This is a genomic window from Jannaschia donghaensis, assembly GCF_001403795.1.
Lineage (GTDB): Bacteria > Pseudomonadota > Alphaproteobacteria > Rhodobacterales > Rhodobacteraceae > Jannaschia > Jannaschia donghaensis.
Map to the genome: position 1 here is coordinate 601,656 of NZ_CXSU01000012.1, position 56,873 is coordinate 658,528.

At 64.5% G+C, this 56,873-nt stretch carries 51 protein-coding genes (2 of these 51 cut by a window edge); 28 read left to right on the forward strand and 23 right to left on the reverse strand.

The features are described from left to right. Positions 1-792, reverse strand: the 5' end (the start) of a protein-coding gene (thrS, locus tag JDO7802_RS12235; RefSeq protein WP_055085965.1) for a threonine--tRNA ligase. The gene continues 1,155 nt to the left of window position 1, outside the view; 792 of the gene's 1,947 nt are visible here — the first part of the coding sequence; it begins with the start codon at positions 790-792; the stop codon falls past the left edge of the window. Between the two features lie 172 nt (positions 793-964). On the opposite strand from thrS, the gene guaB reads away from it, so the two are divergent. From guaB to JDO7802_RS18530, 3 genes are all read left to right on the forward strand, one after another. Beyond that, positions 965-2,410: an IMP dehydrogenase gene (guaB, locus tag JDO7802_RS12240; RefSeq protein WP_055085967.1), complete on the forward strand. Its 1,446-nt coding sequence runs from the start codon at positions 965-967 to the stop codon at positions 2,408-2,410. Positions 2,411-2,425: 15 nt separating this feature from the next. After that, complete coding sequence (locus JDO7802_RS12245; protein WP_055085969.1) at positions 2,426-3,601, forward strand: RsmB/NOP family class I SAM-dependent RNA methyltransferase; 1,176 nt, start codon at positions 2,426-2,428, stop codon at positions 3,599-3,601. 810 nt (positions 3,602-4,411) lie between these two features. Then, positions 4,412-6,490 carry a two-component system sensor histidine kinase NtrB gene (locus tag JDO7802_RS18530; RefSeq protein ID WP_438501648.1) on the forward strand — a complete coding sequence of 693 codons (2,079 nt, stop codon included), beginning with the start codon at positions 4,412-4,414 and terminating at the stop codon, positions 6,488-6,490. 18 nt (positions 6,491-6,508) lie between these two features. Here the strand turns inward: JDO7802_RS18530 and JDO7802_RS12255 are convergent, their stop codons facing one another. Beyond that, positions 6,509-7,084 carry a hypothetical protein gene (locus tag JDO7802_RS12255; RefSeq protein ID WP_055085973.1) on the reverse strand — a complete coding sequence of 192 codons (576 nt, stop codon included), beginning with the start codon at positions 7,082-7,084 and terminating at the stop codon, positions 6,509-6,511. Positions 7,085-7,267: 183 nt separating this feature from the next. On the opposite strand from JDO7802_RS12255, the gene recA reads away from it, so the two are divergent. Together recA and alaS are read left to right on the forward strand one after the other, a co-directional pair. Further along, on the forward strand, positions 7,268-8,338 hold the full coding sequence (recA, locus tag JDO7802_RS12260; RefSeq protein ID WP_055085975.1) for a recombinase RecA: 1,071 nt from the start codon (positions 7,268-7,270) through the stop codon (positions 8,336-8,338). 136 nt (positions 8,339-8,474) lie between these two features. Then, on the forward strand, positions 8,475-11,123 hold the full coding sequence (gene alaS, locus JDO7802_RS12265; RefSeq protein WP_055085977.1) for an alanine--tRNA ligase: 2,649 nt from the start codon (positions 8,475-8,477) through the stop codon (positions 11,121-11,123). Positions 11,124-11,148: 25 nt separating this feature from the next. Here alaS and JDO7802_RS12270 read toward each other — a convergent pair whose 3' ends face one another. The 7 genes from JDO7802_RS12270 to JDO7802_RS12300 all read right to left on the reverse strand — a co-directional run bounded on the left by JDO7802_RS12270 (position 11,149) and on the right by JDO7802_RS12300 (position 16,364). After that, positions 11,149-11,481: a DMT family transporter gene (locus JDO7802_RS12270; RefSeq protein WP_187298180.1), complete on the reverse strand. Its 333-nt coding sequence runs from the start codon at positions 11,479-11,481 to the stop codon at positions 11,149-11,151. Further along, positions 11,478-12,107 (reverse strand): YitT family protein, encoded by a 630-nt coding sequence (locus JDO7802_RS12275; RefSeq protein WP_055085981.1) that lies wholly within the window; start codon positions 12,105-12,107, stop codon positions 11,478-11,480. Before JDO7802_RS12275 ends, JDO7802_RS12270 begins: the two co-directional genes overlap by 4 nt. Positions 12,108-12,116: 9 nt before the next feature. Next, on the reverse strand, positions 12,117-13,373 hold the full coding sequence (locus JDO7802_RS12280) for an acyltransferase family protein (RefSeq protein ID WP_368730343.1): 1,257 nt from the start codon (positions 13,371-13,373) through the stop codon (positions 12,117-12,119). A gap of 198 nt (positions 13,374-13,571) precedes the next feature. Next, positions 13,572-14,780: an NADP-dependent isocitrate dehydrogenase gene (locus JDO7802_RS12285; protein WP_055085985.1), complete on the reverse strand. Its 1,209-nt coding sequence runs from the start codon at positions 14,778-14,780 to the stop codon at positions 13,572-13,574. Positions 14,781-14,880: 100 nt separating this feature from the next. Beyond that, positions 14,881-15,477 (reverse strand): HD domain-containing protein, encoded by a 597-nt coding sequence (locus tag JDO7802_RS12290; protein WP_055085987.1) that lies wholly within the window; start codon positions 15,475-15,477, stop codon positions 14,881-14,883. Continuing rightward, positions 15,464-15,709 carry a hypothetical protein gene (locus tag JDO7802_RS12295; RefSeq protein WP_055085989.1) on the reverse strand — a complete coding sequence of 82 codons (246 nt, stop codon included), beginning with the start codon at positions 15,707-15,709 and terminating at the stop codon, positions 15,464-15,466. The genes JDO7802_RS12290 and JDO7802_RS12295 overlap by 14 nt, the downstream gene beginning before the upstream one ends. A gap of 1 nt (position 15,710) precedes the next feature. Continuing rightward, positions 15,711-16,364 (reverse strand): alpha/beta hydrolase, encoded by a 654-nt coding sequence (locus JDO7802_RS12300; protein ID WP_055085991.1) that lies wholly within the window; start codon positions 16,362-16,364, stop codon positions 15,711-15,713. A 148-nt stretch (positions 16,365-16,512) separates the two neighbouring features. Between JDO7802_RS12300 and iscR the strand changes: the two genes are divergently transcribed. The 7 genes from iscR to JDO7802_RS12340 all read left to right on the forward strand — a co-directional run bounded on the left by iscR (position 16,513) and on the right by JDO7802_RS12340 (position 23,898). Further along, positions 16,513-16,971: a Fe-S cluster assembly transcriptional regulator IscR gene (iscR, locus tag JDO7802_RS12305; protein WP_055085993.1), complete on the forward strand. Its 459-nt coding sequence runs from the start codon at positions 16,513-16,515 to the stop codon at positions 16,969-16,971. Positions 16,972-17,027: 56 nt separating this feature from the next. Next, entirely contained in the window at positions 17,028-18,065 is a 1,038-nt protein-coding gene (locus JDO7802_RS12310; protein WP_055085995.1) for a cysteine desulfurase family protein, read from the forward strand. Continuing rightward, positions 18,062-19,573 (forward strand): Fe-S cluster assembly protein SufB, encoded by a 1,512-nt coding sequence (gene sufB / locus JDO7802_RS12315; protein ID WP_055085997.1) that lies wholly within the window; start codon positions 18,062-18,064, stop codon positions 19,571-19,573. The genes JDO7802_RS12310 and sufB overlap by 4 nt, the downstream gene beginning before the upstream one ends. Positions 19,574-19,931: 358 nt before the next feature. Beyond that, positions 19,932-20,687, forward strand: coding sequence for a Fe-S cluster assembly ATPase SufC (sufC, locus tag JDO7802_RS12325; RefSeq protein ID WP_055086001.1), 756 nt, complete (start codon positions 19,932-19,934; stop codon positions 20,685-20,687). After that, a complete protein-coding gene (sufD, locus tag JDO7802_RS12330) occupies positions 20,687-21,937 on the forward strand; it encodes a Fe-S cluster assembly protein SufD (protein WP_055086003.1) in 1,251 nt (416 codons plus the stop codon). Before sufC ends, sufD begins: the two co-directional genes overlap by 1 nt. Before the next feature lies 1 nt (position 21,938). Then, positions 21,939-22,493, forward strand: a complete 555-nt coding sequence (locus tag JDO7802_RS12335) for a YIP1 family protein (protein WP_055086005.1) — start codon at positions 21,939-21,941, stop codon at positions 22,491-22,493. A 184-nt stretch (positions 22,494-22,677) separates the two neighbouring features. Further along, on the forward strand, positions 22,678-23,898 hold the full coding sequence (locus JDO7802_RS12340; protein ID WP_055086007.1) for a cysteine desulfurase: 1,221 nt from the start codon (positions 22,678-22,680) through the stop codon (positions 23,896-23,898). Between the two features lie 3 nt (positions 23,899-23,901). Here JDO7802_RS12340 and JDO7802_RS12345 read toward each other — a convergent pair whose 3' ends face one another. After that, entirely contained in the window at positions 23,902-24,360 is a 459-nt protein-coding gene (locus JDO7802_RS12345) for a YbaK/EbsC family protein (protein ID WP_055086009.1), read from the reverse strand. A gap of 52 nt (positions 24,361-24,412) precedes the next feature. Here JDO7802_RS12345 and JDO7802_RS12350 point away from each other — a divergent pair, with 52 nt between their 5' ends. Both JDO7802_RS12350 and JDO7802_RS12355 read left to right on the forward strand, forming a co-directional pair. Next, positions 24,413-27,142 (forward strand): [protein-PII] uridylyltransferase family protein, encoded by a 2,730-nt coding sequence (locus JDO7802_RS12350; protein ID WP_055086011.1) that lies wholly within the window; start codon positions 24,413-24,415, stop codon positions 27,140-27,142. 28 nt (positions 27,143-27,170) lie between these two features. Further along, positions 27,171-27,428, forward strand: coding sequence for a hypothetical protein (locus tag JDO7802_RS12355; RefSeq protein WP_055086013.1), 258 nt, complete (start codon positions 27,171-27,173; stop codon positions 27,426-27,428). A 4-nt stretch (positions 27,429-27,432) separates the two neighbouring features. Here JDO7802_RS12355 and JDO7802_RS12360 read toward each other — a convergent pair whose 3' ends face one another. Next, positions 27,433-28,443, reverse strand: coding sequence for a GlxA family transcriptional regulator (locus JDO7802_RS12360; protein WP_055086015.1), 1,011 nt, complete (start codon positions 28,441-28,443; stop codon positions 27,433-27,435). A gap of 183 nt (positions 28,444-28,626) precedes the next feature. Between JDO7802_RS12360 and JDO7802_RS12365 the strand changes: the two genes are divergently transcribed. Further along, positions 28,627-29,997: a class II 3-deoxy-7-phosphoheptulonate synthase gene (locus JDO7802_RS12365; protein ID WP_055087233.1), complete on the forward strand. Its 1,371-nt coding sequence runs from the start codon at positions 28,627-28,629 to the stop codon at positions 29,995-29,997. Positions 29,998-30,074: 77 nt separating this feature from the next. Here JDO7802_RS12365 and JDO7802_RS12370 read toward each other — a convergent pair whose 3' ends face one another. Then, the gene (locus JDO7802_RS12370; RefSeq protein WP_055086017.1) at positions 30,075-30,698 is read right to left on the reverse strand and encodes a PAS domain-containing protein; all 624 of its coding nucleotides are present in this window, start codon (positions 30,696-30,698) and stop codon (positions 30,075-30,077) included. Between the two features lie 280 nt (positions 30,699-30,978). On the opposite strand from JDO7802_RS12370, the gene gmk reads away from it, so the two are divergent. Continuing rightward, positions 30,979-31,647, forward strand: coding sequence for a guanylate kinase (gene gmk, locus JDO7802_RS12375; RefSeq protein WP_055086019.1), 669 nt, complete (start codon positions 30,979-30,981; stop codon positions 31,645-31,647). Next, the gene (locus tag JDO7802_RS12380; protein ID WP_055086021.1) at positions 31,644-32,162 is read left to right on the forward strand and encodes a gamma carbonic anhydrase family protein; all 519 of its coding nucleotides are present in this window, start codon (positions 31,644-31,646) and stop codon (positions 32,160-32,162) included. The genes gmk and JDO7802_RS12380 overlap by 4 nt, the downstream gene beginning before the upstream one ends. Positions 32,163-32,164: 2 nt before the next feature. On the opposite strand, the gene JDO7802_RS12385 is transcribed toward JDO7802_RS12380, so the two are convergent. Continuing rightward, positions 32,165-32,794, reverse strand: a complete 630-nt coding sequence (locus JDO7802_RS12385; protein ID WP_055086023.1) for a histidine phosphotransferase family protein — start codon at positions 32,792-32,794, stop codon at positions 32,165-32,167. 15 nt (positions 32,795-32,809) lie between these two features. On the opposite strand from JDO7802_RS12385, the gene JDO7802_RS12390 reads away from it, so the two are divergent. The 3 genes from JDO7802_RS12390 to olsA all read left to right on the forward strand — a co-directional run bounded on the left by JDO7802_RS12390 (position 32,810) and on the right by olsA (position 34,642). Beyond that, on the forward strand, positions 32,810-32,989 hold the full coding sequence (locus tag JDO7802_RS12390; RefSeq protein ID WP_055086025.1) for a DUF3553 domain-containing protein: 180 nt from the start codon (positions 32,810-32,812) through the stop codon (positions 32,987-32,989). Between the two features lie 127 nt (positions 32,990-33,116). Continuing rightward, entirely contained in the window at positions 33,117-33,812 is a 696-nt protein-coding gene (locus tag JDO7802_RS12395; RefSeq protein WP_055086027.1) for a GNAT family N-acetyltransferase, read from the forward strand. Further along, entirely contained in the window at positions 33,809-34,642 is an 834-nt protein-coding gene (olsA, locus tag JDO7802_RS12400) for a lyso-ornithine lipid O-acyltransferase (RefSeq protein WP_055086029.1), read from the forward strand. Before JDO7802_RS12395 ends, olsA begins: the two co-directional genes overlap by 4 nt. Positions 34,643-34,678: 36 nt before the next feature. Here the strand turns inward: olsA and JDO7802_RS12405 are convergent, their stop codons facing one another. Next, positions 34,679-35,281, reverse strand: a complete 603-nt coding sequence (locus tag JDO7802_RS12405; RefSeq protein ID WP_055086031.1) for a thiamine phosphate synthase — start codon at positions 35,279-35,281, stop codon at positions 34,679-34,681. 75 nt (positions 35,282-35,356) lie between these two features. Between JDO7802_RS12405 and JDO7802_RS12410 the strand changes: the two genes are divergently transcribed. The 3 genes from JDO7802_RS12410 to JDO7802_RS12420 are packed head-to-tail and all read left to right on the forward strand — an operon-like array spanning position 35,357 to position 38,766. Continuing rightward, a complete protein-coding gene (locus JDO7802_RS12410; protein ID WP_055086033.1) occupies positions 35,357-36,127 on the forward strand; it encodes an RNA methyltransferase in 771 nt (256 codons plus the stop codon). 34 nt (positions 36,128-36,161) lie between these two features. After that, positions 36,162-37,292 carry a heme A synthase gene (gene ctaA, locus JDO7802_RS12415; protein WP_055087234.1) on the forward strand — a complete coding sequence of 377 codons (1,131 nt, stop codon included), beginning with the start codon at positions 36,162-36,164 and terminating at the stop codon, positions 37,290-37,292. 1 nt (position 37,293) lies between these two features. After that, positions 37,294-38,766, forward strand: coding sequence for a carboxypeptidase M32 (locus JDO7802_RS12420; RefSeq protein WP_055086035.1), 1,473 nt, complete (start codon positions 37,294-37,296; stop codon positions 38,764-38,766). 4 nt (positions 38,767-38,770) lie between these two features. On the opposite strand, the gene JDO7802_RS12425 is transcribed toward JDO7802_RS12420, so the two are convergent. The 6 genes from JDO7802_RS12425 to pdxR all read right to left on the reverse strand — a co-directional run bounded on the left by JDO7802_RS12425 (position 38,771) and on the right by pdxR (position 47,796). After that, positions 38,771-39,658, reverse strand: a complete 888-nt coding sequence (locus tag JDO7802_RS12425) for a dimethyl sulfoxide reductase anchor subunit family protein (RefSeq protein WP_055086037.1) — start codon at positions 39,656-39,658, stop codon at positions 38,771-38,773. Further along, the gene (locus tag JDO7802_RS12430) at positions 39,658-40,431 is read right to left on the reverse strand and encodes a 4Fe-4S dicluster domain-containing protein (RefSeq protein WP_055086039.1); all 774 of its coding nucleotides are present in this window, start codon (positions 40,429-40,431) and stop codon (positions 39,658-39,660) included. Before JDO7802_RS12430 ends, JDO7802_RS12425 begins: the two co-directional genes overlap by 1 nt. Before the next feature lie 127 nt (positions 40,432-40,558). Continuing rightward, positions 40,559-43,378: a molybdopterin oxidoreductase family protein gene (locus tag JDO7802_RS12435; RefSeq protein ID WP_055086041.1), complete on the reverse strand. Its 2,820-nt coding sequence runs from the start codon at positions 43,376-43,378 to the stop codon at positions 40,559-40,561. Beyond that, positions 43,375-44,361, reverse strand: a complete 987-nt coding sequence (locus JDO7802_RS12440; protein WP_055086043.1) for a phosphotransacetylase — start codon at positions 44,359-44,361, stop codon at positions 43,375-43,377. The genes JDO7802_RS12435 and JDO7802_RS12440 overlap by 4 nt, the downstream gene beginning before the upstream one ends. A gap of 31 nt (positions 44,362-44,392) precedes the next feature. Next, positions 44,393-46,171 carry a sulfoacetaldehyde acetyltransferase gene (gene xsc / locus JDO7802_RS12445; protein ID WP_055086045.1) on the reverse strand — a complete coding sequence of 593 codons (1,779 nt, stop codon included), beginning with the start codon at positions 46,169-46,171 and terminating at the stop codon, positions 44,393-44,395. 149 nt (positions 46,172-46,320) lie between these two features. After that, complete coding sequence (gene pdxR / locus JDO7802_RS12450; protein ID WP_055086047.1) at positions 46,321-47,796, reverse strand: MocR-like pyridoxine biosynthesis transcription factor PdxR; 1,476 nt, start codon at positions 47,794-47,796, stop codon at positions 46,321-46,323. A 122-nt stretch (positions 47,797-47,918) separates the two neighbouring features. On the opposite strand from pdxR, the gene curA reads away from it, so the two are divergent. From curA to JDO7802_RS12475, 5 genes are all read left to right on the forward strand, one after another. Next, positions 47,919-48,950 carry an NADPH-dependent curcumin/dihydrocurcumin reductase gene (curA, locus tag JDO7802_RS12455; RefSeq protein WP_055086049.1) on the forward strand — a complete coding sequence of 344 codons (1,032 nt, stop codon included), beginning with the start codon at positions 47,919-47,921 and terminating at the stop codon, positions 48,948-48,950. Positions 48,951-49,147: 197 nt separating this feature from the next. Next, the gene (locus tag JDO7802_RS12460) at positions 49,148-50,134 is read left to right on the forward strand and encodes a formylglycine-generating enzyme family protein (RefSeq protein WP_055086050.1); all 987 of its coding nucleotides are present in this window, start codon (positions 49,148-49,150) and stop codon (positions 50,132-50,134) included. Between the two features lie 456 nt (positions 50,135-50,590). Further along, positions 50,591-51,928, forward strand: a complete 1,338-nt coding sequence (locus JDO7802_RS12465) for an MmgE/PrpD family protein (protein ID WP_055086052.1) — start codon at positions 50,591-50,593, stop codon at positions 51,926-51,928. Positions 51,929-52,106: 178 nt separating this feature from the next. Then, a complete protein-coding gene (locus tag JDO7802_RS12470; RefSeq protein ID WP_083481243.1) occupies positions 52,107-52,991 on the forward strand; it encodes a glycine betaine ABC transporter substrate-binding protein in 885 nt (294 codons plus the stop codon). Between the two features lie 80 nt (positions 52,992-53,071). Further along, entirely contained in the window at positions 53,072-53,947 is an 876-nt protein-coding gene (locus tag JDO7802_RS12475) for a nitrilase-related carbon-nitrogen hydrolase (RefSeq protein ID WP_055086056.1), read from the forward strand. Positions 53,948-53,951: 4 nt separating this feature from the next. Here JDO7802_RS12475 and JDO7802_RS12480 read toward each other — a convergent pair whose 3' ends face one another. The 3 genes in view from JDO7802_RS12480 to JDO7802_RS12490 are tightly spaced (at most 41 nt apart) and all read right to left on the reverse strand, a layout consistent with a single transcriptional unit that may run on beyond the window. Continuing rightward, entirely contained in the window at positions 53,952-54,911 is a 960-nt protein-coding gene (locus tag JDO7802_RS12480; protein WP_055086058.1) for a LysR family transcriptional regulator, read from the reverse strand. 41 nt (positions 54,912-54,952) lie between these two features. Further along, on the reverse strand, positions 54,953-55,513 hold the full coding sequence (locus JDO7802_RS12485) for a sarcosine oxidase subunit gamma (RefSeq protein WP_055086060.1): 561 nt from the start codon (positions 55,511-55,513) through the stop codon (positions 54,953-54,955). Then, a protein-coding gene (locus tag JDO7802_RS12490) for a sarcosine oxidase subunit alpha family protein (RefSeq protein ID WP_055086062.1) crosses the window boundary here: on the reverse strand, positions 55,506-56,873 show its 3' portion. The gene runs 1,572 nt beyond the window's last position; the window shows 1,368 of its 2,940 coding nt (coding positions 1,573-2,940); its start codon lies beyond the right edge, outside the window — the gene reads right to left on this strand; it ends in the stop codon at positions 55,506-55,508. The genes JDO7802_RS12485 and JDO7802_RS12490 overlap by 8 nt, the downstream gene beginning before the upstream one ends.

Sequence of the window (56,873 nt, forward strand, 5' to 3'; positions counted from 1 at the left end):
CGCTTCTTCCTGCATGTGATACAGGTCCATCTCGCGGCCCAGGCGACGGTGATCGCGGGCCTCCGCCTCCTCCAAAAATTGCTGATGCTTCTTCAGGTCGTCGCGATTGCGAAAGGCCACGCCATAGATGCGCTGCAACTGCGGCCGGGTGTTGTCACCCAGCCAATAGGCCGAGGAGACGCGGGTCAGTTTGAACGCATCCGCCGGGATTTGCCCGGTGTGCTGCAGATGCGGGCCCCGGCACATGTCCTGCCAATCGCCGTGCCAGTACATGCGGATCGGCTCGTCGCCCGGAATGCGGTCGAGGAGTTCGATCTTATAAGGCTCGTCCGTGTCGGTGTAATGCTGGCGGACGCGGTCGCGGTCCCAGATTTCGGTGCGCACCGGGTCGCGGGCGTTGATGATCTTCTTCATCTCGGCTTCGATGGCCCCCAAGTCTTCGGGGGTGAACGGCTCCTGACGGTCGAAGTCGTAGAACCAGCCGAAATCGCGGACCGGGCCGATGGTGACCTTCACGTCCGGAAACACGGTCTGCACCGCGCGCGCCATGACGTGGGCCAGATCGTGGCGGATCAACTCGAGCGCGGGCGCTTCGTCCTGCATCGTGTTGATCGCGATCGAGGCATCCGCTTCGATGGGCCAGGCCAGATCGAAATGTTCGCCGTTCACGGTGGCGGAGATAGCCTTTTTCGATAACGATTTGGAGATGTCGGCGGCGACTTCGCCGGGCGTGATCCCGGCGGGTACGTCGCGCGAATTGCCATCGGGAAAGGTGAGGGTGATCTGGGACAAGATGCTGTCCTCCGTCGTTTTGGCGCCTACGAAGCGCCCGGTTGCGGGGTATGTGTGGGGGCCTTTTGGCGGGCGGACGCCGGGCTGTAAAGGGCGTGGCGCGGGGGTTGCCCTTGCGGCGGACCCATGAAACAGGAAAGCGCCAACCGATATGATCCGCAGGAGTGCTCCAATGGAGATTCGCGAGGCCCTCACCTTCGATGATGTGTTGCTGGTTCCCGGCGCAAGTCAGGTCCTGCCCGGCACCGCCGATACGCGCACGCAGGTCACGAAATCCATCGCCTTGAACATCCCGCTGCTGTCGTCGGCCATGGACACCGTGACCGAGGCGCGGATGGCCATCGCGATGGCACAGGCCGGCGGCATGGGGGTGATCCACCGCAATCTGGATCTGGACGCGCAGCAGATGGAAGTGCGCCGGGTCAAACGGTTCGAAAGCGGGGTGGTCTACAACCCCGTCACCCTGCGCCCCGACCAGACACTGGCTGACGCCAAGGCCCTGCAGGAGCGGTACCGCGTTACAGGCTTCCCCGTGACCGACGACAAGGGCCGCGTTCTGGGGATCGTGACCAACCGTGACATGCGGTTCGCCAGCGACGACACGACGCCGGTCGCCACGATGATGACCGCCGATAATCTGGCCATCCTGCGGGAGCCTGCCGATCTGTCGGAGGCCCGGTCGATGATGCGCGCCCGGCGGATCGAGAAACTGCTGGTCGTAAACGCCAAGGGTCATTTGACGGGCCTTCTGACGATCAAGGACATCGAACAGGCCGTTCTGAATCCGCAGGCGTGCAAGGATCACCTTGGCCGTCTGCGTGTCGCGGCCGCGACGACCGTCGGCGACGCCGGGTTCGAGCGGTCCGAGGCGCTGATCGACGCGGGCTGCGACCTGATCGTGGTGGACACGGCCCACGGCCATTCCGAAGGTGTGGGTATCGCGGTCAACAGAATCAAGCGGTTGTCGAACGACGTTCAGGTGGTTGCCGGCAATGTTGCCACCGCCGAGGGCACCAAGGCCCTGATCGACGCGGGTGCGGATGCGGTGAAGGTCGGCATCGGGCCCGGGTCGATCTGCACCACGCGCATCGTTGCGGGCGTCGGCGTGCCACAGCTGACCGCGATCATGGATTCCGCATCCGCAGCGGGCGATGTGCCCGTCATCGCGGACGGCGGCATCAAGTTTTCCGGCGACTTCGCCAAGGCCATCGCGGCCGGCGCGTCCTGCGCGATGGTCGGCTCCATGATCGCCGGGACCGACGAGTCGCCGGGCGAGGTGGTTCTGTACCAGGGTCGGTCGTTCAAATCCTATCGCGGGATGGGCAGTCTGGGCGCTATGGCGCGGGGGTCGGCCGACCGATATTTTCAGAAAGATGCCGCGTCGGACAAACTGGTCCCCGAAGGGATCGAAGGGCAGGTCCCCTACAAGGGTAGCGCCGGGGCCGTCGTGCACCAATTGGTCGGCGGGCTGCGCGCCGCGATGGGCTATACCGGTTGTGCCACCGTGGCCGACATGCGGGGGTCCTGCACCTTCGTGAAAATCACCGGGGCCGGCCTGAAGGAAAGCCATGTGCATGACGTCCAGATCACGCGAGAGTCGCCCAATTACCGCTCCTGACCGGCGGGTTCCGCGATGACCCCCGGCGCACGCGTTCAGGCGGCGATCGAGGTTCTGGACATCGTATTGTCCGGCGTCGCGGCAGAGCGCGCGCTGACGACTTGGGGTCGGAGCAGTCGGTATGCCGGATCGAAGGACCGCGCCGCCGTCCGTGACCACGTTTTCGACGCGCTGCGCCGCCTTCGGACGGGTGCCTGGGCAGGTGGCATCGCGCATATGCCGAAGGAATGCGATGCCCGCGCGGTCATGGCCGGCGTGCTATTGGGGCAAGGGGCCGATCTGGGGGCCCTGTTTTCCGGACAGGGCCACGCACCCGCGCCGCTGGAAGAGGTCTCGCCACCCGACGGTACGCTATCCCGCGCGGCGCAATTGGATATCTCCGACTGGCTTCTTGAGATTTTCGAGCGGGATCTGGGGGAAAATGCCGACCCCGTGCTGACCGCTTTGCGCGACCGCGCGCCCGTCTTTCTGCGCGCCAATACGGCCAGAATTTCGCGCGATGCGCTCCAGACGGTCTTGGCGGACGAGGGCGTGGAGACGGTCTTGGACGATACCGCGCCGACCGCGCTCCGCCTGACCGGCCCGGCGCGGGGATTGACGAATTTGCCGTCGTTTCAGGATGGTTTGTGGGAATTGCAGGACGCGGGATCGCAGGCTCTCGTCGCGCGGTTGCCTGACATGGAGGGCGCGCGCGTCTTGGACCTGTGTGCCGGGGGCGGGGGCAAGGCCCTTGCCATGGCAGCTCGGGGCGCCGCGTCGGTCTTCGCCCATGATGTCGACGCGGCCCGAATGCGCGACATCCCCATGCGAAGCGCCCGCGCAGACGTTGAAATCACGCAGCTTTCGACCCCTGAAGATGTGGCTCCGTTCGACGCGGTGGTGGTCGATGTCCCCTGTTCCGGCAGTGGCAGTTGGCGGCGCGCGCCGGATGCCAAGTGGCGTCTGACACAAGGCCGCCTGACCGAACTGACGGTCCTGCAGGACGAGATTCTACGCCGGGCCATTGCCCTGGTCCGGCCCGGTGGCTGGATCGGATACATGACGTGTTCGGTGCTGGCCTGCGAAAATGCGGAAATCGCCGATCGCGTCGTCGCATCCGACCCCGACATCACGCTCGAAGACCGGTGGTCTTGCTTGCCAACGGCCGGCGGCTGCGACGGATTCCATCTGAGCGTTTTGCGACACGGCTAGCCAGCCGGGCCGGGCCTGCTAGTGTCGTTAAGGCGACATTAACACTTATTTTGCATAGATACTCGGGCGATTCTCGGGCGAAAAGTGCTCGGTTCGTCCATTGGATGGAGGCGGGGAAAGACGTTGGAAGATCGGCTACAGACCCTGCGACAACTGCGGACCGGCTCCGGACTCCTGTTGATCTGTGCTTTGGCGGCGGCCGGTGCGTCGTTCTGGTTTGGGCAGGCCGGTCCCGACATGCTTATCCTGACCGCCGCGGTCAGCCTGTCGTGTGTTGTGGTCTTGGTGCACCTGGGCACCTTCATCGTGTCGTCGCGGGCGACGCGTCGCCTGCGGATCGTCATGGATTTTCTCGAACACGACAGCGCCCCGGGGTTCTGCACCTCGGAAGAGGGGCGCATTCTGTCTCAGAATACCGCCGCGAAGGAACGCTTCGGGCAGCAGGTGGGCGGCACGATGACGCGCGCGTTGGAGTCGCTGTTCGCCAACCCCGATGCCGTCGTTCACAGGCTGCGCCTCGCCGCTGAGGAGGCGAAGACCGGCGCACGCGAAGACGTCGTCACACGCCGGGGCCACGTCCGGGTCGCCGTTCACCGGATGCCGGCTGGATATCTCTGGCGCCTTGAGGATCTGGTCGATCGGCCCAAGCGGACGTCCGACGGTCTCGGCCTCCCGATCCTGACGTTCGGCGCGTCCGGCACGATCCTGTACATGAACGAAGTGTTGCGTGGCATGGTTGGGCAAAGGGTCACGCGCCTGGCCGATCTGTTCGAATCCATCCCGCTCAGCAACGGCGGCCTCAATCGCATTATGACGAAGGACGGTCCTCAGTCGGCCCGCATCCTCTTGTCAGATGCGGTGAACGGCCGGCAGGAGGTTTTTGTGCTGCCCGCCGATGAGCAGCCCGACGATCAGGTCGCGCTCGACACGCTGCCTGTCGCGCTCTTGCGACTGGATGCGAACGGCAGTGTGATCTTCGCCAATCGCCTCGCAAGGGATCTTCTCCCGGCCATCGCCACCACGTCCGAGCGCCGGCTCGCCGCTCTTGTCGAAGGCCTGGGTCGCAGCGTGCGCGAGTGGGTCAGCGAGGCGGCGGCCGGTCGTGGCCTCTACCGCGCGGAGGTCGTTCGCGTTACGGGCGCGGAGGTCGAAACCTATCTCCAGATCACGCTGGGTCGTCCGGTCGGCGATGCGGACGGGGGCCTTCTGGCAGTCGTCAACGATGCGACGGAACTCAAGACGCTGGAGGCGCAATTCGTCCAAAGCCAGAAGATGCAGGCCATCGGTCAGCTGGCGGGGGGCGTCGCGCATGACTTCAACAATCTTCTGACCGCGATCTCCGGACATTGCGATCTTCTGATGCTGCGCCACGGTGAAGGGGACGAGGACTACGCCGATCTTACTCAGATTACGCAGAATGCGAACCGCGCGGCCGCGCTTGTCGGTCAATTGCTGGCATTCTCGCGCAAGCAGACTTTGGAGATGCGACCGATCGACCTGCGCGACACGCTTGGCGATCTGGCCCATCTGCTGAACCGTTTGGTCGGAGAACGTGTGATATTGCGCCTTCACCACGATCCGGCCCTGATCCCGATCCGCGGTGATCGTCGACAACTGGAACAGGTTTTGATGAACCTGGTCGTCAACGCCCGCGACGCCATGCCGACCGGCGGAGAGATCCTGATCTCGACGGAGTGTCGGTATCTCGACAGTCCCGTCAGACGCGACCGCGTCACGGTTCCCAGTGGGCAATACGTCGTGGTGTCCGTCACCGATCAGGGAGAGGGAATTTCTCCCGATAATCTGAGCCGCATTTTCGAGCCATTTTTCACCACCAAGCGTCCGGGCGAAGGCACGGGGCTGGGTCTCAGCATGGCCTACGGCATCGTCAAGCAATCCGGCGGCTACATCTTTGCTGATAGTCCCCCGGGGGAAGGAACGCAATTTAGTTTGTTCTTCCCGGCACTTGGTGAAGAGAGTCTGCTGGAACTCGAGAAATCGGTTGGGCACCCCGTGCCGCTCGCCGAGCAGCCCCATGACATGGCGATCTCATCTGACATGTTCTCCGGCAGTTTGGACGCCCAGCAGGAGAACCCACCTGGCCCAAAAGATCACGAACCGACCGTCACGGCTCCGGCGGTTGATGACTTGGCCAAGGACGACGCTTTTGATGCGGATCCAGACGAGATTTCTGCCGACGTGCAGGACGATGAAAACGAGATTAACCAAGTGGTCGGCATGGCTTCGGAAGGGCCACTGGTCGATGAGCCACATTCAGACGCATTGAAACGTGACGCACCCGGAAACGACGGCGACATGGGGGAAAATCATGCGGCCGGCGATGATCCGGATGGTGACGACCTAGCGTATTTGCTCGACAAAGTGCTGTCAGGGGGCGGCGAAATGGATCAAAGCGACGATATCGACCCCGTACCCGCTGCGGAGCCGGCCTCGGTTTTGCAATCTCAGGACAAAACTCCAACAGCGTCGGGGCGATCGGCGGACTGGAGCGAAACCGAACGAAGCCGCCCTGTCGTCTTGCTGGTCGAAGACGAGGCGCCTGTCCGGGCCTTCGCATCGCGGGCGCTGCGACTGCGAGGCTACGAAGTGCACGAGGCGGAAAGCGCGGAGGCCGCTTTGGCCCATCTGGAAGACCAGACGCTGAACGTGGATGTCTTCGTTACCGATGTGATGATGCCGGGCCTAGACGGGCCGACGTGGGTCCGTCAAGCGATGAAAGACCGGCCGGATGTTCGCACGATATTTATCTCGGGATACACCCAGGATGCGCTTTCGGAGACGAGTGTCCCGGTCCCCAATTCTGTATTTCTTCCGAAACCCTTCTCGCTGGCAGATCTGACGCGCACGGTGGAGCGCGCGTTGAGTTAAAACACTGCGGCTGTACGGTTAGAGGGCTGACCAAAGCTCAAAATCTGCGCCGCGCCCGGTTTCGAGTGCTGCGCGGGTTTGTCTCGACAGCGTAAGATCGCCATCGGGCGAGACATTCGCACGGCCCACCTCGACCGGTTGCCCGAGCCTGTCGCGAAGAAAGTCGATAAGATCGGACGGGCGGTCGTAGCGGAACAGATGGTCAACGCCGCCCTCTAGAAAGGCGGCCTGTGATCCGACCTTGGCGCAGGCCGGCGGATTGTCTTGCAGATAGGCCTGCACGAAGGCATCGAACGTCATCCCGGCGGTGGAATTTTCCTGGCCGGCAAGGGCATCGCGACCTCTGTAACGGTACCAGCTGCCCAGCCAGTCGACTGGCTCCCGCATTACAGCAACAAGGGACAAAGGGCGTTTGCCTTTTTGTTCGAAAAAGCCGGATAAGTCCCTGCGGTACTTTCTGACGGTGCAATGCTTCAAACCAGGGGGGTTCACGATGGCCGCGTCGGCCGAGGAGGCAAGCGCGTTCTCAAGAGCTGTTGTTCCCGTTTTCGGCACGGCGAGAAGGGCAAGACGCGGCTTCCAGAATATCAACATCGCGGGCGCGCTCCCTGTTCGTGCGTTTCGTCAACGCTTTGGTAACCATCTCGCATCAAGATCGGTGCAAGTCCAAGGGGCTTGCAAATGTTCTAACTTTGTTCCAAATAAGTCATAAGGAACAATACAAGAACGATAACCCGATTGCCGCGCCGGCGGCAGCATGTAACAAGGTCGAAAATCATGGCAACGGCGAACCTACTCGACATGGCTGACAAACGCAGTGCGGACAAGCAGAAGGCGCTCGACAGTGCCTTGGCGCAGATCGAACGGCAGTTCGGCAAAGGCTCCATCATGAAGCTCGGCGGGCAGAACCAGATGCCCGATATCGAAGCGACATCTACCGGGTCTCTCGGGCTCGACATCGCGCTTGGCATCGGCGGTCTGCCCAAGGGTCGCGTGATCGAGATCTACGGACCGGAATCGTCGGGCAAGACGACGCTGACGCTGCACACGATCGCGGAAGAGCAGAAATCAGGGGGCGTCTGTGCCTTTGTCGACGCCGAGCACGCGCTGGACCCGCAGTACGCCAAGAAGCTGGGCGTCAATCTTGACGAATTGCTGATTTCCCAGCCCGATACCGGTGAACAGGCGCTTGAGATCGTTGACACACTGGTGCGATCGGGTGCCGTGAGCATGGTTGTCGTGGACTCCGTCGCCGCGCTGACCCCCCGGTCGGAGTTGGAAGGCGAGATGGGCGACAGTTCGGTCGGCGTGCACGCCCGCCTGATGAGCCAGGCGATGCGCAAGCTGACCGGCTCTATCAGCCGTTCAAAGTGCATGGTAGTGTTTATCAACCAGATCCGCATGAAGATCGGCGTGATGTTCGGCTCCCCCGAGACGACGACGGGCGGCAATGCGCTCAAGTTCTATTCCTCGGTTCGCCTCGACATCCGCCGGATCGGCGCGGTCAAGGATCGGGAGGAGATCGTTGGCAATCTGACGAAGGTCAAGATCGTCAAGAACAAGGTCGCCCCGCCGTTCAAGACCGTAGAGTTCGATATCATTTACGGCGAAGGCATCTCCAAGATGGGGGAATTGCTGGACATCGGGGTCAAGGTCGGTGTCGTCGACAAGTCGGGCGCCTGGTACAGTTATGGCGACGAACGCATCGGCCAGGGCCGCGAGAATTCGAAGCAGTTTCTCAAGGATAATCCAGCAATCTCTGACGCCATCGAAGACAAGATCCGTGCCGCGCATGGGTTGGACTTTGACATGAAGCCGGAAGACAAGGACGACATTCTGGAGGATTGATCGGCTGCGAAGAACAAGATGCAAGGAAAGGGGGCCGCGATCGCGTGCCCCCTTTTTCATGGGCGGTCCGATCCCGCGCCTTGTCCCTTATCGGACGCGCGGCTAGGACGGGCGCACGCCGGCGAGGAGGATCACCATGGCCAGTCTGAACGATATCCGAAGCACCTTTCTGGACTATTTCGCCCGCAACGGTCACGCGACGGTCGAAAGCTCTCCGCTTGTGCCGCGCAACGATCCCACGCTGATGTTCGTGAATTCGGGCATGGTGCAGTTCAAAAACGTCTTCACCGGTGTGGAGACGCGCGATTACGTCCGCGCCACCACCAGCCAGAAATGCGTACGCGCCGGCGGCAAGCACAATGATCTGGATAACGTCGGCTATACCGCGCGCCATCATACATTCTTCGAGATGCTCGGAAATTTCAGTTTTGGGGATTACTTCAAGGCCGATGCAATCGCGTTTGCGTGGGAATTGCTGACCCGCGATTTCGGCATCGATCCGAACCGACTTTTGGTCACGGTTTATCATACCGACGATGAAGCTGCCGCGATGTGGAAGAAGGTGGCGGGTCTGCCGGACGACCGTATTATCCGTATCGCGACCGATGACAATTTCTGGCGCATGGGACCGACCGGACCCTGCGGGCCGTGTACCGAAATCTTCTACGATCACGGGGATCACATTCCCGGTGGTCCACCGGGAAGCCCAGACGAAGATGGTGACCGGTTTATCGAGATCTGGAACATCGTGTTCATGCAGAATGAGCAGTTCGCTGACGGCACGATGCGCCCGCTTGAGCAGCAGTCGATCGACACCGGAATGGGTCTGGAACGGATCGGTGCCCTTTTGCAGGGCAAGCACGACAATTACGACACCGATCTGATGCGCAGCCTGATCGAGGCATCGGCGCAGGCGACGGGGACTGACCCGGACGGGACGGACAACGTGCATCACCGTGTCATCGCAGATCATCTGCGGTCGACGTCCTTCCTGATCGCCGATGGCGTCATGCCGTCGAACGAGGGACGTGGCTATGTGCTGCGGCGAATTATGCGCCGCGCGATGCGCCACGCGCACCAGGCCGGCGCAAAGGATCCGCTGATGCATCGGCTGGTGCCGTCCCTGGTGGGGCAGATGGGACAGCACTATCCCGAACTGCGGCGCGCCCAGTCGATGATCGAGGAGACGCTGCGCGGCGAGGAGGAGCGGTTCCGCACCACGCTCGACCGGGGTCTGCGCATGTTGGAGGACGAGGCTTCGGGGCTGGGTTCCGGCGGGGTTCTTGCCGGCGATACGGCGTTCAAACTTTATGATACCTACGGATTTCCGCTGGATCTGACGCAGGATGCCTTGCGGGAAAAAGGTCTGTCGGTCGACACCGACGGGTTCGATGCGGCGATGGCCGAGCAGAAGGCACGCGCCCGCGCGGCGTGGTCAGGGTCGGGCGAACAGGCCGATGCGGCGATCTGGTTCGATCTGGCGGAAGAGCACGGAACGACCGAATTTTTGGGCTACGACACTGAACATGCGGAAGGAGAGATCCTTGCCCTGGTGCGCGATGGCGCGGCGGAACAATCGGCCAAAGCGGGCGAGTCGATCAGCATCGTGACGAACCAGACGCCGTTCTACGCGGAATCCGGCGGCCAGGTGGGCGACGCCGGCGTCATCCGGACTGATACGGGTCGCGCCACCGTTACGGATACGCGCAAATCGGCGGGCATTTTCATGCACATCGCCATGGTCGAGGAAGGCGAGATCACGCCCGGTCAGGCGGCCGAACTGACGGTCGACCATGACCGTCGCTCTGCTATCCGCGCGAACCATTCCGCGACGCATCTGTTGCACGAAGCGTTGCGCGGTGCGCTTGGCGATCACGTGGCGCAGCGTGGATCGCTTAATGCGGCCGATCGCCTGCGGTTCGATTTCAGTCATGGTCAGGCTGTGACGCCGGAGCAATTGGCCAGGATCGAAGCCGAAGTGAACGGCTATATCCGTCAGAACAGCACCGTTTCGACCCGCATCATGGAGCCGGATGCCGCCCGCGACCTTGGCGCACAGGCGCTATTTGGGGAGAAGTACGGCGATGAGGTGCGCGTCGTTTCGATGGGCGCTCAGGAGGGATCGGGCAAGGGGACTGATAAACGGACCTATTCGATTGAATTGTGCGGCGGAACCCATGTGACGAACACCGGCGAGATCGGCGCTTTCGTGACGTTGGGCGACTCCGCAAGCAGCGCGGGCGTCCGTCGCATCGAAGCGTTGACCGGCCAGGCCGCGATGAACCATCTGCGTGCGCAGGATCAGCGTGTGACAGAGCTTGCGAACCTGTTCAAAGCGCAACCCGACGAGGTGAGCGACCGCGTGCGCGCCCTGATGGAAGAACGCAAAAAACTGCATGCCGAAGTCGCACAGCTGCGGCGGGACCTTTCCATGGGAGAGGCTGCGGACGCGCAGGATATCAACGGGATGAAGGCCGTTCTTCAGGTCGTTTCCGGCGTGTCGGGCAAGGACCTCGGCCCGATGATCGACGCGCAAAAGGCGGCACTTGGGTCTGGCGTGATCGTATTGATCGCGGACACCGGTGCCAAACCCGCGGTCGCGGTCGGCGTGACCAAGGATCTGTCGGATCGGGTCTCGGCGGTCGATCTGGTGAAGGTCGCGGTCGAGGCGCTTGGCGGGCGCGGCGGTGGCGGGCGGCCGGAAATGGCGCAAGGCGGTGGGGCCGATATCGGTCAGGCGGATGCCGCAATCGCGGCTGTCAGGAAGGTGCTGCAGGGGGTTTGACGGGCCATCGGGCGCGGGTGCGCGCCTAATGGCCTGCGGTGTTGGAGAAAACCTGCATCACGACGATGCCTGCGACGATCAGAGCCATGCCAAGGATTGCGGGCAAGTCCAGCTTCTGTCCAAAGGCCACCCATCCGATGGCCGAGATCAATACGATGCCAAGGCCCGACCAGATGGCATATGTCACGCCCACCGGCACGGTTTTGAGAACCAACGACAGCAGGAAAAGCGCGGTGAAGAAACAGCCGAGTGTGATGACCGACGGCCAAAGCTTGGTAAACCCTTCGGAGGTCTTGAGGGCTGTCGTGCCGATCGTTTCGAATGCGATGGCGAGGACAAGGTAAAACCAGTGCATCAGCGCCCCACATAGCGGTCGCGGCGATGGTTCGTTGCGATGATGAGGTTGACGACGACCGCGCCCAGCAGCGACGCGAGCACGAGCCATGGGTCGAGGATCAGGCCCGCAACGGCAAAGAGCCCGGCGTCGAAGCCCAATTGGATCCAGCCGGCCTGAATGCCGAAGCGCTCCTGCATCCACAGCGCCAGGATGCCGATGCCGCCAAGCGACGCGCCGTGGCGGAATATGACGATCAGGCCCATGCCGATCACCGCCCCCGAAAGTGCGGAGGCGACCCAAGGGTCGAGGGCTTCGAAGCTGACGTAGGCGGGCATGACGCGGGACATAAGCGATACCAGCGTCACCGCGATGATCGTCTTGACGACGAAACGCGGGCCCATCCGCAACCATCCAAGGACATAGAATGGCAGGTTCAGGATGAAGAACCAGACGCCGAACGACCATTCGCTGACGTAAGACAGAAGAACGGCCGCGCCCGCTGTCTGTCCGGTGATCAGCCCGGCGGCGGTCAGGAACTGAACACCGAGCGCGCAAAGCGCGGTGCCGAGGATCAGCGCCTGAGTGTCTTCGATCGCGGTGTGACGCGTGGCAAGGGGTGTATCCGCGGGGTTAGAAACATTGGGCATTCTTCGCCTTTATGAGACGCGGAAAGCCTTGTCGATGCCGGACGCATCGGCATCGTCGTGCGGCTGCGGCACCGATTGGTGTGGCGGCCGGGTGATCGGCGTAGGAGACATTGTGCGACGATCTGTTTCACTGGTTCTGCCATGCGACGGAACCAGCCAGGCAACAATTCTTACAAGAGCAGAGGCGTAGATCCGGTTCAGGGCGCTGAACAGGCCACCGAAAAATCCGTCGACGCGGGACTCGGTCCGAGCGATGTCGAGCGTCAGTAGGATCACTCCGGCGATGAAGGCGATCGTCAGGGCCAGGCCGATTGCCAGCGGTGTGCCGGTTTGGTCTACAGGCAGCAAGTTCAGAACGATGTTGGCCATGCCGTAGAGATAGAGCGACCGCTTGCCCAGAGTGCCGAGCGTCTGGCGCACAGCCTGGACCCGATTGGCCCGTTCCAGGGTCCTGAACAGTAGGAGCCAAAGGCAGGTCATGAGGATGCCGTAAGCATAATACACAGGATGGTTCGCAGCCCGCAGGCGGTACGAGCCCACCTCTCGCGCGATATCGACGATGCCGCCATATTGGTTGGCACCATACGCCATCAGGCCGACGGCGAGTGCGATGGGCAGGATCAGCCATGTGGGACGGCGAAGGCCCTGCATGATCTCGCCGATGGCGAACCCGAAGGCGACGAAGGTAAAGCTGAGAAGGACCGAGGGCCCGAACCCCGTGCCGTGCCCGGTCATCACTTGCAGTCCATACAGGCCATCGGAGGCGACGTTGGACAAAACGGTCTTGATCAGCCAGGCGGACGCGGCCAATGCCATCAGAAACCGCAACCGATAGCGGGCGATGGGCGCGGCAAAGAAGATAAGGATGAAGAACAGACCGGCGTAGATCTTGAGAATTTCACCAAAGCGACCACCGGAGGTGAACGTGATAGAGTTCAGGAACGTTTCGGTCGATATTTTTCCTGTTAACGCGGCCGCAGCGGAAATGCATACGTAGACGAGATAACAGGTGATGGCGCGCGAAAGAAAGCGGCGGCGTAGATCGTCTGATGTCCGAGCCTTCGATCCCGGCCTGAAATAAACAACGGCCAGCATCACGCCGAACAGCACCATAAACGCCGGCGTTGCCGACCGTGTCAGCAGAAACAGCGCCTCCATCGGCAGATCGTCCATGATCCCGTTCTGTGCGTTCGCCGCATGGGCGAAAATCGCAAGAAGACAGACGATGCCACGGGTCGCGTCAAGATAGTCAATACGAGAGGACACGAAAAAGAACCGAACAAAATACTCGCATAAGTTCGCAATCTGCGTGACGTCATGTCAATTCGCGGGGCGGAATCTGTGGCAATAACTTGCGGCAACGCTGCCGACTTAAGCGCCATGCATGAAAATTATGCAATTCAAGCCGGAACTGACAAGTCTCGGCGGACTGGCGCGGGCTGTCGCCCGCGCCACCACAGGATGTTACAGCGCCGCGTCGAGGTTTTCGGCGATCTTTTCAAGGAAGCCCATGGTCGTCAGCCACTTCTGATCGGGGCCGACCAGCAGGGCCAGGTCCTTGGTCATGTGACCGGATTCGACGGTGTCGACGATTACCTTTTCCAGCGTTTCGGCAAACTTCATCAGTTCGGCGTTGTCATCCAGCTTGGCGCGGTGACGCAGGCCGCCGGTCCAGGCGAAGATCGACGCGATGGAATTGGTCGACGTCTCTTTGCCGGCTTGGTGCTGCCGGTAGTGGCGGGTGACGGTGCCATGAGCAGCCTCGGCCTCGACGATCTTGCCGTCCGGCGTCATAAGCTGCGACGTCATCAAACCCAGCGAGCCGAAGCCCTGCGCCACGGTGTCGGACTGCACGTCGCCGTCGTAGTTCTTGCACGCCCAGACATATCCGCCCGACCATTTCATCGCCGCGGCGACCATGTCGTCGATCAAGCGGTGCTCGTAGGTGATGCCGGCTTCCTTGAACTTGTCGGCGAATTCCTCATCGAAGACCTTCTGGAACAGGATCATGAACTGGCCGTCGTAGTTCTTGAGGATCGTGTTCTTGGTCGAAAGATAGACCGGATAGCCCCGCTTGAGGCCGTAGTTCATCGAGGCGCGGGCGAAATCCTTGATCGAGTCGTCGAGGTTGTACATCGCCATGTAGACACCGGACGAGGGCGCGTCGAAGACCTCTTCCTCCATGACGGTGCCGTCCTCGCCGACGAATTTCATGGACAGCTTTCCCGGTCCGGGGAACTTCATGTCCGTCGCGCGGTACTGGTCGCCGTAAGCGTGGCGGCCAATGACGATCGGCTGGGTCCAGCCGGGTACCAGACGCGGCACGTTGGAGCAGATGATCGGTTCCCGGAAAACGACGCCGCCAAGAATGTTGCGGATCGTTCCGTTGGGGGACCGCCACATTTTCTTCAGGCCGAATTCCTCGACCCGCGCCTCGTCGGGGGTGATCGTGGCGCACTTCACGCCAACGCCGATTTCCTTGATCTTCTCGGCGGCATCGATCGTGATCTGATCGTCCGTCGCATCGCGCGATTCCATGCCGAGGTCGTAGTAGAGCAGGTCCACATCGAGGTAGGGCAGGATCAACTTTTCCTTGATGAACTGCCAGATGATGCGGGTCATCTCGTCGCCGTCGAGCTCGACGATGGGATTGTCGACTTTGATCTTGGTCATGGGGCCTCCGGGTGGGTCACTGCGTTCCGCGCGTCCTAGCAGGGTCCGGGACCGGGCGCTAGATGTATGCCGTGGCATACCGCGTTAGGGAACGACGGGATCAGCGTCCAAAGAATGCGGCGATCCGGGGAGAGAGCCAAGCCCAGAGCGTCGGCGCGCCCCGTTCGATCAACGGTCCGACCCGACTGCGCACCCGGTCTTCGGTAACGGCATAATCCGTCCAGCTGCCGCCACCATTGGCAAGGTTGAGGGTCGGCGGCTGAAATCGATCGAGCGATTTGGCAAAGACGGCGTCCGGAGTTTCGGCAGCTTCGAATTCGTCCCAGAGCGCGCGAAACGCCACGGCCTGCGGTGCGGGCAACAGGCCGAAGATGCGGTCAGCGGCGACCCGTTCGTCGGCGTCCTGCGTATTGGGTTGCTGGGCGAAGATCGGGGTGTCGCCGGCGTCGATCTCTACCAGATCATGCAGGATCAGCATCCGGATTACCCGGTCGATCGATACATCTGGCCCAGCTTGATCGGCGAGGGTCAGGGCATAGAGCGTGAGGTGCCAGGAATGTTCGGCTGAGTTTTCGTGGCGGGACGCATCGGCCAGTTTGGTGGCGCGCACGACCGATTTCAGGCGGTCCGCCTCGACCAGGAAAGCCATCTGTCGGTCGAGGTCCAGGTCGGGCGCGGTCACGTCAGGCGACGCCATCGGGGGGGCCGTCCGCCTTTTCCATCGCTGCGATCCGCGCCTTGAGCTGCCGGTCGGCCCGGATCGCGGCCCGCTGCACGCGAACGGAGGTGATGAACGCTTCTTGCAACGTCTGGGAGCTGTCGCCCAAGGATTGCGACATGATCTTGATGATATCCTCGTCCCCCGTCTTCTCGACGTGAGCGATCACCTTGGCGGCCAGTTTGTTGGCGAGATCGTCGGCAAGGGCCATGTCAGCGTGTCGTCTCGGTCAGGCGTCGGGAGACGTAGCCTTTCACGTCGTCGATCATCGGGTCCATGTGCGGATCCTCGAAGAAATGACCGGCACCCTCCACTTCCTGATGGGTGATGGTGATGCCCTTCTGCTCGTGCAGTTTGCCGACCAGGGTGCGGGTATCGGCGGGCGGGGCGACGCGGTCGTTGAGACCGTTGATGACCAGGCCAGACGACGGGCAGGGGGCAAGGAAGCTGAAGTCGTATCGGTCGGCGGGTGGTGAGACGGAGATGAAGCCAGTGATCTCGGGCCGGCGCATCAGCAACTGCATCCCGATCCAGGCTCCGAAAGAAAACCCGGCGACCCAGCAATGCTTGGCGTTGGGGTTCATCGCCTGGAGATAGTCGAGCGCGGAGGCAGCGTCCGACAGCTCCCCGATGCCCTGATCGTATTCGCCCTGCGACCGGCCGACGCCGCGGAAATTGAACCGAAGACAGGTGAAGCCCATCGAATGGAAGGCATAATGCAGGTTGTAGACGACCCTGTTGTTCATCGTGCCGCCGAATTGCGGATGCGGGTGCAGGATGATCGCGATCGGCGCATCCTTGAGCTTCTGCGGGTGGTAACGGCCTTCAAGACGCCCTTCGGGTCCGGGAAAGATCACTTCGGGCATCGGTGTTCCTTTGTCGCGTCGGTTGACGGGGCGCGGCGGGCGCGGGTAAATCCGCCCATCCAAGCCCCTGTGCGGTGTTTATACGCAGGTAAGGGACGGGACCTGCATCGTCAATCAGCCGTCGTGGGACGGCACCCGAGGGAACGCCATGAAGCTGAGCACGAAAGGCCGCTATGCAATGGTCGCGCTCGTCGATCTGGCGCAGCAGGCGGCGGGGGAGACGATCTCGCTCGCCGAGATTTCCCGACGGCAGAGCGTGTCGCTTCCGTATCTGGAGCAATTGTTCGTCAAACTGCGCCGCGCCGGCCTTGTGGACTCAGTGCGCGGACCGGGCGGGGGATACCGACTGGCGAAATCGCCATCGGACATTCGCGTATCCGACATTCTGGGTGCGGTGGATGAAACGGTCTCGGCGATGCATACCGGGGCCGGGGCATCGGGCGGGTCGTCGGGCAGCCGCGCGCAGTCGATGACCAACCGCCTGTGGGAATCGCTGTCGGCGCATGTCTATGTATTCCTGCACCAGACGCGCCTGTCGGATGTCGTGGAGAACGAATTGACGCCGTGTCCGGCGGTGCCATCGCTGCTGGATATCGTGGACGAATAGGCGATCATCGGGGTGCTGCCCCGGACCCCAGGGACATTTTGACCAAAGGAAGCGACATGCGCGAGCGGGTCTATCTCGATTGGAACGCGACCGCGCCGCTTCGGCCGGAGGCGCGGGCGGCGATGGTTGCGGCCATGGATGTCGCGGGCAATCCGTCTTCCGTGCACGGCGAGGGACGCGCCGCGAAAAGCCTGGTGGAGCGCGCCCGCGCGCAGGTGGCGGATGCGATGGGGGCCAGCGGGTCGGATGTCGTCTTCGTGTCGGGCGCGACCGAAGCGGCGGCGTTGGCGATGGCGGGCCGGGACCTGGCCTGCGCCCCCGTCGAACACGAAGCGGTGGCGGCCTGGGGCGACGGCACATTGTCGGTGGCTGCGGGCGGTGCCGTCGCGGTGGTCGACCCGGGATCGACCGCGCTGCAATTGGCCAATTCCGAAACCGGCATCCTGCAGGATCTGCCGCAGGGCCTTGCCGTCAGCGACATGACGCAGGCCTTCGGCAAATTGCCCGTCGCCTTCGACTGGTCCGGCGTCGACATGGCGCTGGTCTCCGCGCACAAGCTGGGCGGACCCAAGGGCATTGGCGCGCTGGTGATCCGGCGGGGGCTGGACGTGGCGGCGCAGATCCGTGGCGGCGGGCAGGAAATGGGCCGGCGGTCGGGGACCGAGAACATCATCGGCATTGCGGGATTCGGGGCGGCGGCGGCGGCGGCGGGCGCCGATATCGAAGCCGGCGCGTGGGACCGGGTTGCGCAACTTAGAACTTTTCTAGAAACAAGTCTTGAGGGGCCGGACAATCCGACTATTTTAGTCGGGAAGGAATCGAAACGCCTGCCCAACACGGCTTGCTTGATCACGCCCGGATGGAAGGGCGAGACGCAGGTCATGGCGCTGGACCTGGCCGGGTTCGCGGTCAGCGCGGGATCGGCCTGTTCATCGGGCAAGGTGCGGACGAGCGCGGTTCTGACCGCGATGGGATACGGGCCGGGCGAGGCCGATTGCGCAATCCGCGTGAGCCTTGGCCCGACCACGACACAAGACGAGGTGGGGCGGTTCATCGAGAACTTCCGCCGCCTCCGGGATAGGAGACGGACATGACAGCTTTGGATGACGTAGTGGTCAAGGACGGTGTCGATCAGGAAACCGTCGATGCGGTGAAGGGGCTTTCGGGCACCTACAAGCATGGCTGGAACACCGAGATCGAGATGGAGTACGCGCCCAAGGGGCTGTCGGAAGACATCGTGCGCCTGATCTCGGAGAAGAACGACGAGCCGGAGTGGATGTTAGACTGGCGGCTGGAGGCGTACCGCCGCTGGCTCAAGCTGGAGGAGCCGACCTGGGCGATGGTCGAGTACCCGCAGATCGACTTCCAGGATCAGTATTATTACGCCCGCCCCAAGAGCATGGCCGAAAAGCCCAAGTCGCTGGACGACGTGGACCCGAAGCTGCTGGAAACTTACAAGAAGTTGGGTATTCCGCTCAAGGAACAGGCGTTGCTGGCCGGTGTCGAACCCGCCCCCGAAGACCGCAAGGTCGCCGTGGACGCGGTGTTCGATTCCGTCTCCGTGGGTACGACCTTCCAGAAAGAGCTGGCCAAGGCCGGCGTGATCTTCTGTTCGATCTCCGAGGCGATCAAGGATCATCCGGAACTGGTGAAGAAGTACCTCGGCTCGGTCATCCCGCCGTCGGACAATTACTACGCCACGCTGAATGCAGCCGTCTTCTCGGATGGGTCGTTCGTTTACATCCCCAAGGGCACCCGCTGCCCGATGGAGTTGTCGACGTATTTCCGCATCAACGCCGAAAACACCGGCCAGTTCGAGCGGACGCTGATCATCGCGGACGAGGGGTCGTATGTCTCCTACCTCGAAGGCTGCACCGCGCCGCAGCGTGACGTCGCGCAGCTGCACGCGGCCTGCGTGGAGCTGGTGCTGCTCGACGATGCGGAGATCAAATACTCGACGGTCCAGAACTGGTATCCGGGCGACGAGAACGGCAAGGGCGGTATCTATAACTTCGTGACCAAGCGCGCCGATTGCCGGGGTCATCGCTCCAAGGTGATGTGGACGCAGGTGGAAACGGGCTCCGCGGTGACGTGGAAATACCCGTCCTGCATCCTGCGCGGCGACGACAGCCAGGGCGAATTCTACTCCATCGCCATCGCCAACAACATGCAGCAGGCCGATACCGGCACCAAGATGGTGCACCTTGGAAAGAACACCAAGTCGCGGATCGTGTCCAAGGGGATTTCGGCGGGCAAGGCGCAGAACACCTATCGTGGCCTCGTGTCGATGCACCCCAAGGCCAAGAATTCGCGCAACTATACCCAGTGCGACAGCCTGCTGATCGGGTCGAAGTGCGGCGCGCACACCGTTCCGTACATCGAGGTGAAGAACAACTCCTCCCGCGTGGAGCACGAGGCGACGACGTCCAAGGTGGACGACGATCAACTGTTCTACTGCCGCTCCCGCGGGATGGATGAGGAAGAGGCCGTAGCGCTGGTCGTGAACGGCTTCTGCAAGGAAGTGCTGCAGGCCCTACCGATGGAGTTCGCCATGGAAGCGCAGGCGCTGGTCGCGATCTCGCTGGAGGGGTCGGTGGGGTGAGCGGGTTCGGGAGCGACGTCGAAACCCATACTACGCTTGACGGGGGCCGATCACGAACGGCCTTGCACGGCGCGCCGGTTGTTCTCGGCGTGGGCGTCCCGGTCGCTTTGGGCTTTGGGATCTTCACGTCGTTCGGGTTGATTGGCGCGGTTCTGGCGGGTGCGGCGGCTGGCTGGGTTGCTTCGACGCTGATTGCTGTGCGCTCTGCGCGAATAGCGCGATCTCGTGCCGATGCCGCACAGGCTGAGTGCAGCGAGGAACGGCGGAAACAACTGGCAGCGGCGAAGGTTTCGGGAGCTTTCGACCGCTTCGAGAAGGATTAAACATCGCGCCGCAAGGCGCTGACGAGGAATAGAAAATGCTGAACATCAAGAACCTGCACGTGAAGCTCGAAGACGAAGACAAGCAGATCCTCAAGGGCATCGACCTGCATGTCCCGGCGGGCGAGGTGCACGCAATCATGGGGCCGAACGGGTCGGGCAAATCCACCCTGTCCTACGTTCTGTCGGGGCGCGGGGGCTACGAAGTCACCGATGGCACCGCCCATCTGGGTGATATCGACCTGCTCGATATCGAACCCGAGGAGCGTGCGGCCGCCGGTCTGTTCTTGGCGTTCCAGTATCCCGTCGAGATCCCCGGTGTTGGCAACATGACGTTCCTACGGACAGCCGTGAACGCGCAGCGCAAGGCGCGGGGCGAGGAGGAGTTGTCGGCGGGCGATTTCCTCAAGGTCGTGCGGGCCAAGGCGAAGGATCTCAAAATCGACGCCGACATGCTCAAGCGGCCCGTGAACGTCGGTTTTTCGGGCGGCGAAAAGAAGCGCAACGAGATCCTGCAGATGGCGATGCTGGAGCCGAAGATGTGCATCCTGGACGAGACGGACTCGGGCCTGGACGTCGATGCGATGAAGCTGGTGTCCGAGGGCGTGAACGCGCTTCGCAGCCCCGAGCGGGGTTTCCTCGTGATCACGCACTATCAACGCCTGCTCGACCACATCAAACCCGACGTGGTGCATATCATGGCGGACGGCCGCATCATCAAATCCGGCGGGCCCGAACTGGCGCTGGAAGTCGAGAACAACGGCTACGCCGACCTGCTGGAAGGCGCGGCCTGATGCCCGCTGAACGCAAGACCGCCGTGACGGACGAACGGCTTGCCGCACTGACGCTGCCTGCGGGCGACGGCTGGCTGCGCGCGGGGCGCGAAGATGCCCTGGGCCGCCTGCGGGCCGTGGGCCTGCCCGGGCGGCGCGACGAATACTGGCGCTACACCAATCCCGCGAAATTAGTGCAGGCAGACCCCGAACCGTCCCAGCCCGACGCGGGCGAAGACCCGTTCGCCGGGGTCGATGCCGACGTGATCACGATCGACGGCGACGGGATCACGATGCCCGGCACGATCGAAGGTTTGGATGTCACGACGCTGTCCGATGCCGGCGGGGCAGACATCCACTGGGCAAAGGATCTCTACGGAACGCTTGAAGCGGCTGGCAGCCGCCCGGTGTCGCGCCCGTTGGCGATGCTGAATACGGCATTCGCCACCGACGGCCTTGTGATCCGCGTGACAGGCAAGGTGGCCCGACCGTTGCACATCCGTACGACCGGGGGGACCGATCCGATCTTGCACCACGTCGTCAAGGTCGAGGCCGGCGGCGCGCTGACGATTCTGGAATCGGGCAACGTCGGTGCGCGTTACAACACCGCGCTGGAGGTCGATGTGGCCGACGGTGCCGCGTTTCATCACCTGCGCGTGCAGGGGCCCGACGGGGGTATGCACGCGAACACCCACATCTTCGCGCGGCTCGGGTCCGAAGCGACGTTCCGCAGCTTCACCCTGTCCGCCAACGGTCAATTGACCCGCAACGAAGCGACGATCGACCTGACCGGCGACGATGCCAGCGCGACCATCGGCGGCGCGGCCTTCGGGGACGGCGACGTGCATCACGACGACACGGTCTTTGTCACCCACGACGCCGTAAACTGCGAAAGCCGTCAGGTGTTCAAGAAGGTGCTGCGCAACGGCGCGACAGGCGTGTTCCAGGGCAAGATTCTGGTCAAGGAAGGCGCGCAGAAAACCGACGGATACCAGATTTCGCAGGCCTTGCTGTTGGACGACGATGCGCAGTTCCTGGCCAAGCCGGAACTGGAAATCTACGCCGACGATGTCGCCTGCTCGCACGGGTCGACAACAGGCGCGATCGACGAGACGGCGTTGTTCTACCTCCGCTCGCGCGGGGTGCCCAAGCGGGTGGCGACCGACATGCTTGTCCTGTCGTTCCTGGCCGAGGCGGTGGAGGAGATCGAAAACGAAGACCTGCGGGCCCATGTCGGCGATCTTTTGACCGACTGGCAGGCGCGCGCCTGACGTGTCGGTCACGACGGATATCTTTCGGTCCTGGTTCCGGCCCCGTGCGGTGATGGAGCGACGCCTGGAACAGGAACCCGACGAGAAAATTGCCTTCGTCTATCTGGCGGTGTTTTCGGTCCTTGGTTTCGTCGCGGCCTTGCCAGGCCTCATCCGCCAATCGCGGGAGGTCGATCCGGAAACGCAGCGCCGCATGATGGAGGAAGCGGCGGAGCGCGGCCTTGCCATTCCGGCCGATCCGACGGCGGCGACGTTCGAAAGCCTGTTCTCCGGCGCGCTGATGGGCTGGATCTTCATCGTGCCGCTGTTCCTTTATGGCGTGGCGTTTCTGTCGCATCTTCTTGCGAAGGCCTTGGGCGGACGCGGGACGGGGCTGCGGGCGCGTGTCGCGCTGTTTTGGTCGGCGCTGGCGATCACACCTGTAATGCTTCTGCTGGGCCTCACCACCGGCTTCGTGGGGGCCGGGCCGGCCCAGCTTCTGGTGGCGACGATCCTGCTTTGCGGGTTCATCTGGATCTGGCTGAACTCCCTCTACATCGCCGAGACGCCGGCGTGATCCACAGGCCGCACAGCCTGCCGATCGCGCGTGCATCGGCGACGGCGCACTTGGCGGTCGTTTCGGCCCGCGACCGGTTGTCCTGTTTGCCCTTCGGGTCCGGTGCCGTAGTGCCCTTGAGGACAATCTCGCTCAGCCTGTTCGTTCCAAGGGTGGCGGTCTTTCACTTCACGAGGCGCACGACATGATCGATATCGAGGCCATCCGGACGCAGTTTCCCATCCTCTCGCGGGAGGTGAATGGCAAGCCGCTGTGCTATCTCGACAATGGGGCTTCGGCGCAGAAACCTCAGGCCGTTCTCGATACGATTCAGCGGGCCTACGGGTACGAATACGCGAATGTGCATCGCGGATTGCATACGCTATCCACCATTTCGACCGAGAATTACGAGGCGGTGCGCGGCACGGTCGCGCGCTTTCTGAACGCGCCATCCGAGGATCACATCATCTTCACCTCCGGCACGACCGAGGCGATGAACCTGATCAGCTACGGATGGGCCGCGCCCCGGATGCAGGCCGGCGACGAGATCGTGCTGTCGATCATGGAGCATCACGCCAATATCGTCCCTTGGCATTTCCTGCGCGAACGCTTGGGTGTCAAACTCGTTTGGGTCGAAACGGATCTAAATGGCGATCTGGACCCGCAAGCGGTACTGGACGCGGTAACGGACCGGACGAAACTGATTGCGATCACCCATGTTTCCAACGTCTTGGGAACCGTCGTTGATGTGAAAGCCATTTGCGACGGGGCGCGCGCCAGGGGCGTCGCCGTCTGCGTCGACGGAAGTCAGGCAGCGGTCCACATGCCGGTGGATGTGGCGGATATCGGTTGTGATTTCTATGCGGTCACGGGCCATAAACTTTATGGTCCCAGCGGGTCGGGTGCTGTGTTCATTCGGCCCGAACGGATGGCGGAGATGGTGCCGTTCATTGGCGGCGGCGACATGATCCGCGACGTTCACCGCGACACGGTCACCTGGAACGATCCGCCCCACAAATTCGAGGCGGGAACCCCCGGCATCGTGCAGACCATCGGTCTGGGCACTGCGCTGGAATGGATGATGGATGTCGGGATGGACGACATTCAGGCCCATGAAGCCGATCTGACAGCCTATTGCCGCGACCGGTTGGAGGGCCTCAACTGGCTGAACGTTCAGGGGAAGTCTGCGACCAAGGCGGCGATCTTCAGCTTCACGATCGACGGCGCGGCGCACGCGCATGATATTTCAACCGTCCTCGACAAGAAGGGTGTGGCGGTTCGCGCGGGGCAACACTGTGCCCAGCCGCTGATGGAGCATATGGGCCTCACCGCCACCTGCCGCGCCAGCTTCGGCGTCTATAATACGCGGGCTGAGGTCGACACGCTGGTCGACGCGCTGGAGCTGTGCCACGATCTGTTTGCCTGAGGGTCAGGTAAAATCGGCCACCGTCGCGCCGGCGATCGCGCGCAACGCCTGCGGATCGATCGCGAAGACATGCCGCGGCGTGCCGGCCGCGGCCCAGACGACGTCGAAATCCATCAGACGGGCATCCATCCATACCGGGGACGGCATCAAGTGCCCGATCGGGGCAACGCCGCCGATCGCAAACCCGGTAATCCGCCGCACCGCATTGGCATCCGCGCGGGTCAGGGGCGTTCCCGCAAGGGCCGAGGCTTTGAGCCCGTCGACCTGATTTCCGCCCGCCGTCAGAAACAGGGCGCATCCGTCCCCGGTGCCGAAGATGATCGACTTGGCTATCTGATCCAAGTCGCACCCGACCGAAGCGGCGGCATCGGCGGCGGTGCGGCAATCCCCCAATTCGCGCGGCTCCGCGTCGAGGACCGCATCGCGCAGGGCGCGGACGACGCGCTTCAAACTCTTGCTCATGGACTAATTCCTGCCCGTTGACGGCGGGGGCGGTAAGGGGTCAGGTCGGCCCATGTTCAGGTCCCGGATCACGCAAGCGCCCATTCCTTTCGACGCCGAGGCCGGACGGGCGAGCGTGTCCGACCTTGCCCCGCCGTCCGACGTGGCCGATTTGGTCGCGGGCACGGCGGGGTGCAGCCCGTTCCTGGCCGGTTTGATGCGGCGGGAAAGGGATTGGTTGCACGGTTTGTGGGACACCGACCCGGACGCCGCGTTGTCCGACCTGTTGGCAGACGTGGCCGCGCTCGACGGGGATCCGACGGTCGGGCTGCGGCGCGCGAAGCGGCGGGCGTCGCTTCTGGTCGGGCTGGCCGATCTGGGCGGCATCTGGCCGGTCATGACGGCGACGGCGCGGTGGACCGACCTGGCGGATGCGACGTTGGCGCGCGCACTGGCGTGGGGGCTGGCCCGAGACGCCAAAGGTCCGGTCACGGGCGATGGCGGTCTGGTGGCCATCGCGATGGGCAAGATGGGCGCGGGGGAGCTGAATTATTCCAGCGACATCGACCTTGTCTTGTTGTTCGACGAAAGCCGCTACGACCCGTCGGACTATGGCACGGCCCGTGCCATCCTGCTCAAGGCGGCGCGGAGGGCGATGGCGGCCATGTCCGACATCACGGCAGACGGCTACGTGTTTCGAACCGACCTGCGGTTGCGGCCCGATCCGTCTTCCACCCCGATCGTGCTGAGCATGGAAGCGGCGGAGCGGTATTACGAAGCGATGGGCCGGACGTGGGAACGCGTCGCTTGGATCAAGGCGCGCGCGGCCGCCGGGGCAACCGATGCGGGGGCCGGATTTATCGACCGGCTGGCCCCCTTCGTCTGGCGCCGCAACCTTGATTTCGCGGTGGTCGAGGAGGCATTCGACATGCGCCGCCGCATCCGCGACCACAAGGGACTGACCGGAGACTGGGACATTCCCGGCCACGACGTGAAGCTGGGACAGGGCGGCATTCGAGAGATCGAGTTCCTGACCCAGACCCAGCAGATCATCGCGGGCGGACGTGACGCGTCGCTGCGGGTGCGTGGCACGCTGGCGGGGCTGGACCGCCTGGTCGATGCGGGCTGGGTCAAGGGAGGCGACCGCGATGTCCTGGCGCGCGAATACGAATATCTGCGCCGTGTGGAGCATCGGATCCAGATGGTGCAGGACGCGCAGACCCACCGCTTGCCCAAGGATGCCGAGGGTCTGCGCCGGATCGCCTGCTTCATGGGCGAAGCCGATGCGACCGTATTCGTCGATGATCTGCGCGCGCGGATGCAGGCCGTCGCGGCGATCACCGATCCGTCGTTCCGCGCACCCGAAGGCCACCTGCCGTCCGGCGACGTGATCGAAGGGGCCGATGCCGTGACGGACCGCTGGACGTCGTATCCCGCATTGCGGTCGGCGCGCGGTCGGGAAATCTTCGCGCGGTTGAAGCCGGGATTGCTGGCCGCCCTGGCCCGGTCCGCCCGTCCGGCCGAGGCGCTGGCGGCATTCGACGGGTTCCTGCGCGGTCTGCCGGCGGGCGTGCAGGTGTTTTCCCTGTTCGAGGCGAACCCGCGTCTGGTCGACCTTTTGGCGGATATCTGCGCCACCGCGCCCGATCTGGCGACATATCTGTCGCGCAACGCAGGGGTCTTCGACGCGGTGATCGGCGGCGGTTTCCTGGAGCCGCTGCCGCAGGTCTGGGATCTGCCGACCGTTCGTGGCGATTTCGAGGATCACCTGACCGTCCTGCGCCGCTGGCATCGGGAGGCGCATTTTCGGATCGGCGTCCACCTGCTGCGCGGCCTGGTGGGGCCCGAAGGGGCAGGCGTGGCTTATGCCGCGCTGGCCCGCGCCGTCCTGACCGCGGCCTGGGTCGCGGCGGAGGTGGAGACCACGCGCCGCTATGGCCGCGTGCCGGGCCTGCGGCTGGCGGGTCTGGGGATGGGATCGCTGGGCGCGGGGCGGCTGACGGCGCGGTCGGATCTTGATCTGGTCGTGCTGCATGACGGGGCCGCGCCCGGGGCCATGTCGGACGGGCGGCGCAGTCTGGGGGCGAGCCAATGGGCCGCCAAATTCACGCAGGTTCTGATCACGGCGCTGTCCGTTCCGACGCGCGACGGCCGGCTGTACGAGGTGGACATGCGACTGCGACCGTCGGGTCGGCAGGGGCCTGTCGCGACGCCGCTTTCGGGCTTTCGCAGCTACCAGAAGACCGAGGCTTGGGTTTGGGAACATCTTGCGCTGACGCGGGCGCGGGCGGTGGTCGGCGATCCGACATTGCGGACATCGGTGGAGGCGGTGCGCGGCGAGGTCATCGCAAGCAGCCGTTTCGACAAAGCGGAGGTCCTGACCCAACTGGCCGAGATGCGCGCGCGGCTGATGGATGCGGGACGCGCGGGGGCGGGCCTTTCCGTGAAATCGGGGCCGGGCCGATTGCAGGATATCGAACTGGCGGCGCAGGCCCACACGCTGATCGCAGGGTCGCATGCGCGCCGCGTCGCCGACCAACTGACCGTGACCGGATGGTTGGACGCGGAGGGTCGGGCGGTGCTGACGCAGGCCTATGACGTTCTGGCCAGTGTTCAGCAGGTGATCAAGCTGCTGACCGACGCCGAACCGCCCGGCGACATCGGCACGGGCGGTGCCGCGTTCGTTGCGCGAACGCTGGACCTGCCCGATCTGGCAGCAGTGGAAGCGGCGTGCGATGCGGCGGCGGGGCGCGCCGCGCAGGTGATCGATGCGGCGCTGGACGCTGGCGGAGCGGCGCGCTAGCCAAGGAAAACCCAGTGGGAGATGCGACATGGCGAAGGACGGGCAGGGGGCGGACGACCCCAAGGGCTTGATCGCAGAAGCTTACCGGATCGATGGAATTACGGACGCCGAATGCCGGTCGATCTTCCTCGACTGGGCCATGGGTGCCCCCGATCAGCCGCACGCGGCGATCGAGCGTCTGCTGCGCGATCGGCCCGACCATCCGATGACGACGGTCCTGCGCGAAGGGCTTGCGATGCCCGCCCGGACCGGTCGCCGGGGCGGCCGCGCGGCGCGGGTGCCGTAACGCATCAGGCCGTGGCGCCGCGCTCGCGGTAGGGCGTCGTGTTGTAATGCGCGCGGTAGCATTTCGAGAAATGCGAAGGTGAGGTGAATCCGCAGGCGAGAGCCACGTTGATGATCGACATGTCGGTCTGCATCAGCAAGTTGCGCGCCCGCGACAGCCGCAATTCCATGTAGTACCGCTTGGGGCTGCGATCGAGATAGCGTCGGAACAGCCGCTCCAACTGCCGGGTCGACATGCCGACATCGGCGGCAAGGGTGGCGGGGCTGACCGGCTCTTCTATGCTGGCTTCCATCTCGCGGATTACCTGACTCAGCCGCGGGTGGCGGACACCGATGCGCGTGGGGATCGACAGGCGTTGCGTGTCCTGGCCGGTCCGGATCGACGAATAGACCATCTGATCGGCCACCAGCGCGGCCAGATCCTCTCCGAAATCGCGCGCGATGAGGTGCAGCATCAGATCGATGGAGGCGGTGCCACCGGCGGCGGTGATCATCTTGCCGTCCAGCGTGAAGATCGACCGCGTCAGTTCTACTTCCGGAAAATCCTCGGCGAATCCGTCCTGATTCTCCCAATGGATGGTCGCTCGCTTGCCGTCGAGAAGCCCGCAGGTCGCAAGCGTCCAGGCCGCGGTATCCAAGGCGGCGATTTGCCCGCCGCGTCGCGCTTCGCGTTTGAGCCAGGACTTCAGTTTGGATGTCGTGGCGGCGGCGATATCGATGCCACCGACAAGGACGATGGTGTCGTCCCGCCCTAGGACCGGCAAATCCTCGTCCAGAACGAACGTCGACCCGGCCGAGCAGCGCATCGTTTCCCCGCCTTCGCCGACCATCGCCCAATCGTAGAGCGCGGCCCCTGACATCCGATTGGCCAGACGCAGCGCGTCGAGTGCGCTGGCCAGGCACATCAGGGTAAAGCGGTCCAGAAGGACGAAAACAAAACGTTGCGCGCGCGCGGGCGGCGGGACGGAGACCGAGGTGCCGGAGGCGCGCGCCGGCGCCGTGTTCTGACCCGCCATTGGGGGCTCCATCGTTCGAAGGTTGGGCGTACGTCGCGGCGGCGCCCCTGAATTCGACGCTTACGCGCAACATTTGGCCCGTAGCAAGACAATCCGGCATTTGCGGCCACGCGGCAGATGGGCTAACCGACGGTCCTGATATCGGGCCAGAGGAGTGGACGGATGGCACAGGACGGCGCACGGATGGGCGGATGGTCGAAATCCAGCTGGCGGGCGAAGGCCCGCGTGCAGATGCCGGACTATCCGGATCAGGCTGCGTTGAATGCCGTGGAAGCCAAGCTGTCGCGGCATCCCCTGCTTGTGTTCGCGGGCGAAGCGCGGACCCTGCGCGAGGAGTTGGCCGCGGCCGGACGTGGCGAGGCGTTCCTGCTGCAGGGCGGCGACTGCGCCGAGAGCTTTGCCGAATTTTCATCCAACTCCATCCGTGACACCTTCAAGGTGATGTTGCAGATGGCGATGGTTTTGACATTCGGGGCCAAGGTTCCGGTGGTGAAGGTCGGTCGGATGGCCGGGCAATTCGCCAAGCCCCGCTCCGCCCCGACCGAGACGATCGACGGTGTGGAATTGCCCAGCTACCGCGGCGACATCATCAACGAGTTGGCCTTCACGCCGGAGGCGCGGATCCCCGATCCCGCCAAGATGCTGGAAGCCTACACGCAGGCGGCGGCGACGCTGAACCTGTTGCGCGCGTTTTCCAAGGGTGGATTCGCGGACGTGCATCAGGTGCACCAGTGGACGCTCGATTTTGCGAGCGGAGAGCGCGCGGCGCAGTACCGCGACATGGCCGACCGCATTCAGGACACGCTTGATTTCTTGACCGCCGCCGGCCTGACGTCGGACCAGAACGCCGAGCTTTCGACGGTCGATTTCTACACCTCGCACGAGGCGCTGCTGCTGGAATACGAGGAGGCACTCTGCCGCGAGGACAGCACCCATCCCGGTGAAATGCTGGCCGGATCGGGCCATATGATCTGGATCGGCGACCGTACGCGGCAGCCCGACGGGGCGCATGTCGAGTTCTGTCGTGGGGTGGTGAATCCGATCGGGTTGAAGTGCGGCCCGACGACCACCGCCGAGGACTTGAAAGAGCTGATCGAGAAACTGAACCCCAAGAACGAAATGGGTCGCCTGACCCTGATCGCGCGTTTTGGGGCCGGCAAGGTGCAGCAGCACTTGCCGCGTCTGATCAAGCAGGTGCAGGACATGGGTGCGAACGTCGTGTGGACCTGCGACGCGATGCACGGGAACACGATCAAGTCGCCCTCGGGCTACAAAACGCGCCCGTTCGAGAGCGTTCTGGCCGAGGTGCAGGAGTTCTTTGCGGTGCACCGCGAACATGGCACCATCCCCGGCGGCGTACATTTCGAAATGACGGGTCAAGACGTAACCGAATGCACCGGCGGCGTGCGCGCGGTGACGGATGAGGATCTTTCGGATCGCTATCACACGGCCTGCGACCCGCGTCTGAACGCGTCGCAATCGCTGGAACTGGCGTTTCTGGTGGCGGAAGAGCTGTCGTCCCTGCGCCAGGAACGGATGCGCGCCGCGTCCTGACCGATCTGCGGGATCGAAACGAAAAAGGCGACGCTCCGAATCGGAGCGTCGCCTTTTTTACGCAATATCGACTGCCATCATTTTACGACGCGAAGCCACGGCACCGGGGACGGCGCGGCATCGAAGGGCACCGGGTCTTCGGCCATGCCGGCCTGGATTTCGACGGGCAGGTGATGATCGGTCAACCGCCGCCGGGGTAGGCTATCGGGTGCGCGTGCGCCATCGACGGGCATGACCGTCGCGTTCGTCAGTTGGAATCGCCGGGGCGGATCAGTCACGATCCGGTCGGTCACAAGAACGGCCAGCGCCTTGGTCACCTCTCCGGCGGTGTCGAGCAGCGGAAGCACCAGCATCCGCGCTGTCACGATGCCATCCGCCCCGTCCGATATGAGGTCGAATTCCAGCGTCGCGGGCGTGGTAAACGCCTGTTCGATCAGGTCCATCGCGCGGGTCCGGTCGGCGATGTCGAAGAACGCGCGGATCGGCAGGCCGCGCACTTCCATCCCCATCAGTTGATGCAGGACGTGACCGCCCAGGCGCACGCGCACAGTGCCCGGACGCGTGCGGTCCAGCACCATCGAATGCCCCAGGATCGTACCCATCGCCTTGGGGTCCAGCGCGGCCCGCCGCGGCAGTTCCGCGCCGTTGCGCTGCGCCGTCCAATACCGCCAGGCCTGCTCGAGCAGGGGAGATTTGCGCATGGTCCGGAGCCCCGCGATCCCATGAAATTGTGAAGTCGGGACCGTTTTCGGCCCCCATATGTCGTCTCTGCTTGCCATATACCCATTCCCGTCATCGACCCCATTCCGAACTTGGCCCGAAATGCGACCCAAACCCGCCACCTAAAGGCAGAAATAAGGCAAGCTGCCTCAAAATGCCCGTATTTCCTTAAACCTTGGTTAACGTATCCGGGCAGACGTTCCCTTGCCCGGTGACGGGGCAGGCGGTAGGTCGATCGCGGAAAAGACCGCTGGAGGATCGATGGAACGGCGCAATATGGATCAGGGGGCGCGGCGGGGCCTGGGCATCATCCTGTCGAGCCCGTCCGGGGCCGGCAAGTCGACGATGGCGCAACGTCTGATGGCCTGGGATCCGACGCTGTCGTTCTCGGTCTCCGCGACCACGCGTGCCCCGCGCGCCGGTGAGGTCGAGGGGATGCACTATTTCTTCACCGACCGCGACGCCTTCGGCCAGATGGTGCTCGATGGTGAAATGCTCGAGCATGCGGAGGTGTTCGACAATCATTACGGAAGCCCGCGCGCGCCCGTGGAAGCGGCGCTGGCGGCCGGTCGCGATGTCATTTTCGACATCGACTGGCAGGGCGGTCAGCAGATCCGAAACTCGTCGCTGGGCCGGGACATCGTGTCGATCTTCATCCTGCCGCCGTCGATCGCCGAGTTGGAGCGGCGGCTGCGGGGCCGGGGGCAGGACAGCGACGCGGTCATCGAAGGCCGGATGGAAAAATCCGAGTCCGAGATCAGCCACTGGGCGGAATACGATTACGTCTTGGTAAATGACGAGCCCGATGCCTGCGAGGCGCGGTTGCGCACCATTCTGGCCGCCGAGCGCCTGCGCCGCGACCGTCAGCCGTGGCTGAGCGACTTCACGCGGGGCTTGAACGATGAATTCAGGAGGAGACAGGGCCGATGATCTATGGGTTGGACGGAACGGAACCGACGGTCGATGCCGACGCCTGGGTGGCCCCCGATGCGAACGTCATCGGCAATGTGACGCTGGCCGCTGGGTCAAGCGTCTGGTTCGGAACGACGATCCGGGGCGATAACGAGCCGATTGCGCTCGGTGCCAGCAGCAACGTGCAGGAAAACTGTGTGCTGCACACCGATGTGGGGTTTCCGCTGACGGTCGGGGCGAACGTTACAGTCGGCCACAAGGCGATGCTTCATGGATGCACGATTGGGGACGGTGCCTTGATCGGGATGGGCGCGACCGTCTTGAACGGTGCCGTCATCGGGGAGGGATGCCTGATCGGGGCCGGGGCGCTTATCACCGAAGGCAAGGTTATTCCGCCCGGCAGCCTGGTGATGGGGGCCCCGGGCAAGGTCGTGCGGCAGCTGGACGCGGCAGCGTTGGCCGCGCTTCTGGCGTCGGCCGAACACTACCGCCAGAATGCCGCGCGCTTTGCCAAGGGGCTGCGCGCGGTCTGAGGTCAGACGATCAGGCTCAGGTGCGTTTCGTCCGCGCTGACCGATACGGGGCGTCGCAACTGCCGCGTCAGCCGGGCCAGGATGCCGAACTGCACTTCCGATCCCTTCAGATCGGCCGGCAGCTTGGCACTGCCCAACGTCTGCCAAAGCGGCTCGTCTATGCGCAGGCGCTTGGCGTCGACGTGAATGACCCAAGCGGCCTCGTTGCGCACGACCTCCACTTCGGCGCCCCACGGCGTCGCGACCTCGACGCAGGTCAGGGCAAGACAGGCCAGCCGCATCTCGGCGCGGCTGCGCTCCGCCTCGTCGCGCCAGATGACGCGGGTGCGCGTCTGGCCGTACATCTCGTCCAATGTGGTGCGCATTTCGCGGGCGGTGACCAGGGCGGCGGTGCCGGGTCCGAAGGCCAGGCGGAAAAACTTGATGCGCGCCATGGCCGCGTCGAGCGATTCCCGGATCAGCGACATCTCGGCCTTGCCGTCGCCCGGCGACATTTCCAGCAGTTCCAAACCGTTGCCGACCGCACCTATGGGGTTGACGAGGTCGTGGCAAAGCCGCGATCCAAGTAGGGCGATCAGATCGGGTTCAGACTTGGGCCCATCGGCTTCCGCTTCGTCACGTCCGTCGCTCATCAAGGAGCCTTTCGCATGAATGATCTCAACGCTTTCCTCGAGCCCGGTATGTTGGTGCGTCATCCAACGTCGCCCGATTGGGGCATAGGGCAGGTGCAATCGGTGATTGACGGTCGGATCACCGTCAATTTTCGGGAGGTCGGCAAACAGGTTCTGGATGGCAGTCGCGTCATGTTGGTGCCCGTATACGAGTAAGGTAAATGCAGTTTAACGGAGTGTTGGGCGAAAATAGTTACCAGAAGGTTGATTTCTCACAACCTAAAGACGCAATTGATATTTTCCGCGCCTTGCGGTGGCAACAGACAGGTTCTATCTGCCCGAAATGCAAACCGGCCTGACCCTTTCGGTGACGCGGGACGCCGATGCAATCCGCGCGGCGCAGCGTCTGCGCCATCGTGTCTTCGTCGAGGAGATGGGGGCCGATCCCGGCGACCGGGCCGGGTTGGAGACCGACCCGCATGACGGGCAGAGCGATCATCTGATCCTGCGCGACGCGGCCCGCCCCGATCTCGGTGTCGTGGCCACGGTGCGCGTGCGCGGCGGGACGCATTACACCGAGCGGGAGTTCGACCTGTCCGTGCTGACCGCCTCGGGCCGCACCATCGCCGAGGCCGGGCGGGCCTGTCTGCACGCCGAGTATCGCGGGGGGCTGGCGGCCATGGTCCTGTTCAAAGGTCTGGGGGTGCATCTGCAGCAGCGGGGCGTGGACATCGCGGTGGGCACGGCATCCTTTCCGGGCGCGCGGATCGACGCGCATCTGCCCGCCCTGCGCCGCTTGCAGGCCGAGGCGCTGGCCCCCGCCGATCTGCGCCCCGTGGCCCGTGGTTCGGGGGCCGTCGCCATATCCGGGTCGGCCCCGAAATCCGCGATGATCGGCGTTCCGGCCTTGATCAAGACGTATCTGCGCGCCGGTGCCTTCGTCGGCGCGGGGGCTTATGTGGATCGGGCGTTCAACACGGTCGACGTCTGCATGGTGCTTGACATGGAGCGCTTGCGCCTGCCGGAGCGGGCAGGATGATCTGGGACGATGCCGCGCCGCCACCCCAGACGCGTCCCGGCCCCATGGGATGGCTGCGCGCGGTCCTGCGCGGTGCGGCGCTGATCGTGGTGGTCTTCGGGTGCCTTCTGGTTCTGATGGTCGTGCGTCTGGTGGAGCGACCCCTGCACGGCGTGAACCGGCCCTGGACCCCTTGGATCACGCAAGGCGTTTGCATCACGGGCCTGGCGATCCTGGGCCTGCGCCGCGACGTGCGGGGCGCGGTGATGACGGGGACGGGGGCCGTGGTCGCGAACCATGCGTCCTGGCTGGATATCTTCGTGCTCAATGCGTCCAAGCGGATCTATTTCGTCGCGAAATCCGAGGTGGCGGGCTGGCCCGGCATCGGTTGGCTGGCGCGGGCGACGGGCACGGTGTTCATCCGCCGCGATCCGCGCGAGGCGAAGGCCCAGCAGGCCGTGTTCGAGGAGCGGTTGGGCGCGGGCCATCGTCTGTTGTTCTTCCCCGAAGGCACCAGCACCGACGGTCGCCGGGTCATTGCGTTCAAGACGACCCTGTTCGCGGCCTTCCGGTCGGGTGGACTGCCCGACGACATGCAGGTGCAGCCCGTGACGTTGGCTTACCATGCCCCTGCCGGCGAACACCCTGCATTCTATGGCTGGTGGGGGGATCAGAGCTTCGGCGCCCATATGCTGGCGATGCTGGTCGCGCCGCGCCATGGCTGCGTCGACGTGATCTATCACGAACCGCTGGTCGTGTCGGATTATGCCGACCGCAAGGCTTTGGCGCGGGCGGCGGAGGCGGCGGTGAGGCGCGGGTTCGAGGCGGCGCTGCCCGACCTGACCGACTGAGCCGACCGGATCGCGCGCCGTGCACCGCTCAGACGGTTACGTCCGAAACGGGGCCGTCAGGGCGGCCAACGCGATCGCCGGTTCGTCGTGGGACCAGATCTCTTCGCCCAGGGCGATGAAATCGGTTGCGGCCTTCAGGCTTTCGATGGTGGCCAGATCCAGCGCGCCTTCGGCCACGCAGGGCAATTCGATCATCTGGGACCACCATTGGAACAGCTCCGCCTCGGCTTGTTCACCACTGGTGGGACCGGCGGGCCCGAAGGCGACGTAATCGGCCCCCGCGTCTCCGGCGGTCATGCCATCGTGGCGCGACGTGCCGCAGAATGCCCCGATGATCGGCTCGGGTCCCCAATCGGCGCGCAGTTTGCGCAAGGGGCGCGGGTCGGTCAGGTGAACCCCGTCGAGGCCCAGCTTCTCGACCAGGGCCGGGTGGTCGGAGATGACGATCGGCACATCGAAGCGGTGCGCCACCTCGCGTGTTGCGTCGGCGGCGCGGGTGATCCGATCCTCGTCATGGGTGGCAAGGTGCAGGCGCAGGCAGGCGACGTCGTGGACATCGAGGACCGAGGCAAGGCGGTCGGCGAAACCCGAGTCGATCTCGGGCGGCGTGACGAGGTAGATCTGCGGCATGTCGGTCATCGTGGGTCCCCCGTTTCGCCCCGGAATATCTGGGGTGCGATTGCGCCGCAAGGCGCGCCGCGCTAGGCCGCCTGCATGACCGATACCGCCCCCGAAACGCCCGCCGTCGACGGCGATCCCCGCCCGGCCTTCGTCCTTGTCCGTCCGCAGATGGGCGAGAACATCGGCGCGGCCGCGCGGTCGATGCTGAATTTCGGGCTGGAGCACATGCGCGTAACCGCGCCCCGCGACGGCTGGCCCAACGAACGGGCCGTGGCGCTGGCGTCCGGTGCGGGGCGAATCCTGGACGATGCGATGATCTGCGACACCACGCAGGCGGCCATTGCCGATTGCAATTTCGTCTTCGCGACCACGGCACGCGACCGGGATCTGACGAAACCGGTCTTCACGCCCGAGGCCGCGATGGCTGAAGCGGCCAGACGGGGGGCCGCGGGCCAGAAGGTCGCCGTTTTGTTCGGGCCGGAACGGACGGGGCTGGAAAATGACGACATCGTAATCGCGAACGCCATCGTTTCGGTGCCCACGAACCCGGATTTTCCGTCACTGAACCTGGCGCAATGCGTTCTGCTGATGGGGTACGAGTGGCGGCGGACGGCGGAGATGCCCACCGCGATGGAAGTCGAACTTGCCGGCACGCAATGGGCCAGCCACGCCGAGATGGAAGCCCTGATCGCGCATTACGAGGCGCGTCTGGATGGGGCCGGCTTCTTCTGGCCGGAGGGCAAGGCGGCCGCGATGAAGCTGACCCTGCGCAACCTTTGGAGCCGGCTGCCGCTGACGCGCGCCGACGTTCAGGTGTTCCACGGCATGATGCGACAGATGGTGCGCTGGAAGGAACGCGGCTGAGGCACTACCTCGGGTCTGCATGAAGGGGACGACCATGGCCAAACGCGCGATATTCGAAGACGTGGCGACGACGGAACGCGCCGCCCCCACGGGCGGTGTCATCGACGGGGCGCGGCGCGGGTCGCGGGGGGCAGTGAAACGGTGGCTGATGCTGCTGTTCGCGCTGATCCTGCTGATCATTCCGGTGGGCGGCATGACGCGCCTGACGGATTCGGGCCTGTCGATCACCGAATGGAACCTGGTCACCGGAACCGTGCCGCCCCTGTCGGAGGCCGCATGGGAATCGGAGTTCGAGAAATACCGCGCCATCCCTGAATATCAGCTGCAGAACCGCGGCATGGAGATGTCGGAGTTTAAGTTCATCTATTGGTGGGAATGGGGTCACCGGCAGTTGGGCCGCGTTATCGGTCTGGTCTTCATCGTCGGGTTTCTGGGCCTGCTGGCGATGCGAAAAATCCCGCCGGGTTGGACGCCGCGTGTCCTGATCGTGGGCGTCGGCATCGGGGCGCAGGGGGCGATCGGCTGGTGGATGGTGTCCAGCGGTCTGACCGGATCCATGCTCGACGTCGCATCGTACCGGCTGGCGACGCATCTGGGTGGGGCCTTCGCGCTGCTGTCGCTGATCGCGTGGTACCTGCTGTCGCTGTCACGCACCTCCGGCGAGTTGATTTCGGCGCGTCGTCTGGCGGAGCCGCGTTTGATGACCATCGCCACGGTCCTGATCGGCCTGACCTTTGCGCAGATCCTGATGGGCGCGCTGGTCGCGGGGATCGACGCGGGGCGCAATTACATCGACTGGCCGTTGATGGCGGGGGGCTTTACCCCGCCGGGGATGTGGGAGTTGGAGCCGGTCTGGCGCAACCTGTTCGAAAACGACGGGACCGTGCAATTCTTCCACCGGATGCTGGGCTATGTCCTGTTTGCCGCGATTGTCTGGGCGTTCTTCGTCGGCAAGCGGTCGGCCAATCGCAAGACGGCCGTCGTGTTTCACGGCATTCTTGCGATGGCGGTGGTCCAGATGGTGCTGGGCATCGTAACAGTCATGAATTCCAGCCCCTGGCATCTGGCTATCCTGCACCAATTCGGAGCGATCGTTCTAATTGCCCTGACGGTTCGGGCGCGGCACCGGGCCAAGTATCCGCTGCCCCAATCGGTAAGGACCTGACATGCCGGCCTACGACGATCTGATGGCGTTCCAGCGCACCACCGAAGCTTTGGCACAAGTGGCCGGGCGCACCGGATGGGACCAGGAAACGATGATGCCCGTCGGCGCGGCCCCCCAGCGGGCCGAGGAAATGGCCGCGCTGGAAGAGGTGCTGCACGCCCGCCGCACCGATCCGCGCATCGGCGACTGGCTGGAGGAGGCCCATGCCCCCGACGCGGCGGCCGATGCGAACCTGCGCGATATCCGCCGCAGCTATGACCGTAATCACAAGGTTCCCGCGCGCTTGGCGTCCGAACTGGCGCGGGTGACGTCGCTGGCGCAGGGCCAGTGGGCCACGGCGCGGGCGTCCGAGGACGCGGCGTCCTTTGCCCCCGTGCTGGCCGAGGTCGTGCGCCTGCGGCAGGAGGAGGGCGCAGCCCTGGCGGCGGGGACGAACCGCGACGCCTACGACGCGCTGATGCAGGATTATGAGCCGGGCGGGAACGCCGCTGACATGGCCGCGATGTTCGACAAGATGCGCCCCCGCCTGCGCGCCCTGCGAGAACGGGCCCTGGGCGCGACGCCCGCGCCGACGGTGGCGGGGCGCTTTTCCGCAGTCCAGCAGATCGCCTTGTCCGAAGAAGTGGCGGCCGCCTATGGATACGACATGATGCGGGGCCGGCTGGACACGGCGGTGCACCCTTTTTCGTCCGGGTCGGGCACGGATGTGCGGATCACGACCCGCGTGGATGAGAATGATCCGTTCAATTGCCTGTTTTCCACCGTGCACGAAGTTGGTCACGCCAGCTATGAACAGGGAGTGGATGCCGCGTATTTGCTGACGCCGATCGGGCGCGGTGTTTCGATGGGGGTGCATGAAAGCCAATCGCGCAGTTATGAAAATCAGATGGCCCGGTCGGAGGCGTATTGCGGATGGCTGTTCGGTCGGATGCGCGATGTCTTCGGCGACATCGGCGTGACGTCGGAGCGGGATTTCTACCGCGCGGTCAACAGCGTCGGATCAGGATACATCCGGACCGAAGCCGACGAGGTGAACTATAACCTGCATGTCATGCTTCGCTTCGATCTGGAGCGCGGGCTGATCTTAGGGGACCTCGACGTTGCCGATCTGGAGGGGGCGTGGAACGACCGGTTCGCGTCGGACTTCGGCTTTGCCGTGGACAAGCCGTCGAACGGGTTCATGCAGGACGTGCATTGGTCGGTCGGCTTGATGGGATATTTCCCGACCTATTCATTGGGCAATCTGTTCGCCGGTTGCCTGATGGCGGCCGCGCGGCGGGATGTGCCGGGCATCGACGACGCCTTGGCCCAAGGCGATCCATCGCCGGCGACCGGCTGGATGCGGGCCAACCTGCAACGGTACGGGGCCCTGCGCGAACCGACCGAGACGATCCGGCATGCCACGGGCGAAGACCCTTCGGCGGAACCGCTTTTGGCCTATCTCGAAGCGAAGTTCGGGGACCTGTACCCCTGAACGATCAGGTCGCCTGCTTGGCGGTATGCGCGCCGTAATACAGTCCGACGACATGCTCGGCCTCTGCAAAGAAAAGCCAGCGTTGCGCGAACAGGCCGATCAGATGCGAGACGACCGCCAGCAGGACCGGCAGGTGATGCGCGCCGAAGATCAGCACCAGCAGAACCGGCACAACCGTCATCAAAACGATCGCGATGATGCGCAGTTTGACGGCGTGCTTGCGGGCCACCTGATAAACCATTTCATGCGTTAGATAATTTTCGCCCGTGTGCGGCTTTTCCCACAGGGAAACCTTGCCCGAAAGCTGCGTCGCCGTCCCGATCGTCGATCCGGCTTCGGCGAAGCGGCTGTCACCCTTCCACCAGTGGAATCCGACGACAATTCCCAATAATATCAACAGGATGTTCGCCAGCGTCGGATTGTTCGACAACAGCGCGCCCCCGGCCAGCGATGCGGTCACGAAGAAGGCGGGCGTGGCCGGCTGGTTCCAGCGTGGAATCGTCTTGAGCTGGGCATAGATCATGCCCGTCGAGAACACGGTGCAAAGCGAGAGCGCCGCGCCGAGAAAACCGATCGTCGCCACGGTCGTGTCGAGGAACACCTGAAGCCCAGCGTAGATCGCCATCAAAAGCAGGGCCGACACGGCGAACCACCCTTCGCGAGACAGCCACGACGTCCGCCACTGACTGTAGGATTTCCAGGCGTTCTTCTTGTTCTTGAGGTGGAACACCGACGCAAGCAAGCCCCCGACCGCCAGAAGATAGGCGATCAGGTAAAATCCGAAGGCGATGAAACCCGTGACGGTGGGTAAGCCCAGCCCCAGAAAGAACAAAAGCCCGAAGCCCGCGCCTGACAGGGTGGAGAAGATGATGACGGACGGTGCGGGGTTCATCAGAGCTTCTCCAGCGCGCGGTCGAGCCAGCCCATGAAGCCTGCGGGTTCTTCCGCGACGGGGGCGAGGAAGGGGGCGAGAATGTCTTCCTCGCCCGCCATTGGGGCCTGGATCGTGTCGCGGGGACGTGGCGGAAGGTATTGATTTACCGGCTTAGTTCCTTGTTCGGGCATCAGATCCATACCACCGCGTTCGGCGACCAACCGGCTCACGTCGCTGTCGGGGTCGGCCAGGTCACCGAAGTGGCGGGCACCGGCGGGGCAGGTGCGCACGCAGGCCGGAACACGTTCCTCCTCCTCGATATTCTCGTTGTAGATACGGTCGACGCAGAGGGTGCACTTCTTCATCACGCCCGCCACCTGATCGACTTCGCGCGCGCCGTAGGGGCAGGCCCAGGCACACAACCCGCAGCCCATGCAGGCGTCTTCGTTGACCAGAACGATGCCGTCCTCGGCCCGTTTGTAGCTGGCCCCTGTGGGGCAGACGGTGACGCAGGGCGCGTCTTCGCAGTGCAGGCAGGATTTGGGAAAATGTGTCGTTTGAGCGAGTTGCGGGACGTCGTTCACAGGCTCCGGCTGGCTCTGGAAGCTGTGGATGCGGTTGAGGAACGTGCCGGACGCCGCGCCGTAGGGATCCTGATCCGAAAGGGGCGCGCCGTAGTTTTGTGTGTTCCAGCCTTTGCACGCTGTCACGCAGGCGTGGCAGCCGACGCAGGTGTCCAGGTCGATGACGAGGCCGAGTTTCTTCTGCGTCGTGGTGGGAAGGGCGGTCATCGAAGGGCCTCCGTCGGTCGAAAAAGGGCGGCGGATTTCAGGGGTGATCCACGGGTGATCTGTGGGTGATCTGCGTCACCCGTATCGGATCGCACCGTGGGCGGGTAATATTGCAAGTTCTGTGCGGTCATTTGATCTGCCATGCCAGAGCGTCGGGCCCGGTGCCGACGGGGCTGGTTTGTTTCCCGGTCTCCGGCTTCGATGTGAGGTCGGCGGGCGCGGCGACTTTCTCGACTTTGACCTTGAGGTCGAACCACGCCGCCTGACCGGTGATCGGATCGGAATTGGACCAGCGCATCCCGTCCTTCTTGGGCGGCATCAACTCGTGGATCAGATGGTTGAGGAGGAACCCCTCCTTCGTTTCGGGCGCGTTATCGTGGAGCGCCCAGGCCCCCTTGCGCTTGCCGATCGCGTTCCACGTCCAGATCGTGTTGTGGTTGAGCGCGGGCATATGGGCCACCGGCACCGTGATCTCGCCGTGGGGGGAGGAGACCCTGGCCCAGTCGTCATCGGCGAAGCCGTGCTTTTCCCAGATTTCGGTCGGCAGATACATCGGGTTGCGGCCATGGATCTGTCGCAGCCAGGCGTTCTGGCTGCCCCAGGAGTGATACATCGCCATGGGGCGCTGGGTGAGCGCGTTCACGGTGAAGCCGTCGTCCGCGCCGCCGTGATCCGCGGTGGCGTCCCACCAGATTGGCAGGGGGTCCATGGTCGCGTTGATGCGGTCGCGCAAGTGGTCGGGCGGCTGGCGGTCGCCGTGCCCCTCGGCGGCCAGTTGGAACCGGCGCAGCGGCTCGCACCAGAGCGTGAAGAGGTAAGGAGCGGCCTTGTCGAAGAGGCCGATCTCGACGGCCCAGTCCTGATAGGCCTTGTTCCACGGTTTGTAGAACTGCGCCTCTTCGGGGATGTGCGCGATCGCATAGCCGCCGTTGTCGATATAGGCCTGCATCTGGTTGGGGTTGGGCGCGCCGCGTCCCATCTCGTCGCCGTTGCCGCGAAAGCCCATGAGCGGGCCGATGCCGGGCCGGCGTTCGTGGCTGACTATATAGTCGGCGTAATCCTTGAACTTTTGGCTGCCGTCGTCCTTGACGAAGCCCGGCAGGCCAAGTTTAGCGCCCAGATCGATGAGCGCGGACTGGAAGCCCTTCACGTCGCGGTCAGGCTCGACCACGGGCCAGCGGATCGCATCGGCGGCGGCCTCGGCTTCGCAGATGGGACGGTCGAGGAGCGAGATGCAGTCGTGGCGTTCCAGGTAGGTCGTGTCGGGCAGGATCAGGTCGGCGAAGGCCACCATTTCCGATGAATAGGCGTCGGAATAGATGATGTGCGGGATGACGTAGTCGCCGTTGTCGTCCTTGTCGGCCAGCATCTTCATGGTGCCCGACGTGTTCATCGAGGAATTCCAGGCCATGTTCGCCATGTACATGAACAGGGTGTCGATCTTGTAGGGATCGCCCGCATGGGCGTTGGAGATGACCATGTGCATCATGCCATGCGCCGACATGGGGTTTTCCCAGGTGAAGGCCTTGTCGATGCGGGCGGGGGTGCCGTCGTCCTTGAGCGCGAGGTCGGCGGGGCCGTGCACGAAGCCCAGGTGTGGGCCGTCGAGGGGGGCACCGGGCGTCACCTTGGAGTGGGGCTTGGGGTGCGCGGTGGCCGCCTTAGGGTAGGGCGGCTTGAAGCGGAAGCCGCCGGGGGTTTCGACGCTGCCGATGAGGATCTGGAGCATGTGAAGTGCGCGGCAGGTCTGAAACCCGTTGGCATGGGCGCTGATACCGCGCATGGCGTGCATCGAGACGGGGCGGCCCGTCATTTTGCTGTGCCTGCGGCCCCGAAAGTCGGTCCAGGGGATGTCCAGTTCGATCGCCTCGTCGAAGGCGACGCGGGCGATTTCGGCGGCCAGGGCGCGGATGCGGGGGGCGGGGATGCCGGTGCGCTCGGCGACGGCTTCGGGCGCGTACTGGGGGTCGAGATACTTGTCGACCATGTGCTGGAACACGGTGCGGTGGCGGATGCCGTCCACCTCCCACACGCCGGCGAGGTCAGGGTTCACGTCATGGGCGTCGTAGCAGCGGGCGCGTTTTTCGGTGCGGTCCCAGACCAGTTTGTGGCCATCGTCGTCCAGAAGGGCGAGGCCGTGGGTCTGGGATTTCGGGTCGGCGTCGATCAGGACCGGGGCGTCGGTGAAATCGCGCAGATATTCCAGGTCGATCTTGCCGGCCTTGAGCAGGCAATGGACGAGGGACAGGATCAGCAGGCCATCGGTGCCCGGCGTGATGCCGAACCAGTCGTCGGCGATGGCGTTGTAGCCCGAGCGGACGGGATTGACGCCCACGACCTTGGCCCCGTTCTTCTTGATCTTGCCGAGGCCCATCTTGATCGGGTTGCTGTCGTGATCTTCGGCCACGCCGAAGAGGATGAAGAGCTTCGTGCGGTCCCAGTCGGGTTGCCCGAATTCCCAGAAGGCGCCGCCCATGGTGTAGATGCCGCCCGCGGCCATGTTGACCGAGCAGAAGCCGCCGTGGGCCGCGTAGTTGGGGGTGCCGAACGCCTGCGCCCACCAGCTTGTGAAGCTTTGCGACTGGTCGCGGCCGGTGAAGAAGGCGAGTTTGCTGGGGTCGGTTTCGCGGATCGGTTTCAGCCACTTGGCGGCGATGTCGTAGGCTTCGTCCCAGGTGATATCCTCGAACTTGCCTTCGCCGCGTTCGCCCACGCGCTTCATCGGGTTGCGCAGGCGCGACGGCGCGTTGTGCTGCATGATGCCCGCGCTGCCCTTGGCGCAGAGGACGCCGCGATTGACGGGGTGATCGCGGTTGCCTTCGATATAGGCGACCTTGCCCTTGACCATGTGCACGTCGATGCCGCAGCGGCAGGCGCACATGTAGCAGGTGGTCTTGCGCACCTCGTCCGAGACTTTGGGCGACAGGTTCAGCTTGGGCTGGTTCATGGGGTCTTTCCCTTGCTGGCATCGATCTGGGCGGAGGTGACGGCGATCATGTCCAGAATGTCGTCGGAGGTACAGCCGCGCGACAGGTCATTCGCCGGTTTTGCGAGGCCCTGCAGGACGGGACCGATGGCGGTGCACCCCCCGATCCGCTGGGCGATCTTGTAGCCGATGTTGCCGGCGTCCAGATTTGGGAAAATCAGCACATTGGCCTGACCCGCGACATCGCTGCCGGGGGCCTTGGACGCGCCGACGTCCGCGTCGAAGGCGGCGTCGAATTGCAGTTCGCCGTCGATCGCGAAGTCGGCGGTGGCGCGCGCGATTTCGAGGGCGTCGATGACCTTGTTGACCGCCATGTGATGGGCGCTGCCCCGGGTGGAGAAGGACAGCATGGCGACCTTCGGCTGGGTGCCCAGAAGCGCGCGGGCGGAGGCGGCGGCCTGATGGGCGATGGCGGCGAGTTGGCCCGCATCGGGGTCGATGACGAGGCCGCAGTCGGAGAAGATCATGGCACCACCCGGACGCGTGGGGTACGTGTCGGGCAGGACCATCAGGAAGAAACTGCTGACCAGCGGGGCACCCGGCGCGGTGCCGATCATCTGAAGGGCGGCACGCACGATGTCGGAGGTGGTGGAAACGGCCCCGCCGATCGTGCCGTCGGCCAGGCCCCGGCGCACCATCAGCGCGGCGTGGGTCAGCGGGTCGGCAACGGCGGCGGCGGCGTCATCGCGGGTGGGATGACGTTTGGCGCGGGCCTCCAGATAGGCGTCGATCATGGTGTCCGGATCGGCACGGCCCGGGTCGCGCAGAGCGACGCCGTCGGGCAGGGCGGTGCCTTCGGGGGCCAGCAGGGTGACCCGCGCCATGCCATCCGCCACGGCGCGTCCCGCGGCGTCCTGCACACGCGGGTCGGTGCCTTCGGGCAGGACGACATGGTGACGGGACCGTTTGGCACGGTCCCGCAGGGTCCGGAGCGGCGACGTCATGCCGCCGCCCGGATTATCGTTTGGAAACAGATCACTCCGCAGCGACGTTCATGTCGTCCTTGGACACGCCGGCGACCTTGACGGGCTTCTTCATGGCGTCGCGGCGGAACGGCTCCCCCAGTTCCTGGTTCAGGATGACCTCGATCAAGGTGGTGGTGTCGTTTTCCATCTGATCCTTGATTGCGGTGTCCAGCGCGGCCGTCAGCTCGTCCATCGTCTTGACCTGCACGCCCTTGAGACCGCAGGCCTGTGCGATGCCGGCATAGCTGACTTTCATGTCCAGTTCGGTGCCGACGAAATTGTCATCGAACCAGAGCGTGGAGTTCCGCTTTTCGGCACCCCACTGGTAGTTGCGGAACACGATTTGCGTGATGGCGGGCCATTCGTCGCGACCGATGGCCGTCAGTTCGTTGACGGAGATGCCGAAGGCACCGTCGCCCGCAAAGCCCACGACGGGGGTGTCGGGCTGACCGATCTTGGCCCCGATGATCGACGGCAGGCCGTAGCCGCAGGGGCCGAAGAGGCCGGGGGCCAGGTATTTGCGGCCCTTGTCGAAGTCCGGGTACGCGTTGCCGATGGCGCAGTTGTTGCCGATGTCCGACGAGATGATCGCGTCGCGCGGCAGGGCCTGCTGGATGGCGCGCCAGGCCTGGCGCGGGGACATCCAGTCGGGGCGCGCTTCGCGGGCCCGCTCGTTCCAGGTGGTGCCGGGATCGTCCAACTCGTGGTCGAGGGACGACAGCTCTTGCTTCCAGGCGGATTTGGTCTGCGCGATGCGGGCCTTGCGATCCGCGCGGCCCGCGTCGCCGGCATCGTCGGACAGTTGGTTCAGGATGCCGGTAGCGACCTTGGCTGCGTCGCCCACGATGCCCACCGTGACCTTCTTGGTCAGGCCGATCCGGTCGGGGTTGATGTCGACCTGGATAATCTTCGCGTCCTTGGGCCAGTATTCCATGCCGTAGCCGGGCAGGGTCGAGAACGGGTTGAGACGGGTCCCGAGCGCCAGAACGACATCGGCCTCCTTGATGAGTTCCATCCCCGCCTTGGAGCCGTTGTAGCCTAGCGGGCCCGCAAAGAGGGGGTGCGAGCCGGGGAAGGCGTCGTTGTGCTGATAGCCCACGCAGACGGGGGCATCCAGACGCTCGGCCAACTCCATCGAGGCGGCGATGCCACCCTCGGAGAGGACGACGCCGGCGCCGTTGAGGATGACGGGGTTCTTGGCCCCAGAAAGGAGGGCCGCGGCCTTGGCGACGGAATTCTCGCCGCCGGGCGAGACTTCGAATTCGATCGGCTCGGGGATTTCGATGTCGACGACCTGGGTCCAGAAATCGCGCGGGATATTGATCTGCGCGGGGCCGGAGAGACGCTTGGCCTTGGCGATCACACGGGCGAGGGTTTCGGCGATGCGGGAGGGGTCGCGGACCTCTTCCTGGTAGGCGACGCAATCCTTGAAGAGGTTCATCTGTTCCATTTCCTGGAACCCGCCCTGGCCGATGGTCTTGTTGGCGGCCTGCGGCGTGACCAGAAGACAGGGGGTGTGGTTCCAGTAGGCGGTCTTGACGGAGGTGACGAAGTTGGTGATGCCCGGACCGTTCTGGGCGATCATCATCGACATCTCGCCGGTGGCGCGGGTGTAGCCGTCGGCCATCATCCCGGCGGTCATTTCATGGGCGCAATCCCAAAACGTGATGCCAGCCGAGGGGAAGATGTCGGAGATCGGCATCATGGCCGACCCGATGATCCCGAAGGCGTGGCGAATGCCGTGGGCCTGCAGGGTTTTGACGAAGGCTTCTTCGGTCGTCATCTTCATGGGTCTATCCTCCGGGTGATGTTCGAAAATGAGACTTCAGGTCTCGATTTGTCTCTGGCTTGCCGCAAACATACGGCGGGGGTCAAGGGTTCGTTAGGTCCAACGGATGTCGCGGCCTAGGGCCAGACGGAGGGACCTCGGTCGGGCAATCACGCGGCGGTGTGGCCCAGGGCCCGACCCTCCTCGGCGATGCGGCGGATGCCTTCGGGAATGTCGGTGACAGTGATCGAAGAATAGGCGAGGCGGTAGTGCGTTTCGGGGTCGCGGCCTGTTCCGAAAAAGGCCCCGGCGGGTTCGATCAGAACCTGACGCGCCCGCAAGCGATCGGCCAGCGTCGCGGCCTGCACACCGTCCGGTGCCTGCATCCAGAACGAGGAGCCGCCGAACCCACTGGCACCCGCAAGGGTCAACCCATTGGTCTGAATGGCGATTTCGGTCACGGCGCGACGTTCGCGGTAGGCGCGCGCCATCTTGTGAACCTGCGCGTCGTAATGGCCCTGCGCCAGGAAATAGGCCGTCGCCCGCTGAATGTGACCAGGAATGTGGCGCAGCGTCAGGGACCGCAGGGCGCGCAATTCCCGGATCAGCGGCTCGGGTGCGACGACATAGCCCAGCCGCAGCCCCGGAAACAGCGACTTGGCGAAGCTGCCGAGATAGGCGACACGGCCCGCGCGATCGAGGGATTTCAGCGCAGGCGAGGGGGCGTTGGTGAAGGCCAGTTCGAATTCGTAATCGTCTTCCACGATCAGGAAATCATGCGCCTCCGCCCGCTCCAACAGGGCGCGACGACGGGCCACGGGCATGGTCGCGGACGTGGGGCAATGGTGCGACGGGGTGACGAAGACGACGTCGGCATCGGGCGGCACGTCTTCGGGGGGCAGGCCCTGGCCGTCGACCGCGACGTCGAGCGTGTTGCACCGCGATTGTTCCAGGATCTCTCGCAGCGCCGGATAGCAGGGAAATTCCATCACGGCGGTGCGTCGCTGCGTCAGCAAAACCTGCGCCAGCATCCACAGCGCATTCTGCGCACCCATGGTCACCAGCACTTCGGACGGGTCGGCGACGATGCCGCGGCGTGGCAGGATGTGGCGGATGATCTGATCCACCAACTGCGGGTCGTCGCGGCCGTAGCTGTCTTCGGTCAGGGCCGCGAAATCGCGGGTGCCCAACGCCTGCAGCGCGCATTTTCGCCAGTTCTGGTGATCGAACAGCCGGGCGTCGGTCTGACCGTAGATGAACGGATAGCGGTAGCCGCGCCAATCTTCGGGGCGGTTGAGGATCTTGGGTTCGGGCATCCGCTGCCCGATGGCGCGGGTCCAGTCGACGGTCGACGCGGTGCGGACGGGAATGGGAAAGCTGGGCGGGCGCGGCGCGCTGTCGGAGACGAAATAGCCCGAGCGGCCGCGCGACGACAGATAGTCGTTGGCGACGAGATCGGTATAGGCCAGCGTTACCGTGATCCGGCTGATGCCCAGGTGACGGGCCAGCCCGCGCGACGACGGCAACCGTTCACCCGGCCGGAACCGTCCGGCGAGTATGGCGTCCGTCACGCGTTCCTGCAGCTGCCGCTGGAGGGTGCCGCGGTAGGACGGGTCGAGGAAGAATTGTTCGACGGCGATGGCCATGTCTGGACCTATAGCGAGCGTCGCCTGGACTTAGAAGAGCGGGTGTTTGCCACGGCACCTTTGACGCGGGGCGGCTGGGGTGATCTTTGGACATCTTTCCCACACCGCAGCCGGAGGACCCCATGGGCCAATCGAATGACGTCAACCGCCGCATCGTCCTGGCCGAACGGCCCAAGGGTGCGCCGAATGCCGACACCCTGCGTCAGGAGACTGCCCCGGTGCCCGAGGCGGGTGCGGGCGAAATTTTGCTGCGCACGGTCTGGCTGTCGCTGGACCCTTATATGCGCGGCCGGATGAGCGATGCGAAATCCTACGCCGAGCCGGTCGTGATCGACGGCGTGATGACCGGGCAGGTGGTGGCCCAGGTCGTGACGTCGGACGTGGACGGCTTCGCGCCGGGCGACCACGTGCTCGCCGGCAGCGGCTGGCAGGATTGGGCGGTGTCGGACGGCACGCAGGTCGTAAACCTTGGCAAGGATCCGGCGCATCCGTCGTGGCATCTGGGCATCCTTGGCATGCCGGGGTTCACGGCGCACGCGGGGCTTTTGAACATCGGGGAGCCGAAGGCGGGCGAGACGGTGGTGGTGGCCGCCGCAACGGGCCCGGTGGGCGCGACTGTCGGGCAGATCGCCAGGATCAAGGGCTGCCGCGCCGTCGGCGTCGCGGGCGGGCCCGAGAAATGCGCGCATGCCGTCGACGTCCTGGGGTTCGACGCCTGCATTGACCACAAGGCCGAGGATTTCGAGGCCCAGCTCAAGGATGCCTGCCCGGATGGCATCGACGTCTATTTCGAGAACGTGGGCGGGCGCGTGCTCTTCGGTGTGTTGCCGCTCCTGAATCCGTTCGCGCGGGTTCCCGTTTGTGGGATGGTGGCGTGGTACAACCTGACGGGTCTGCCCGAGGGGCCGGACCGCAGCCCGCAGATCCTGAGCACGGTACTGCGCCAGAAGGTGAAGATGCAGGGGTTCATCATCTTCGACACGTTCGGGGCCACCGAGCACGCGGCCTTCGTGAAGGACATGACCGGATGGCTGGAGGACGGATCCGTCCACTACCGCGAACAGGTGGTCGAGGGGCTGGAAGCGGCGCCCGAGGCGTTCGGGGATCTGCTGGAGGGGCGGAACTTCGGCAAGATGGTGGTGAAGGTTGGGTGAGGGGCCGAATGTCTGGTTCGAGCCCAAAGTGACCGATGCTGCGAGGTTCATTAACGACTGCTTTTATTTTGCAGCGACACAAGACCCCTTCCGACATCACCTGGACCCTCGTCCGGGATCGTTTCAAAGGCCTTGCGCTCTCTGTCCGCATCACCACCCTTTACTCTAGAGGGTGCGAGGATCGATGTGGAGCTTTCATGAAGAAATTGGGACGAAGCCTGCGGGCCAAGGGCGGGATGCTCGCGGCGACAGTGGTGGCGATCGCAACGGGTGCGACCGCGCAGACCTATACTCTTTCGGACGGGGAAGTTGTTGCTCGGCTGGAGACGTTTCGCGAATGCGACGTCTGCCCCGAGATGATTGCCCTGCCTCAGGAACCATTCACCATGGGCGCGGAGCCGTGGGAGTCCGTCCTCGTTTCCGGGCGGCGTATGCCGTCGGGGGAACGGCGGGGCAACGACTTCGAGGGCCCTGTCCACCGCGTCGAAATGGATCTTCCCCTTGCCATGGGTCGGAACGAAGTCACCTACGACGAATGGATGGCCTGCGTGGAGGCGGATGGCTGCGATCATATCCCGCCAACTGAGATCGGCTACGCTGGAAGTCCGGTAGACGTTTCCGGGCGGCATCCGGTCCTGAACATCTCCTATTTCGATATCCTTCAGTACGCCGAATGGCTCAACGCGCGCGTCGGCGCGCAGGTCTATCGGCTACCCACCGAAGCCGAATGGGAATTTGCCGCCCGAGCCGGTACAACGACCCCCTTTGCCCAGGGCGACCGCTTGACGCCTGCGCAGGCGGCTTACTCGGAGGCGGCCACGGCCCGGTCCGAGGACCGCCCCGAGCCGCCCCGGCCTGCACCGGGCCCTCGTGAGCGCCCGGTGCCAGTCGATGCGCTCGACGCGGCAAATGGCTGGGGCTTGCGGCACATGTCCGGCAACGCCACTGAACAGACCATGTCCTGCTATTCGGATCGCCATCTGGGGCTGCAGACGGCGTCGGCCTATCTCGCCGACGCGCGTGCCGCACAGTCTTGCCGCCGAGTGATCAAGGGGAGTGCATTTCTGGCCAACATGTATCTTACCCGTCCTGGCGCGCGGGGGTCTATTCCTGAAGAAAACCGGTCAGAACTCCGGGGATTCAGGCTTGTCCGGGAAATGGAAGAAGGGAACGATGATGAGTAGTTTTGTGGATCTCGGCGACGGCGCGCGAACGCACGCGCTGCTCCCGGTCGTTACTGCGTAGCTGAAACGGACGCTTCTTCCGATGCCGGCGATCCAGTGGCCGTAACGGTTCGCGCGGTTTAGCAATTCTGAAAAGCGGACCTTCGACAAGTGTCGGTCAGCGGCTGCTTCGGAGTCCGCTCAGCGGACATTACCCCGGCCATGCCTCACCCCAGCGAGGGTGAGGCACCTGTTCCTTAACCGAACACCCGCCCCAGTGCCCCATCCACCGAGGCCACGATCTGGTCAAGGTCGTTCTTTGTCGCAATCAGCGCGGGCGAGAAGCATAGGGTCTTGTCGCATCCGGGCAGATGCCGTGTCGTAAACACCTTCGACAGACCAGATAGCGAATGCCAATATCGAGCCAGGCTTGAATGACGTGCCGACCGGTTTCCATGCGAGAAAGGGCCAAGGCAGATGCCGCGCCACTTCATCGATTTTCTGCATTCCACCGACATCGCTGGCATTCCGGACGACGTTCTTGAAACGGGACGAAAGTGGCTTCTCGATCTGATCGGCGTGGCTGTCGCAGGAAGCCAGACAAGGCTGTCGAGGATCATAAAGGATCATTCATACGAACATTTCGCCCCGGGCCACCGAAAGGCAAGGATGCTTTTCGACGGTCGCGCCACCAGTCCGGTGGGCGCAGCACTTGCCGGGGGGATGACGATCGACGCGATGGATGGCCACGATGGACATAAGCTCACCAAAGGCCACGTCGGATGCGGCGTACTTCCGGCACTCCATGCGTTCGCCCAAGCCGAAGCCATGGACGACGATCGGGCGTTCCTCGCGTCGCTGGTCGTCGGCTACGAAATCGGCACGCGCACCGGCATCGCGTTGCACCGCACGGCCAGCGACTATCATACCTCCGGGGCCTGGGTCGCGGTCGCGGCAGCGGCCCTTGGGGCGCGTACACTGGGACTCGGGGTGGCGCAAACGCGGGAGGCGCTCGGCATTGCGGAATACCACGGGCCGCGCAGCCAGATGATGCGCGCCATAGACCACCCCACCATGGTCAAGGACGGATCGGGATGGGGCGCGATGGCGGGTGTCTCGGCCGCCTACCTCGCGCAGGATGGCTTTACAGGTGCCCCCGCGCTCACCGTCGAGGGTGCCGACGTCGCAGACCTTTGGGGTGACCTGGGGCGGCTCTGGCGGATCGAGGAGCAGTATTTCAAGCATTTTCCCGTCTGCCGGTGGGCCCAGCCGGCGATCCAGGGGATCCTGGATCTGCGGATCAGCCACGGCCTGACGTCCGAGGATGTGGAGCGCATAGAGATCGTGACCTTCCACGAGGCCGTGCGCCTTGCGACACGAGCGCCGCGCACGACCGAGGAGGCGCAGTATTCCACGTGTTACCCGAGTGCCGTCGCCATGGTGCACGGCCGCGTCGGCCCAGGCGATATCATGATAGAGGGTCGGACGGCCCCGGAGGTCCGGCGTCTTTCCGACGGAATGATCGTGCGCGAAAGCGACACCTTCAATGCGGCCTTTCCCGCCCGCCGCTTCGCCGAAGTCACGCTGATCCTGCGGAGCGGGCAACGGCTGGTCTCGGGCCGGATGGAGGCGAAGGGCGATCCCGAGGATCCGGCATCGATTGCGGACGTGCGGGCCAAGTTCCAAGCCAATGCGGAGCCGGTGCTGGGACCAAAGCGGGCGATGGCGATCGAGCGGGCCATCGACGGGCTGGGTCGTGGGGATGGACTAGCAACGTTCCAGGACCTGATCTGTGCCCCCTGCGGTCGCAGTTAGGTCGGGATCATCGCGAAGCGCCTCTCCGGGCAAATGGCGAAATCTAACGTCTTTTGGTCGATATCCGTACAAGCGGTGCGTCCGATGCCGCTAGCCTAATTAAGGATGCCGCGCCGCGCCCCGCACCGGCCTCCCAACCATATACAACCAACAGGATCGCTTGATCCGGGAGAGAATGATGAACACCAAACTGAACCTGGCCGCAGCGCTTCTGGCGTCCACTTTGGTCGCCGCGCCGGTCGTAGCCCAAGAGATCGTCGTTGGTGGCAAGAATTTCACCGAACAGCTTCTGCTGGCCGAAATGACCGCGCAACTGCTGGAAGCGAACGGCTTCGAGGCCGAAAAGAGCGACGGGCTGGGGTCCACGGTCCTGCGTCAGGCGCAGGAGAACGGGCAGGTCGACGTCTATTGGGAATATACCGGTACGTCGCTCATCACCTACAACGAGGTGACCGAGAAGCTGGACCGGGATGCCACGATCGCCCGCGTGACCGAGCTCGATGCCGAGAAGGGCCTGACCTGGCTGGCGTGTTCGAGCGCAAACAACACCTACGCCTTCGCCGTGCAGGGGGAGGACGAGGCGACCGACGGCATCGTCACGCTGTCCGACATGGCCGCTTCGTTCAACGATGGCAATCCGCTCGACGTTGCCGTGAACGCCGAGTTCCCCCGCCGGCCCGATGGCCTGCCGGGCGTCGAGGAGACGTACGAATTCGAAGTCGGCCGCGCCAACCTGAAATCGATGGATTCGGGCCTGACTTACCAGGCGCTCAACGAGGATCAGGTCGATGTCGCGCTCGTCTTTGCCACCGACGGGCGCATCGCCGGCTTTGGTTTCCGCGTGCTGGAGGACGACAAGGGCTTCTTCCCGGCCTATTCGATCTGCCCAGTCGTACGCACCGAGACGCTGGAGGCGAACCCTGGCCTGCGCGAGCCGCTAGAGGCGATGTCGGGCCTGCTAACCGACGACACGATGCAGGCGCTCAACGCGCAAGTCGACGTCGAGAAGATGTCGATCGAGGACGTCTCGACGGCCTTCCTGACCGAGCAGGGCCTTCTCTGATCGCGGCCTGACCGTTAGGAACAGGCGTTGGGCCGTCGCATTCCGCGGCGGCCCGTTTTCGTGGACGTGGAGTGTGCCGGATGGAGAATGGCAAGGTGAAGGTGGCGGTCGCGCAGGTCGATTCGCATCTGGGGAAGCTGGAGCGCAACGTCGAGGACCACCTTGAGGTCATCGCCGAAGCGCGATCCGACGGGGTCGATTGCCTGCTCTTTCCCGAGATGAGCCTGACCGGTCACAGCGCCGGGCATCTGGCGCTGGAGATGGCGATCGCGCGCGATCATGACTTCGTCACCCGGCTGGCGCAGGCGGCGGGGCCGATGTGCACGACCTTCGGCCTGATCGAGGAGGGGCCGGCGGCGCAGTTCTACAACGCCGCGATCACGGTGCGCGACGGACGGGTCATCCATCTGCACCGCAAAATCAACCTCGCCACCTATGGCCAGCTCGACGATGGCAAGCATTTCGCGCCCGGCCGCTATATCGAGACCTTCGATCTGGGCGGAGGCTGGCGCGCAGCGACGCTCATCTGCAACGATCTGTGGAACCCCGCGCTCATCAGCCTGGCCGCGCTGCACGGCGCGACGCTGTTGCTGGCACCCGTGTCCTCGGCGCGCGAGGCGGTGGGGGCGACGTTCGACAACCCCGGCAGCTGGGATATCGCCTGTCGGTATTCGAGCATGGTCTACGGGATGCCGATGCTCTTCGCCAACCGCGTGGGGCAGGAGGGCGAGATGTCGTTCTGGGGCGGCAGCCGGATCGTCGACGCCTTTGGAACGACGATGGCCTGCGCGGACGAAGCCGTGGGCCTGACGACCGCGACGCTCGATTTCGAGCAGGTCCGTCAGGCCCGCGCACGCCTGCCCACGGTGCGCGATTCCAACCTCGATCTGCTGGTGCGCGAGACGACGCGGCTGCAGCACGACCTTGGCGTGCCCGAAACCGTGCGCCGACGCTGAGGTTTCAACTGGGCCAGGTGAGGTCGTCCGCGACCCAGGGCATGGCCTCGTCCAGACGGGGCATGACTTCGACGGCGAGGATCGCGCGACAGACGGTGGCGACGCGCGCGGGCAGATCCCCCATCTCGCCGCGCCGCGCCGCGAGGCGAATGCTGCGGGTGAAGCGCCCGCGCGGCATCGGATCGACGGTCAGACGGGGCAGCTGCGCCCATTCCTGCGCCAGACACAGCGGCGTCGTCATCGACCAGCCCATTCCGGCGGCAACCGCCGCAAGCTGACCGGTGGCCGTGTCGAACTCAACGCCGAACGGTATATCGAGGTCGAGGCGGCGGAGTTGTCGCTCGATCTGTCGTCCGATGGAGGAGCGCAGGGAATAGCGCACGAAGGGCCGCGTCGCGAGCTGCGCAAGATCGGGTCGCGCGCCCGTCTTGGCGATGGCCTGCACCAGGACGAAGGGTTCGATCAGGATCGGGTGCAGTTCGACGCCGTCGATATCGTCGAGGTCGGTGCCCGTAGTCACGATCATGTCGACCGTATGATCGAGCAGCGCCTCGTGCTGATCAGGAGAGATGCCGGACCAGATGCGCCAGTGCTCTGCCGCGTCGGCCATGCGCGAGACGAGGATGGGGCCAACGGTGTTGGCCACGCTTTCCGCCATGCCTATGGTCAGGCTGGCCCGCCGGATCTCGCCCGTGTCGCGCAGGCGGTGGAACGTCTGGGTCGCGTCCGCCAGCAGCATGCGGGCCTGCCGGTGCAGGACCGAGCCGGGTCCGGTCAGCGCGATGGGCCGGATCGCGCGGTCGAAGAGCACGATCTCCAACGCCTCCTCCAGGGTGGAGACCGCTTGGCTGACGCTGGACTGCGTCATGCCAAGGTGCCGCGCGGCCGCCGACATGCCACCCGTCTCGACGACGGCGACGAAGATGCGCAGCGCGCGAAGATCGAACCCGGGGGGCAATGTCATGGCGCGACGCTAGCGGTGCGGATCGGGGAGGGCCAGCGCCCTTAGCCGGGTGTATCCATCCCGCCCGCAGTCTCCAGCCGCTCCACCAGGTCGCGCGCAAAACCCCGGTAGGCCAGCAGCCGCCATTCGTCTTCGGCCCGGCGGTGCAGCGTGACGCCGATGCCATCGAACGTCGTTTGCGCGCAGGCCCCGATGGGAAAGGCCGTGTCGTGCAGGTCGATCGCGATGCCCTTCGACAGGATCCAGCGCGCGCGCGGGCCTTCGAGGTCGAGCGCGACGCGGGCGTGAGACAGGTCGGTGACGACGCCCGTCTCGGGCGGGATCCGTGACAGACGGTCGAAGAGGTCGGGGGTGTCGGAGGATAGCAGCGCCGTGTTCGGCCCGATGTCGAGCGCCGCCACGCCGTCTTTCGTCTTACTGCCGCAAGGCGCGGGCATGGGCGGCAGGCTTGCAGCGTCCAGTGCCGTCGCCAGCGCGTCCGATCCGCCGGGCCAACCCGCAACTTGGCAGAGTGACCCAAGGTGCACTTCGGTTAGCGTCGCGTGGTGCAGGGGGGCGAAGGCATGGTCCGCAATGGGCGAGAGGGCTTCGATGTCAGGCACGCAGGCGATCTCCCTCGGGGTCGACGAAATGGGGCGAGACGACTTCGACAGGCACGCTCTCGTCCTTCAGGGGATAGGCCGCGTCGAGATGCTCGCCCATTCGGTCGGGCCCGTTGCGGAGCAGCGCCAGCGCGATCTCCGCGTCCAGTTCGGGGCTGAAGGTCGTGGAAGTGACGTGGCCCTGCGGCCGTCCGTCGGACCCGACCAAATGCGCGCCGGGCCGGATCGGTGCGCCCGAGCGCGACCGCAATCCAACCAGCCGGGGTCGAGCCCCATCGGTCAGCGCGGGGCGATGCATCATCGCCGAGCCGACATAGGCCTTCTTGGTGGAGGCGAAGCCGGCGAATCCAAGGTCGTGTACCGTCGTGCGCCCGTCGAGCTCCGCGCCCGAGATGTGGCCCTTCTCGATCCTCAGCGCGCCGAGCGCCTCGGTGCCGTAAGGCACGATCCCGTGCGCCTCGCCCGCCGCCATGATCGCCGCCCAGACACCGGCCCCGTGATGCGCGCCGCAGAACACCTCGTAGGCCAGCTCGCCCGAGAACGACAGCCGCGCGACGGTCACCGGAACGCCGCCCAACGTGCCCCGCGCGATCCCCATGAAGGGCAGCGTGTGCGTGGCGAAGTCGACGTCCGCGATCAGCCCTGCCAGCACATCGCGCGACTTCGGCCCGGCGACGGCCATGCCGGCCCATTGTTCGGTCACGGATGTGAGGCGCACGCGCAGGTCGGGCCAGGCGGTGGCGAGCAGAACCTCAAGATGCGTGAGGACGCGACCGGCATTCGCGGTGGTCGTCGTCATCAGGAAGCGATGCTCCTCCAGCCGCCAGGTCGTGCCGTCGTCCAGCACGATGCCGTCCTCGCGCAGCATGATGCCGTAACGCGCCCGTCCCACCGGCAGCCTGGCGAAGCCGTTGACGTAGACGCGGTTCAGGAATTCCGCCGCATCCGGCCCCGCGACTTCGATCTTTCCCAGGGGGGAGACATCGACGATGCCGACACCCGCGCGTACGGCCCGCGCCTCCCGGATATAGGCGTCGCGGATCGTCTCGCCGTCCCGCAAATAGGCACGGGGCCGCATCCATTGGCCGGCCGCGACCCAGAGCGCGCCATGGGCCGCGTGCCAGTCGTGCATCGGCGTGCGACGGACGGGGGCCAGATGCGCGCCGGTCTCTGCCCCGGCGAGCGCGCCGAGGGCCACGGGCGTGTAGGGCGGACGGTAGCGGGTGGTGCCGGCCTGCGGCACCGGGATGCCCCGCGCCTCGGCCATGAGCGCGAGGCCGTTGAGGTTCGATGTCTTGCCCTGATCGGCCGCCATGCCCAGCGTGGTGTAGCGCTTGAGGTGTTCGACCGCCTCAAACCC

Bases quoted from the DNA above. Each gene is read 5' to 3' on its own strand.
- olsA (WP_055086029.1), top strand. From the start codon at position 33,809: ATGATCTGGGACGATGCCGCGCCGCCACCCCAGACGCGTCCCGGCCCC.
- JDO7802_RS12360 (WP_055086015.1), bottom strand. From the start codon at position 28,443: ATGGCGGGTCAGAACACGGCGCCGGCGCGCGCCTCCGGCACCTCGGTC.
- JDO7802_RS12480 (WP_055086058.1), bottom strand. From the start codon at position 54,911: ATGACATTGCCCCCCGGGTTCGATCTTCGCGCGCTGCGCATCTTCGTC.
- guaB (WP_055085967.1), top strand. From the start codon at position 965: ATGGAGATTCGCGAGGCCCTCACCTTCGATGATGTGTTGCTGGTTCCC.
- JDO7802_RS12340 (WP_055086007.1), top strand. From the start codon at position 22,678: ATGATCGATATCGAGGCCATCCGGACGCAGTTTCCCATCCTCTCGCGG.
- pdxR (WP_055086047.1), bottom strand. From the start codon at position 47,796: ATGGCCATCGCCGTCGAACAATTCTTCCTCGACCCGTCCTACCGCGGC.
- JDO7802_RS12350 (WP_055086011.1), top strand. From the start codon at position 24,413: ATGTTCAGGTCCCGGATCACGCAAGCGCCCATTCCTTTCGACGCCGAG.
- JDO7802_RS12410 (WP_055086033.1), top strand. From the start codon at position 35,357: ATGACCGATACCGCCCCCGAAACGCCCGCCGTCGACGGCGATCCCCGC.
- JDO7802_RS12465 (WP_055086052.1), top strand. From the start codon at position 50,591: ATGCCGCGCCACTTCATCGATTTTCTGCATTCCACCGACATCGCTGGC.
- JDO7802_RS12380 (WP_055086021.1), top strand. From the start codon at position 31,644: ATGATCTATGGGTTGGACGGAACGGAACCGACGGTCGATGCCGACGCC.
- gmk (WP_055086019.1), top strand. From the start codon at position 30,979: ATGGAACGGCGCAATATGGATCAGGGGGCGCGGCGGGGCCTGGGCATC.
- iscR (WP_055085993.1), top strand. From the start codon at position 16,513: ATGAAGCTGAGCACGAAAGGCCGCTATGCAATGGTCGCGCTCGTCGAT.
- JDO7802_RS12295 (WP_055085989.1), bottom strand. From the start codon at position 15,709: ATGGCCCTTGCCGACGATCTCGCCAACAAACTGGCCGCCAAGGTGATC.
- JDO7802_RS12405 (WP_055086031.1), bottom strand. From the start codon at position 35,281: ATGACCGACATGCCGCAGATCTACCTCGTCACGCCGCCCGAGATCGAC.
- ctaA (WP_055087234.1), top strand. From the start codon at position 36,162: ATGGCCAAACGCGCGATATTCGAAGACGTGGCGACGACGGAACGCGCC.
- JDO7802_RS12470 (WP_083481243.1), top strand. From the start codon at position 52,107: ATGAACACCAAACTGAACCTGGCCGCAGCGCTTCTGGCGTCCACTTTG.
- JDO7802_RS12385 (WP_055086023.1), bottom strand. From the start codon at position 32,794: ATGAGCGACGGACGTGACGAAGCGGAAGCCGATGGGCCCAAGTCTGAA.
- alaS (WP_055085977.1), top strand. From the start codon at position 8,475: ATGGCCAGTCTGAACGATATCCGAAGCACCTTTCTGGACTATTTCGCC.
- JDO7802_RS12310 (WP_055085995.1), top strand. From the start codon at position 17,028: ATGCGCGAGCGGGTCTATCTCGATTGGAACGCGACCGCGCCGCTTCGG.
- JDO7802_RS12255 (WP_055085973.1), bottom strand. From the start codon at position 7,084: ATGTTGATATTCTGGAAGCCGCGTCTTGCCCTTCTCGCCGTGCCGAAA.
- xsc (WP_055086045.1), bottom strand. From the start codon at position 46,171: ATGAAGATGACGACCGAAGAAGCCTTCGTCAAAACCCTGCAGGCCCAC.
- JDO7802_RS12300 (WP_055085991.1), bottom strand. From the start codon at position 16,364: ATGCCCGAAGTGATCTTTCCCGGACCCGAAGGGCGTCTTGAAGGCCGT.
- JDO7802_RS12435 (WP_055086041.1), bottom strand. From the start codon at position 43,378: ATGAACCAGCCCAAGCTGAACCTGTCGCCCAAAGTCTCGGACGAGGTG.
- JDO7802_RS12460 (WP_055086050.1), top strand. From the start codon at position 49,148: ATGAAGAAATTGGGACGAAGCCTGCGGGCCAAGGGCGGGATGCTCGCG.
- curA (WP_055086049.1), top strand. From the start codon at position 47,919: ATGGGCCAATCGAATGACGTCAACCGCCGCATCGTCCTGGCCGAACGG.
- sufD (WP_055086003.1), top strand. From the start codon at position 20,687: ATGCCCGCTGAACGCAAGACCGCCGTGACGGACGAACGGCTTGCCGCA.
- JDO7802_RS18530 (WP_438501648.1), top strand. From the start codon at position 4,412: ATGACGAAGGACGGTCCTCAGTCGGCCCGCATCCTCTTGTCAGATGCG.
- JDO7802_RS12425 (WP_055086037.1), bottom strand. From the start codon at position 39,658: ATGAACCCCGCACCGTCCGTCATCATCTTCTCCACCCTGTCAGGCGCG.
- JDO7802_RS12245 (WP_055085969.1), top strand. From the start codon at position 2,426: ATGACCCCCGGCGCACGCGTTCAGGCGGCGATCGAGGTTCTGGACATC.
- JDO7802_RS12430 (WP_055086039.1), bottom strand. From the start codon at position 40,431: ATGACCGCCCTTCCCACCACGACGCAGAAGAAACTCGGCCTCGTCATC.
- JDO7802_RS12285 (WP_055085985.1), bottom strand. From the start codon at position 14,780: ATGACCAAGATCAAAGTCGACAATCCCATCGTCGAGCTCGACGGCGAC.
- JDO7802_RS12395 (WP_055086027.1), top strand. From the start codon at position 33,117: ATGCAAACCGGCCTGACCCTTTCGGTGACGCGGGACGCCGATGCAATC.
- JDO7802_RS12475 (WP_055086056.1), top strand. From the start codon at position 53,072: ATGGAGAATGGCAAGGTGAAGGTGGCGGTCGCGCAGGTCGATTCGCAT.
- JDO7802_RS12365 (WP_055087233.1), top strand. From the start codon at position 28,627: ATGGGCGGATGGTCGAAATCCAGCTGGCGGGCGAAGGCCCGCGTGCAG.
- JDO7802_RS12345 (WP_055086009.1), bottom strand. From the start codon at position 24,360: ATGAGCAAGAGTTTGAAGCGCGTCGTCCGCGCCCTGCGCGATGCGGTC.
- JDO7802_RS12355 (WP_055086013.1), top strand. From the start codon at position 27,171: ATGGCGAAGGACGGGCAGGGGGCGGACGACCCCAAGGGCTTGATCGCA.
- JDO7802_RS12440 (WP_055086043.1), bottom strand. From the start codon at position 44,361: ATGACGTCGCCGCTCCGGACCCTGCGGGACCGTGCCAAACGGTCCCGT.
- JDO7802_RS12390 (WP_055086025.1), top strand. From the start codon at position 32,810: ATGAATGATCTCAACGCTTTCCTCGAGCCCGGTATGTTGGTGCGTCAT.
- sufB (WP_055085997.1), top strand. From the start codon at position 18,062: ATGACAGCTTTGGATGACGTAGTGGTCAAGGACGGTGTCGATCAGGAA.
- JDO7802_RS12420 (WP_055086035.1), top strand. From the start codon at position 37,294: ATGCCGGCCTACGACGATCTGATGGCGTTCCAGCGCACCACCGAAGCT.
- JDO7802_RS12370 (WP_055086017.1), bottom strand. From the start codon at position 30,698: ATGCGCAAATCTCCCCTGCTCGAGCAGGCCTGGCGGTATTGGACGGCG.
- recA (WP_055085975.1), top strand. From the start codon at position 7,268: ATGGCAACGGCGAACCTACTCGACATGGCTGACAAACGCAGTGCGGAC.
- JDO7802_RS12275 (WP_055085981.1), bottom strand. From the start codon at position 12,107: ATGCCCAATGTTTCTAACCCCGCGGATACACCCCTTGCCACGCGTCAC.
- JDO7802_RS12290 (WP_055085987.1), bottom strand. From the start codon at position 15,477: ATGGCGTCGCCTGACGTGACCGCGCCCGACCTGGACCTCGACCGACAG.
- sufC (WP_055086001.1), top strand. From the start codon at position 19,932: ATGCTGAACATCAAGAACCTGCACGTGAAGCTCGAAGACGAAGACAAG.